The 57,671-nt window shown below is 54.0% G+C and carries 41 protein-coding genes; 13 read left to right on the top strand and 28 right to left on the bottom strand.

What is annotated here, in order from left to right; genetic code table 11:
* Positions 1–145: 145 nt before the first annotated feature.
* The 18 genes from B5D23_RS11780 to B5D23_RS11700 all read right to left on the bottom strand — a co-directional run bounded on the left by B5D23_RS11780 (position 146) and on the right by B5D23_RS11700 (position 24,151).
* The gene (locus B5D23_RS11780; protein ID WP_078685647.1) at positions 146–538 is read right to left on the bottom strand and encodes a Ros/MucR family transcriptional regulator; all 393 of its coding nucleotides are present in this window, start codon (positions 536–538) and stop codon (positions 146–148) included.
* A gap of 347 nt (positions 539–885) precedes the next feature.
* Positions 886–3,486, bottom strand: coding sequence for a cobyric acid synthase (locus B5D23_RS11775; RefSeq protein WP_078685646.1), 2,601 nt, complete (start codon positions 3,484–3,486; stop codon positions 886–888).
* 110 nt (positions 3,487–3,596) lie between these two features.
* A complete protein-coding gene (uvrA, locus tag B5D23_RS11770) occupies positions 3,597–6,356 on the bottom strand; it encodes an excinuclease ABC subunit UvrA (protein ID WP_078685645.1) in 2,760 nt (919 codons plus the stop codon).
* A 227-nt stretch (positions 6,357–6,583) separates the two neighbouring features.
* Entirely contained in the window at positions 6,584–7,960 is a 1,377-nt protein-coding gene (locus tag B5D23_RS11765; RefSeq protein WP_078685644.1) for an MATE family efflux transporter, read from the bottom strand.
* Positions 7,961–8,464: 504 nt separating this feature from the next.
* Positions 8,465–9,847: an MATE family efflux transporter gene (locus tag B5D23_RS11760; RefSeq protein ID WP_078685643.1), complete on the bottom strand. Its 1,383-nt coding sequence runs from the start codon at positions 9,845–9,847 to the stop codon at positions 8,465–8,467.
* Positions 9,848–9,929: 82 nt separating this feature from the next.
* Positions 9,930–10,940 carry a tetratricopeptide repeat protein gene (locus B5D23_RS11755; RefSeq protein ID WP_078685642.1) on the bottom strand — a complete coding sequence of 337 codons (1,011 nt, stop codon included), beginning with the start codon at positions 10,938–10,940 and terminating at the stop codon, positions 9,930–9,932.
* On the bottom strand, positions 10,937–11,470 hold the full coding sequence (locus tag B5D23_RS11750) for a prepilin-type N-terminal cleavage/methylation domain-containing protein (RefSeq protein WP_159445987.1): 534 nt from the start codon (positions 11,468–11,470) through the stop codon (positions 10,937–10,939). The genes B5D23_RS11755 and B5D23_RS11750 overlap by 4 nt, the downstream gene beginning before the upstream one ends.
* Positions 11,439–11,888 carry a type II secretion system major pseudopilin GspG gene (gene gspG, locus B5D23_RS11745; RefSeq protein ID WP_078685640.1) on the bottom strand — a complete coding sequence of 150 codons (450 nt, stop codon included), beginning with the start codon at positions 11,886–11,888 and terminating at the stop codon, positions 11,439–11,441. The genes B5D23_RS11750 and gspG overlap by 32 nt, the downstream gene beginning before the upstream one ends.
* Entirely contained in the window at positions 11,885–12,442 is a 558-nt protein-coding gene (locus tag B5D23_RS11740) for a hypothetical protein (RefSeq protein ID WP_078685639.1), read from the bottom strand. Before B5D23_RS11740 ends, gspG begins: the two co-directional genes overlap by 4 nt.
* Complete coding sequence (locus B5D23_RS11735; protein ID WP_078685638.1) at positions 12,439–13,863, bottom strand: hypothetical protein; 1,425 nt, start codon at positions 13,861–13,863, stop codon at positions 12,439–12,441. Before B5D23_RS11735 ends, B5D23_RS11740 begins: the two co-directional genes overlap by 4 nt.
* Positions 13,797–14,903, bottom strand: coding sequence for a type II secretion system protein GspK (locus B5D23_RS11730; RefSeq protein WP_159445986.1), 1,107 nt, complete (start codon positions 14,901–14,903; stop codon positions 13,797–13,799). Before B5D23_RS11730 ends, B5D23_RS11735 begins: the two co-directional genes overlap by 67 nt.
* Positions 14,875–15,609, bottom strand: a complete 735-nt coding sequence (locus tag B5D23_RS14930; RefSeq protein WP_144012613.1) for a PulJ/GspJ family protein — start codon at positions 15,607–15,609, stop codon at positions 14,875–14,877. Before B5D23_RS14930 ends, B5D23_RS11730 begins: the two co-directional genes overlap by 29 nt.
* A complete protein-coding gene (locus B5D23_RS11725) occupies positions 15,596–15,961 on the bottom strand; it encodes a type II secretion system protein (protein ID WP_078685636.1) in 366 nt (121 codons plus the stop codon). The genes B5D23_RS14930 and B5D23_RS11725 overlap by 14 nt, the downstream gene beginning before the upstream one ends.
* The gene (locus B5D23_RS11720) at positions 15,958–17,760 is read right to left on the bottom strand and encodes a GspE/PulE family protein (RefSeq protein WP_078685635.1); all 1,803 of its coding nucleotides are present in this window, start codon (positions 17,758–17,760) and stop codon (positions 15,958–15,960) included. The genes B5D23_RS11725 and B5D23_RS11720 overlap by 4 nt, the downstream gene beginning before the upstream one ends.
* Before the next feature lie 2 nt (positions 17,761–17,762).
* The gene (gene gspD, locus B5D23_RS11715) at positions 17,763–19,823 is read right to left on the bottom strand and encodes a type II secretion system secretin GspD (RefSeq protein ID WP_159445985.1); all 2,061 of its coding nucleotides are present in this window, start codon (positions 19,821–19,823) and stop codon (positions 17,763–17,765) included.
* Positions 19,816–20,430, bottom strand: a complete 615-nt coding sequence (locus B5D23_RS15075) for a hypothetical protein (RefSeq protein WP_159445984.1) — start codon at positions 20,428–20,430, stop codon at positions 19,816–19,818. Before B5D23_RS15075 ends, gspD begins: the two co-directional genes overlap by 8 nt.
* A gap of 2 nt (positions 20,431–20,432) precedes the next feature.
* On the bottom strand, positions 20,433–21,689 hold the full coding sequence (locus B5D23_RS11705) for a type II secretion system F family protein (protein WP_078685632.1): 1,257 nt from the start codon (positions 21,687–21,689) through the stop codon (positions 20,433–20,435).
* A 23-nt stretch (positions 21,690–21,712) separates the two neighbouring features.
* Positions 21,713–24,151, bottom strand: a complete 2,439-nt coding sequence (locus B5D23_RS11700) for a hypothetical protein (protein WP_078685631.1) — start codon at positions 24,149–24,151, stop codon at positions 21,713–21,715.
* A 258-nt stretch (positions 24,152–24,409) separates the two neighbouring features.
* On the opposite strand from B5D23_RS11700, the gene B5D23_RS11695 reads away from it, so the two are divergent.
* From B5D23_RS11695 to B5D23_RS11660, 8 genes are all read left to right on the top strand, one after another.
* On the top strand, positions 24,410–26,248 hold the full coding sequence (locus tag B5D23_RS11695) for a transporter substrate-binding domain-containing protein (RefSeq protein WP_078685630.1): 1,839 nt from the start codon (positions 24,410–24,412) through the stop codon (positions 26,246–26,248).
* Positions 26,245–27,657 carry a sigma-54-dependent transcriptional regulator gene (locus B5D23_RS11690; RefSeq protein ID WP_078685629.1) on the top strand — a complete coding sequence of 471 codons (1,413 nt, stop codon included), beginning with the start codon at positions 26,245–26,247 and terminating at the stop codon, positions 27,655–27,657. Before B5D23_RS11695 ends, B5D23_RS11690 begins: the two co-directional genes overlap by 4 nt.
* A gap of 384 nt (positions 27,658–28,041) precedes the next feature.
* Positions 28,042–29,445: an aspartate ammonia-lyase gene (aspA, locus tag B5D23_RS11685; protein WP_078685628.1), complete on the top strand. Its 1,404-nt coding sequence runs from the start codon at positions 28,042–28,044 to the stop codon at positions 29,443–29,445.
* Between the two features lie 109 nt (positions 29,446–29,554).
* Positions 29,555–30,889, top strand: a complete 1,335-nt coding sequence (locus B5D23_RS11680) for an anaerobic C4-dicarboxylate transporter family protein (protein ID WP_078685627.1) — start codon at positions 29,555–29,557, stop codon at positions 30,887–30,889.
* 100 nt (positions 30,890–30,989) lie between these two features.
* Entirely contained in the window at positions 30,990–31,640 is a 651-nt protein-coding gene (locus B5D23_RS11675; RefSeq protein WP_078685626.1) for a succinate dehydrogenase/fumarate reductase transmembrane subunit, read from the top strand.
* Positions 31,641–31,650: 10 nt separating this feature from the next.
* Positions 31,651–33,483, top strand: coding sequence for a fumarate reductase flavoprotein subunit (locus B5D23_RS11670; RefSeq protein ID WP_078685625.1), 1,833 nt, complete (start codon positions 31,651–31,653; stop codon positions 33,481–33,483).
* 2 nt (positions 33,484–33,485) lie between these two features.
* Positions 33,486–34,223 (top strand): fumarate reductase iron-sulfur subunit, encoded by a 738-nt coding sequence (locus B5D23_RS11665; protein WP_078685624.1) that lies wholly within the window; start codon positions 33,486–33,488, stop codon positions 34,221–34,223.
* A gap of 315 nt (positions 34,224–34,538) precedes the next feature.
* Positions 34,539–36,341 carry a methyl-accepting chemotaxis protein gene (locus B5D23_RS11660; protein WP_078685623.1) on the top strand — a complete coding sequence of 601 codons (1,803 nt, stop codon included), beginning with the start codon at positions 34,539–34,541 and terminating at the stop codon, positions 36,339–36,341.
* 481 nt (positions 36,342–36,822) lie between these two features.
* Here the strand turns inward: B5D23_RS11660 and glmS are convergent, their stop codons facing one another.
* The 3 genes from glmS to B5D23_RS11645 all read right to left on the bottom strand — a co-directional run bounded on the left by glmS (position 36,823) and on the right by B5D23_RS11645 (position 40,552).
* Positions 36,823–38,646, bottom strand: coding sequence for a glutamine--fructose-6-phosphate transaminase (isomerizing) (glmS, locus tag B5D23_RS11655; RefSeq protein ID WP_078685622.1), 1,824 nt, complete (start codon positions 38,644–38,646; stop codon positions 36,823–36,825).
* Between the two features lie 94 nt (positions 38,647–38,740).
* Positions 38,741–39,358: an XTP/dITP diphosphatase gene (locus B5D23_RS11650; RefSeq protein WP_078685711.1), complete on the bottom strand. Its 618-nt coding sequence runs from the start codon at positions 39,356–39,358 to the stop codon at positions 38,741–38,743.
* Positions 39,359–39,454: 96 nt separating this feature from the next.
* The gene (locus tag B5D23_RS11645) at positions 39,455–40,552 is read right to left on the bottom strand and encodes a two-component system sensor histidine kinase NtrB (RefSeq protein WP_078685621.1); all 1,098 of its coding nucleotides are present in this window, start codon (positions 40,550–40,552) and stop codon (positions 39,455–39,457) included.
* 156 nt (positions 40,553–40,708) lie between these two features.
* On the opposite strand from B5D23_RS11645, the gene rimO reads away from it, so the two are divergent.
* From rimO to amrA, 4 genes are all read left to right on the top strand, one after another.
* Positions 40,709–42,010, top strand: a complete 1,302-nt coding sequence (rimO, locus tag B5D23_RS11640) for a 30S ribosomal protein S12 methylthiotransferase RimO (protein WP_078685620.1) — start codon at positions 40,709–40,711, stop codon at positions 42,008–42,010.
* 331 nt (positions 42,011–42,341) lie between these two features.
* Positions 42,342–44,078, top strand: a complete 1,737-nt coding sequence (locus B5D23_RS11635; RefSeq protein ID WP_078685619.1) for a 30S ribosomal protein S1 — start codon at positions 42,342–42,344, stop codon at positions 44,076–44,078.
* 34 nt (positions 44,079–44,112) lie between these two features.
* Positions 44,113–44,949 (top strand): signal peptide peptidase SppA, encoded by an 837-nt coding sequence (gene sppA, locus B5D23_RS11630; RefSeq protein ID WP_233813097.1) that lies wholly within the window; start codon positions 44,113–44,115, stop codon positions 44,947–44,949.
* A 424-nt stretch (positions 44,950–45,373) separates the two neighbouring features.
* On the top strand, positions 45,374–45,931 hold the full coding sequence (gene amrA / locus B5D23_RS11620) for an AmmeMemoRadiSam system protein A (RefSeq protein ID WP_078685616.1): 558 nt from the start codon (positions 45,374–45,376) through the stop codon (positions 45,929–45,931).
* Between the two features lie 423 nt (positions 45,932–46,354).
* Here the strand turns inward: amrA and B5D23_RS11610 are convergent, their stop codons facing one another.
* From B5D23_RS11610 to B5D23_RS11580, 7 genes are all read right to left on the bottom strand, one after another.
* Complete coding sequence (locus tag B5D23_RS11610) at positions 46,355–47,104, bottom strand: RNA methyltransferase (protein ID WP_078685614.1); 750 nt, start codon at positions 47,102–47,104, stop codon at positions 46,355–46,357.
* A 14-nt stretch (positions 47,105–47,118) separates the two neighbouring features.
* Complete coding sequence (gene ychF, locus B5D23_RS11605) at positions 47,119–48,219, bottom strand: redox-regulated ATPase YchF (RefSeq protein ID WP_078685613.1); 1,101 nt, start codon at positions 48,217–48,219, stop codon at positions 47,119–47,121.
* A gap of 204 nt (positions 48,220–48,423) precedes the next feature.
* Positions 48,424–49,482 carry a chorismate synthase gene (gene aroC, locus B5D23_RS11600; protein ID WP_078685612.1) on the bottom strand — a complete coding sequence of 353 codons (1,059 nt, stop codon included), beginning with the start codon at positions 49,480–49,482 and terminating at the stop codon, positions 48,424–48,426.
* A gap of 110 nt (positions 49,483–49,592) precedes the next feature.
* The gene (gene mqnE, locus B5D23_RS11595; protein WP_078685611.1) at positions 49,593–50,654 is read right to left on the bottom strand and encodes an aminofutalosine synthase MqnE; all 1,062 of its coding nucleotides are present in this window, start codon (positions 50,652–50,654) and stop codon (positions 49,593–49,595) included.
* Between the two features lie 194 nt (positions 50,655–50,848).
* Positions 50,849–51,523: a phosphoribosylglycinamide formyltransferase gene (gene purN, locus B5D23_RS11590; protein ID WP_078685610.1), complete on the bottom strand. Its 675-nt coding sequence runs from the start codon at positions 51,521–51,523 to the stop codon at positions 50,849–50,851.
* Positions 51,524–51,559: 36 nt separating this feature from the next.
* Complete coding sequence (gene cobA, locus B5D23_RS11585; protein ID WP_078685609.1) at positions 51,560–53,068, bottom strand: uroporphyrinogen-III C-methyltransferase; 1,509 nt, start codon at positions 53,066–53,068, stop codon at positions 51,560–51,562.
* A 348-nt stretch (positions 53,069–53,416) separates the two neighbouring features.
* On the bottom strand, positions 53,417–56,077 hold the full coding sequence (locus B5D23_RS11580) for a valine--tRNA ligase (RefSeq protein ID WP_078685608.1): 2,661 nt from the start codon (positions 56,075–56,077) through the stop codon (positions 53,417–53,419).
* Between the two features lie 196 nt (positions 56,078–56,273).
* Here B5D23_RS11580 and B5D23_RS11575 point away from each other — a divergent pair, with 196 nt between their 5' ends.
* Entirely contained in the window at positions 56,274–57,536 is a 1,263-nt protein-coding gene (locus B5D23_RS11575; protein WP_078685710.1) for a BPL-N domain-containing protein, read from the top strand.
* Positions 57,537–57,671: the final 135 nt, after the last annotated feature.

The raw sequence follows: 57,671 nt of genomic DNA, 5'->3' as shown, positions 1-57,671 counted from the left end.
CAACTTCTCCCTCCCACCCATCCAGCGCTAGCGCGCTGGGGCTGGCCCCCAACATCCTTCTCCCACACCCATCCACAGCCTAATAGGCACAAAAAAAGCCCGATCGAGGATCGGGCTTGGAAAAATCGGAACAGCGGGTAGTGAACTATTTGCTCTGACCGCGGCGTTCCCAAAGGCGCATGTCGGCCATTTTCTTACGGCGTTCACGAGCGAGGCTTTTGCAGACCAGGGAGGTCTTTTTGGTGTAGCCGTACTTTTCTTTGTACTCAGCGGGGGTAAGGTCATGGGTAGCGAGGTGACGCTTGGTCAGGACCTTAAAGCTTTTGCCGCACTCGAGGCAAATGATGGATTTTTCGCGGATAGCCTTTTTAGGCTCGATAGAAGGATGTTCAACTTCACCTTCTTCAGCGCTGTGGTGGATATCAGCAATGCCGCGAGCGAGTTTATCGACCATGGAGAGGATGTCCTCTTCGGTCATATTTCGCACGCTAGCCTGTGCTTTTACAATCTCAAGTGCTTCTTTCAAATAATCGTCCATTTCTATTCCTCCAAAGTGAAAGCTGGGCGTCTCTCTATATCATCAGATTCATGAATGCAATACTTTTTTGAAACAAGTTTTTAACTTACAAACTAAATACCCCAGTTTGGTCCGTCAAAAGTCTTGCAGTCATGGTAGGGCAAAGAAAGTCTCTCTACAAGAACGGCTGAGCTGTGCCTTTCTTTCTTTTTTTGCCCATGATTTGCGCCAAAAATAAAAACAGAGAGCGGCGGACTGATCGCATATATCAATCAGTCCGCCGTAATATTTATATTCTTTGCACAAGAGGGTGCTTTCTCCAGGAACGCACCCGTATTTTGCTAGAGAAACAGCTGAGGGAGAACCCGTTACTTGAGCCCCAGCATTTTGTAAAGTGGTTCTGCGTTAATACTTGCGCGTACAACGTCAGCAAGTCGATCCAACGCGGATTCTATATCGTATTGAGCCAGTATACGGGAGACAGGCTCAAGGCCTTTCTTTTTCCGCAAAGAGTCAATGAAATCGCGCCTAAAGACATCGTCATCAAAGAGACCGTGGAGATATGTTCCCCAGACTTTTCCATCCTTTCTGGAATAGCCTATCGGTTTCCCGTCGCTTCTTTCCATGCAAACCGATATTTCATCGGGGGCATCGGTTTTCGTCACGCCATGATGAATTTCATATCCGCGAATCTGCATATCCGAGGGCAAATAGCGCGCACCAGTTGCGGTGAGTGTTTTTTGTGGTGCGAGGCTGGTTGCGAGAGGCAAAAAGTCGAGACCTTTCATCCCACCGGCAACGGATTCAACCTGATGCTCGTCACTAATGGTGCGTCCAAGCATCTGGAAGCCACCACAAATACCCACGACAACGGCCTGCTCACTGTGCAGCAGGCGATCCAGTTCCGAAATAAAACCCTGTTCCCTAAGCCAGTTCATGTCGTGAACGACATTCTTGCTTCCGGGAAGGATCACGGCATCGGGAGCGCCCAACTCTTCTGGGGAACGCACAACGCGAACATGAACATCAGGCTCATTAAAGAACGGTTCAATGTCCGTAAAATTGGAAATATGGGGGACATCAATGCAGGCGATGTCCACAAGCTGCCCGTCAGTCCGGGCAGAATCCAGGCTTCCGCGCTTAAAGGATACGGAGTCTTCTTCTGGAATACCGTGACGGCTCATGTACGGAACAACGCCCATAAAAGGCTTCCCAGTCCGTCCGGTAACGTAATCCAGAGCGTCGTTCAAAAGGGACGCATCCCCTCGGAACATATTGACAACATAGCCAGCAACAAGCTCGCGTTCCCACTCTTCAAGCAGTTCCATTGTGCCAACAAAAGAAGCAAATATACCACCGCGATCAATATCACCAACAAGCAAGACTTTGGCCTCTGCATAACGGGCCATGTTCATATTTACAATGTCGTGCCGTTTGAGATTTATCTCAGCGGGACTGCCTGCACCCTCAAGAATCATTACCTGATGCTCAGAGGCAAGGGAGTCATACGCGTCTTTTGCCGCGTCAAAGGCTTGGGGCTTATACTTGATATATTGCCCAATGTCCATATTGGATACAGCTTTCCCTAAAACAACAACCTGTGAACCTGTATCAGAGGACGGTTTTAAAAGAACGGGATTCATTCTCACATCAGGGTCAAGACGGCATGCCTGTGCCTGTGTCACCTGAGCGCGTCCCATCTCGCCACCGTCGCGAGTTACGTAAGAATTGAGCGACATGTTCTGCGACTTAAACGGCGCAACGTCATAGCCGTCCTGCAAAAACATGCGACATAACGCAGCAGCAAGCATGCTCTTGCCTGCGTTGGAGCTGGTGCCCTGTAACATGAGCGCAGGCCTCTTTCGGGGCAAAAGGATGCTGGACGACACGGGATAGCCCAAAACCTTGGCCAAGGCCTCAAGAAGCTGTGCGTTCTGCTTGCGGGTACGAACAGCAAGCCGGAACCACTGCTCGCCAAGCCCCTCAAAGTTGTAGCACACGCGAATGGCGATGCGCTCCCTGAGAAGCAGCTCTGCAAGACGGGAGGCGTCCACACCTTCGCGATCAATGCGACACAGCACAAAATTTACTTCACCGGGGAAAACCGTCAGCTCGTCAAAACGGGAAAGGCCTTCCAGAAGCTGCGCCCGAAGCTCTTTAACTTCTGCAACAGTGCGCTCGGCATATTCAGTGTCAGAAAGAGCACGAATGCCAAAAGCCTGAGACAGCCCATTCACCGACCACATGGGCATGCGGCCGCGAATGCCGCGAGCCAGCTCTTCGCAGGCATAGCCAAGACCAAGACGCAGGCCCGGAATGGCATAAAATTTCGTCAGGGAATGCAAAACAAGAACATTCTGCGGACGGGCAGCAGCAAGGCGATCCTGCTCTGGAAGAAAGTCTGCAAATGCTTCATCGACGATGAACAGCGTATCGGCATGCCGCAGCGCCATGTCCCGCACAGAGTCTGGCGCATTGCTTAATCCCGTAGGATTGTTGGGCTGTCCCAAAAACACCACGGTGCGCGAGTTAGCACAGGCGTCGAGTGCGGCAGACAGCGCAGGAAAATCAAGCCTGAACCCAGCGTCTTCCCTGAGGGCAAAATTCTCAACGGGAATCTGAGCCATAGCGCAGGCATGACGGTAGTCCGCATAGGACGGCACCGGAATCAGTGCTTTTTCTGGCTTCCAAAAGGCCAGTGCTGCGTGCAAAATTTCTGTTGAGCCATTGCCTGCCAGAACTTCTTCCGAAGCAATGTCCCATTTCTCAGCGGCACGCGCACACAGCGTGTCACAATACGGCTCAGGATAATGCACCTGTGCAGAAATCCGGGCACTCATCTCTGCCCGGAACCACGCAGGCGGTCCAAGAGGATTGATGTTTGCCGAAAAGTCGACAATCTCTTCCGGAGCACACTCCGCGCCCCGTGCCAAATCCCAAATGTTCCCACCATGTCTGTTTTTTTGCATGTGCCCTCTCTAGCATAGCCACCAGCCCACGAAAAGCGGCAGGCGGTCCAAACAGTTCGGCCCCACCTCATCACAGGCAGGGCCGCTTTTATCATCTTTTTTCCCGTGGTCTACAGAAAGGAACCCGTCACAGAATCAGGGTTTGCCGCAATCTGCTCTGGCGTGCCCTGTGCAACGATACGACCACCGTGCTCACCACCACCGGGACCAAGGTCAATCACCCAGTCCGCAGAGCGCACCACATCCGTGTTGTGTTCAATCACCAGCACAGAAGCACCACGGTCCACCAGACGCTGTAAAACAGCAATCAGCTTCCCGACCTCGTGCATATGCAGGCCCGTGGTGGGTTCGTCAAGGATATACAGCGTTCCGGGCAGACTTCTTTTGCCCAGTTCACGAGAAATCTTAATACGCTGAGCCTCACCACCAGACAGCGTTGTTGCAGGCTGCCCAAGGCGCAAATACCCAAGACCCACGTCCTCAAGAATAGCCAAACGGCGCTTCAATACGGGGTAATTCTCAAAGAACAGCGCGGCCTCCCGCACTGTCATGTCGAGCACTTCGTGAATATTCTTGCCCTTGTACTTCACCTCAAGCGTCTCATGATTATAACGCTTGCCTTTGCAGACATCGCACTTCACAAAGACGTCGGGCAAAAAGTGCATTTCCACCCGCTTGTACCCGTCACCACGGCAGGACTCACAGCGCCCGCCCTTGACGTTGAAGCTAAAGCGTCCCGGCTTGTAGCCTCTGGCACGCGCTTCTTTTGTCGTCGAAAAGATCTTTCTGATCTCGTCAAAAATTTTGGTGTAGGTCGCAGGGTTAGATCGCGGCGTCCGCCCAATCGGTGTCTGGTCAATGGACACAACCCGCTCAATGGCATCAATGCCATCAATACCGTCCAGCTGTCCGGGATTGTCCACCTTTGTGCCACGAGCCAGAGCAATGTGCTTGTAGAGCGAATCCACAACAAGCGAACTCTTGCCAGAGCCAGATACGCCAGTCACAACTGACAGACATCCAAGCGGCAGGGCCAAATCAAGCCCCTGCAAATTATTGGTCCTGACATTGCGCAAAGTGATGTGCCCCTGTGCCTCGCGCCGGGTTTCTGGCTGATCTATCTTCAGATCACCGCGCAGGTACTTGCCCGTGAGACTGTCTTTTGCCTTGAGCAGCCCCGGCACGTCACCCTCATAGACCAACTCGCCACCAAGCCAGCCCGACCCCGGCCCAAGCTCCAGCACATGGTCCGCATTCTCAATGGTCTTGTCGTCGTGCTCAACCACCAGCACGGTGTTGCCGCGCCCCTGCAAATCCCGCAAGGTTTTGAGCAGGCGATCATTGTCTCTGGGGTGCAGACCAATACTCGGCTCGTCCAAGACATAGGTCACGCCCACAAGCCCAGAGCCAAGCTGTCCGGCAAGGCGAATACGCTGGGCTTCACCGCCAGACAAGGTCGACATGTTTCGGGCAAGGCTCAGGTAATCCAGTCCGACATTCACGAGAAAATGTAAACGGTGCGTCAGCTCCTTGAGCAGAGGCCCAGCAATAAGCTTCTGGTGCGCCTCAAACTCCAGTGCCGACAGCCACTCAAGGGACTTGCGGATAGACATCCGCGTAAATTCATCAATATTCTTGTCGGCCACGCGCGCGGCCAAAGATTCAGGGCGAAGTCGTGCCCCCTGACACGCTGGGCAGGGACGGCTCTGACGGAAGCGGGACAGTTCGTCTCTCCAGATGGAGCCAAACTGCATTCCGGTCCCCAATATTTTAAGTACGCCCTTCCACTTGAGGTCCTTGTCCCCCTCAAACAGCACTCGCCGGGCTTCTTCGCTCATATCCTTGAGCGGCGTGGACACGGTGAATCCATACTTTTCACCAAGGGTCGTCAGCCCGGCTTTATAACGCGAAAAAATTTTCGGATTCTTCCACGGAATCACTGCCCCCTGTTCCAGAGACAGCCCCTGATTAGGGGCAATTAACGCAGGCTCAAAATACTCAACACTTCCGATGCCAGAGCATTTTGGGCAGGCGCCCTGCGGACTATTGAACGAAAAGAGCTGCGGTGTCAGCGGCGGCAGGCTGATGTTGCATTCCGGGCACACTGCGTCAGAAGAATACAGGGTGGATTCGCCATCATGCTCACCGCCAACCTGCACCACACTCAGCCGTCCAGAGCCAAACTTGAGTGCGAGTTCCACGGAATCCGCAAGGCGCTTGCGCATCCCCTCTTTCACTACCAGTCTGTCCACAACCAGCTCAATGGTGTGTTTCTTTTTTTTATCCAGCTCCGGCGGGGTTTCCAGCGGAAAGACGTCTCCGTTCACCCGCACACGCACAAAGCCCTCACCAAGCAAGGACTTAAAAAGCTTGGCGTGGGTACCCTTTTTCTGCTCCACCTGAGGAGCCAGCAGCAAAAAGCGCGTCTTCTCTGGCATAGCCGCGATCTTTTCAATGATTTCGTCCATGCTCTGGGCCACGATAGGCCGTCCGCACTTGGGGCAGTACATGGTGCCAAGCCGTGCATAAAACACACGCAGGAAATCATAGACCTCAGTCACGGTTCCGACCGTAGAACGTGGATTTTTCGACGTGGTCTGCTGTTCAAGGGAAATGGCAGGAGTCAGGCCCTCAATGTTATCAATATCAGGCTTGTCCATCTGGGGAAGAAACTGGCGGGCGTAGGCCGAGAGCGACTCAACATAGCGTCGCTGCCCTTCGGCGTAGACAATATCAAAGGCCAGTGTCGATTTGCCAGAACCACTGGGACCGCACACGACAACAAGCTTGTTTCTTGGGATGTCCAGCGTCAGATTTTTCAGGTTATGCTGACGCGCGCCCTTTATATGAATGCATTCGTTGCTGCTCATGCTTTTCCTTCGGGAACAGGTTGACGAAAGATGCTGGCACCGGAGAACCCGGCGCTCCGCTGTCCGCTCTGGCAGAGTCGGAACAGGGCTTGGAGTGGCATTGCGCCACGTGCATTTTGTCTAGTGTAAGCATCCGCAAAACTCTGACAAGAGTAAAAAACGCGGCAGAACAGTGAACTACCATTCTGCCGCGTATTTCTTAATGAAATCGTTTTATTCTTTGCGAATTATGCGTCGCGAATAACGCTCATGCTTCGCCATGCGCCCTTTTTGTAGCGCAGGTACGAGAAGGTCACGAGTGTAAACACGTAGAAGTCAACCAGGAACCATGCGCTATACAGCCCAAGGTGGAAGACTTCCAAAACAAAATACACAGGGAGAACCAGCACACACATGGACGAAAAGCCGATCAGTCGCATCACAAAGCGAGTGTCGCCAGCGCCCTTGAGTGCTCCAATGAAAATAATGGAGAACGCGTCGAGCATGGTGTAGCCGGCAACGTAGAGCAGCAGGATACGACCCATCTCATGCACGTTGGCAAACTGGGCATCTGTGTAGCCATTCGGCCGGAACATCTCAGTAAAGATTCCCGGGAACAGAATAAACAGCGTGGACATCAGGCAGCCCCAGCACAGGCAAATGTGCAGAGCACTTTTTGCGGCTTCTGCACCTTCGTCTGGCTTTTTGCCACCAATGGCCTGCCCCATCATGATCTGCGTTGCGATGTGCATACCCACCATCGGCATATAACTGAACTGGTTCAGCGTGAATGCCATGTTGGTTGCGGCCAGCTCAGCATTGCCAAGTCGTCCGATCAAAAAGATAAACACGGCAAACCCAAACACGTCGAGGAAGAATTCCACACCGCTCGGCAGGCCAAAGTACAGCAGCGCCTTAAAGCGCTTCCACTGTAAGCGCCAGTTGGAGCGAACTTTATACAGCGCTTCGTTGCGCTCGGTAAAGATCATCAGTGCGAACATTGCCGCAGCAACAGCCCACGAGATAATCGTTGCGATACCAGCGCCCCGGATACCCAGCTCCGGGAATGGTCCCGGACCAAAGATCATCAGGTAGTCCAGAGGGATATTGATGAACACACCAAAGATGTTCACCAGCAGCACCGGGCGGGTAATGCCCCGGCCTGTAAAGAACTGGCTCAAGGTCATCGCCATCACATTAAAGCCACTGCCAAGGCACAGAATCTGGAAATACGGGATCTCCAGAACCTGAATCTCAGGGCTATGTCCTGACGCTGTGAACACCACAGGGCCAAGAAGCGAAAACGCCGCAATCATCACAGAAGAAAAAAGCGCAAACCAAATGCCCTGCCACAGGCTCGTCCCGACTTCATCGGGGCGCTTTGCTCCTACGTACTGTGCGATAAAAACATTGACGTAACTGGCAAGGCCACCAAAAAACGCAATCAGCACAAAGTTGGTCACACTTGCCGAGAGCGACGCGCCAAGTGCTTCAAGTGAATATTTTCCAAGGAATACCCGGTCAGTAACCTGGGTAATCGTTGCAGATGCCATGCTCGCAGCAAGCGGCAGGCCAATTGTCAGTACATCCCGATAGCCATTCTTGGCTTTCCAGCGAGATTTCACGTCACACCTTCATCTCTTTGAGTATTCAGACACCCTCCGTGTGGGTGCTACATGTATTATGTACATATGTGCATGGGCTGTTTGTTGTTAGGGGCGCTGCCCCTAAAACCCTGCAAGGGACGCTGTCCCTTGACCCTGCCCAAGGACGAGGCCCTTGGGAATCCCGCTTTCGCTGGAATATGGGGTTGAATGGGATGAGAGCTACGCTCTCCTCTCCATCAACCCCATATTCCAGCTAGTGGGCACCCAGTGCGTTCTTTAGGCCTTCTCACCCAAGTTTGAATTTCATTCACGCGAAGCGTGGAGGGAATTCAAACTCGATGAGGATACGTAAGGGAATCATTCCCTTACGCGGGGGTTTGGGGGCAGCGCCCCCAATTTATCCCTCCCACCCATCCAGCCCTTGCGGGCTGGGGCAGCGCCCCCAATTTATCCCTTTCACCCACCACAGGCTCCACAAACAAAAAACGGTCCGCAAGGGGCGCGGACCGCTGAGCGTTGTATTTATTGCGAAGCTTGGGCAATAACACGGAGGTCCTTCCATTTTCCACGCCGAAATCGAAGGCTCGCAGCGGCCATAAGCACAAAGACATTAAGAACGACACAGAGCCACACCGTAAAAACTCCAGCGTCGAAAAATTCTATGAGCAAAAATGGCGGAATAACGAGCGTCAGCATAGAACTCCATCCCATCAAAAACATTACGAAACGCGTATCACCAGCGCCTTTGAGGGCGCCGAGAAATCCAACTGCAACGGCTTCGCAGATGGCCCATGCGGCCACATACAAAAGCAAGATTTCACCTGTATGTCGCATCTGAGCAAAAGCAGCTGCGTCATATCCAGCAGGCCGAAACATTTCCAAAAGAGGACCGGGAGCTAACACAAAAACCGCAGCAATGCACACGGCCCATCCAAGGCAGGTCAAAACAGCATTTTTTGCAGCAAAAACAGCCTGTTCCGTGTTGTTTGAACCCAAGGCGCGCCCGACAAGAATTTCGGAAGCGACGTGCAAACCATAGAGCGGAAGCGAGCTAAAGTTGTCGAGCGAAAAAATCATATTTGTCACAGCCAAGGCTTCATCACCCATGCGTCCGACGAGCATGATAAAAAAGGCAACGCCGAACATGTCCAAAAAAAACTGAACGCCGCTGGGGATTCCGAAACGCATCAAGCGCATGAAAAGGGCACCATCAAGGCGACACGAACGGAACACGCCATAGAGGGCGTCATTCCTGGGGCGGAAAATGAGCACAGCATAGAGAACCGCGCTCAAACCCCATCCAATGCCTGTCGCAAGCCCCGCACCTGCAATACCAAGACGCGGGAACGGGCCAGCGCCAAAAATCAGGGCATAATCCAACGGGATATTAATGCAGGCAGTAAAAAGGCTCACCAGCATGACAATGCGGGTCCGGCCTCGACCGGAGAAAAACGTGGAGAGTCCCACCGCAAGAATGTTTGCTCCAGAGAAGATATTCAAAAAACGAAAATATATCACTTCCAAATTTTGAACTTCTGGGCTGTGCCCGGCCAAGGCAAAAATGGCAGGTGCTCCAAGGGCCAGCAGACACATAAAAATCCAGGCAAGCAGGGCAAACCATATGCTTTGCCACACAACCGCCCCAACCTTGCGTGGCTGCGATGCGCCCATGTACTGGGCAACAAAGACATTGGCGTAACTCGCGACGCCAACAAAAAAACACATGAACACAAAGTTGCTCATGCTGCCGGAAATAGACGCCGCAAGCGTCTCAAGGGAATAATGCCCCAAAAAAACCCTGTCTGTGAACTGCATGACCGTGCTTGAGGCCATACTCGCAACCAGCGGCAAACCCACGGAAAGAACTTCCCGAATGCCGCCTTTTCCCGTCCATCTGGACGCCATTTTTTTCTCCAGTGCCGTGTGTTTCTGTGAATTCCAGTATCAGACAGCTATCCGGCTTCACAAAAAGAGTCAAATATTCCGGCTAATTCACCAGCACCTGACTCAAAAAGGCGTCTAAATCCTCAATTGTCCCATGTGCCTTGACCCACTGCTCGTAGCGCTCAAGGGGACCATCGAGACCTTTTTTGCTTGCCGCCTCAAGATCAGCCCTCCCCTGCGCAGGACGCCCAAGCTTAATGTACAGACGCCCCCGATACACAAGCATGTCGGCCGAATCAGGCTGATACACCATCACGCGGGTGTAGTCCCTGATTGCCAGTTCATAGTCATGCATCCGTTCATAACACACAGCCCGGTTGTAAAAAAACGCAGGCTCCTCACCGTCAATTTCCACTGCGCGATTCAAATCCTTCAAGGCTTTTTCATACTGGTGGCGCATGACATAACACCCGCCCCGGTCATTGCGAAATGCGGGATTCTCCGGACTCAGATACACGGCCTCATTGAGATCAGCGATCGCGTCATCATACAGCCCCCACATGAGCCAGAGCTTGGCGCGATTCGCATAGCTCTCAGCCCGCATGTCATCCACACGAATGGCCTTGTTCATAGCCACCATGGCCTGATCGGGATAATCCTGCGCTTCCAGAGCCACCCCTCGTAAACTTGCTGCGGCACCAAAAGACTCGTCCAAAGACTCGGCCTTGCGACAGGCCGCTTCACAGTCCTTGTATTTCCCGTCATGAAAATCCAGCACAGCACGATTAAACCAAAGCGTCGCATTGTCTTTTGTGAACTTCAGCGCCCATTCAATGTCTTTTCTGGCCTTGCCATACTCCCGAAGATGAAAAAACGCCGTGCCCCTGTTGCCCCGGTCCTTGCAGGTCACAAGCTTTCGCTCTTCCATCTCGGTGTACAGCTTCACGGCCCGGGAATAGTCTTCACGCTCAAGGGCAGAAAGAGCCTCCTGCCGTATTGTTTCTGCACGGGCCTTCTGACCGGAATTCAACTCTGCGGGGCCACGGGAACAGGCGCTCAGGAAACAAAAAAAGGCCAGTGCCGCCAGCACATGGCCCAGAGTTTTTTTCTTCATTGTACGGCCTTTGCCTGCAAAAATTGTTGAGGAAGAGGACAGCGCTCACAACCGGGAATCACAGAACGAACAGCAAGAGGAAGCTGCTCGCCTTCTGCATCCTCAAAAACAACAACAGCCCGGTGCGTTCTGCCCCGCGTAGAAAAAAAGAGTTTTCCCACACCTCCCCGAATGTGCTTTCCCTGCTCCAGAAGGATTTCCCGAACCCGAAGCCCAGCGCCCAAGGCCCACTGTTCGCCAACCGCATTGTCCAAAGAAATGCTCTGCGGTGGCAAAAGCCGAGTCCGCCAGCAGTGGCGCTGAAAGCTGTATTCCAGCACACAGGGAAACCCGGAAAGAATCGCCCTGTTCCGCGCGTGCTCGCACAGAGTAGAAAAATGTTCCTCACAGCCAGACAGCCCCCTGCCGCGCCATATCTGACGCAAAGACAAACAGGACCAGCCAACAAGAATGCTGACCAGACACAAGACAAGCATCAATTCAAGAAGTGTAAACCCCTCAGCTCTCCTGCCAGCTTGCAATGTCTGCATCTCGACCATCTCCTCCGGGCATACCATCTGCACCATAGCAGGCCAGATCGTAATCTCCGTACTGTCCGGGACTCACATACACATACCGGTTTCCCCACGGGTCCTGCGGAATCCGGTCCATGTAGCCTGTTCGCGGATACTGCTGTGGAATGCGCCCTGTTACAGGACATTCAACCAAGGCCTCCAGCCCCTGTTCTGTGCTCGGAAACTGTCCGTTGTCCAGACAGTAACGCTGGAGCGCCGTTCCAAGGCTTTCAATCTGGAGCCGGGCTTTTACCGCGCGTGCCCGGTCAGGTTCATCCATGAGCTTTGGCACAACAAGCCCCGCCAAAATCCCCAAAATCACAATGACAACCATCAGTTCAATCAGCGTGAACCCGTTTTGATGCCCACGCTGTGAAAGGTCGCGCTGTTTCATTTTTCGTATGCCTCCTGCGCACTTTGAAGAGAGAGCCGCACAAGAAAATCACCAGAGTCACGAAGCACTTCAAAATTCGTCAGCAGAGCACCAGAGTCAATCACATGCCGGACAAGATAGAGCATGCCCTGAAATGGGGCGGCCCCATCACTGCCCCCGGCAGAAACATCAGCACCCCCTGCGTCAGCACTGACGACTTCTTCACGAGTTCCCAGCACCCGCATACTGAGCATCGCCTGCCGAGGAGTGCCAACGCGCTCCTCCCCTGCTGAAAACTCAATCCATTCTGAACGCTGGGCCATAAGCTCCAGTGTTTCAAAAAGTTCACGACTCGACTGGGCGTCATTTGCTGGTGAACGCTGAAGATGCAGGACTTTGTACGCCTGAATATCCTGCAAAATCCCAGCGGCACAGTGCTGCTCATGAGCGATGCGCTTTTCCAGACGGGTATTTTCTTTGTAGAGCCACAGGGCCGCAACAGACAGCGCACAGACCACAAGAGAAAAGCCCAAAATGATGCAGCCAGTCCTGCGAGCCACACGATATTTTCTCACAGTTTCTTGTCCTTAAAAAAAATTCGCAGGTTCAGCACAGCCTCTGAAAGATCAGAGGCGCCACCTCGCGGCTCAACCCGCAGCTCGTTCAATCCACGAGCCTTATGCGACATACGCTGCAAATGCAGTGTGCACTCAGGCACTTCACGCTGCGGAACAATGACCTCTGCCCGAAGTTCTTTTGCCCCAAGCACAAGACGCTGAACCCGTGCCGAGGGATGCGCACAGCCAAACTCAGAAAGGAATTCCAAAACAGGCACCACAGGAAGCCGCCCCGGAGAAAGCTGCTCAGCCTGCAAGCGACTTTCAAGAACGCTCCGGTACTGGGCAACATGAAAATCCGATGGAAGATCAGGTAAAACCTGCTGGAGTTCCTGCCGCACGCTCCGCTGTAGCTCCCGATAGTTTTGCTGCTGCTCATAGCGAAGTGCACCGAGCCAAAAGCACAGTGCAAGAAGACAAAAACACACGGAGCAGGCCGCCGCGGTCAGCGCACGCGAAAATGGACTGGATTTCGGCTTATGTGCCATCGCATCACTAAAAACACAGGTCTGGGAAACAGACTTGGCCAAACTTGAAGCAATAGTGAACTGGGCCTGTGCCAGCTGCGAGGTGACAGAAAGTTCTGGCCCGGCACAGTGCAGCTCCACACCCATATCTTCAAGCTGCTCCGTCAGCTCTTCACGATCCTCTTCCAGCATTTCGGGAATGCAGATCCACACCCGGACAGGAAGCACATCTCCCCGCGCCTGTGCACGGGACCGCACATCCTGAATCATGGCCAGCGGCGCATATCCACGCAGGACATGCTTGGCAACCCCCTTCTCGCCCCAGCACGCCAGAAGTCCACACTCCGTAGTCACAATCCAAATATCTTCACCCCTGCCACACATGGCGCACAGCGAAGGCTGGCAAGACGCATGCGGGAAGCCAGCTCTCTCACACGCCCGCTCCATGCTTTCCAGCCGCGAGCGGTCCACACCACAGACCGAAAACATGTGCTGTCCACACTGCTCCCACACGGGCCAGTACACCAGACTCAGCTGAGACACGGGCACCGGGAACTCATCTTCCAGCCCAAGGCGGATTGCCTGCGACACTTTTTCATCATCACGAAACGGAAAGCTCAGTTCCCGATACACCACATCACCGGGAGAAATACCAATCCGACAGGACTGAATCTGATGGAGATATGGAGCACAAAGTCTGCGAAGCTCTCGGACAAGCGCATCTTCCCACTCGGTCAGCTCAGGTTCACTTCTGGGAAGCTGTCGAATCTCCAAAGCCTTTTGGAGTACGGTATTTCCTGCAATGTCGCACAGACACAAACAGGAAGGACCCGTGTGCGCCGTGCCTAGCGAAAGCCCAAGCTGGAGCGGGATGTGACGCGTTCTCTGCTTTTCTTGTGTAAACTGCTCCATCTCTTTTCCTGCGTGGCCTGTGCCACGCCATATATTTCTAAAAGCTCAGGGCACATATTCGAAAGAGAATTCAATCTGTAACATGCCGTCAAACAATAGCTTACGGTCCGATACTCTGCTGTCACCCTGACCCGAACACAGCGCAGGTCTTCCCGCACAAAACCGGAAGGCCAACGCGTCCGGGCGTCTGGGTGCGCCTCAAAAAAATCTGAATACCAGGCGGAATTCTGCGACTGCCGTCGTGCTGAACACAGCTTTTTTCCATACTCCCGCCCGTTCTTCCCCCGAAAGAGTGCGACCAGCACAGCGTCAGGCGCGGTCTGGACGTTTATCCGTCCTCCGGTGGGACTCAGCGTCACAAGAGAAGACAAAAGAGCTGCTGCCTCTGCGTGCGTCCAAAGCCCCCGTACAGGAGACAGCTCTGGGACAAGTTGCAGTTCATTCAGCGCGCGCAGGTTCGCATTCGGCCGGGGACGCTTTTCTCCCTGTGCGGTGATCCAGTCTGATTCTGGACCCTGCCTGACTTCCGCCTCGCTTGTATCAAGGTCTGTCCAGTCCCGAAGGCCTCGAATGGCTCGTACAGCAACGCGACGCTCCACCGGGAATCCCTGTCTGGCGCCAATCTCCTGCACAAGACGAACGCCGACGCCAGCAAATCCGGTCCCGTTCCAAAACTGCTGCTCTGGCACAACACGGAGCTGAGCCAAAGGAAACTTTCCGGTTTCATCCTCCACCGTACACAGCAGGGAGCCACACGCTGGCTGAATCTCCCTGAGCGCTCGAGAACACAAGGCGCTCAGTTCTTCGGCACGCATCACTGTGCCCCCCTTTCCGGCAAGGGCATAACGAAGACGCGTTTCTCCAATACGGGCAAGCCAGCGAGCCTGTTCTGTGTCTTTGACATGCTGCCACGCCCCCTGCCTGACCTGTGCAAGGCGTTCCTGCCGAAGCAGAACAAGCGCAGAAAATGCCAGAATACACAAAACCAGAGGAAGAACTGCTCCCCGTTGTCTACTCGCGGACCATTTCTGCCACGTCATAGTTTGGCAGCTCCACAAGGTACGAAAATTCCAAAACTTTTTCATTGGATAATCCCAGTGAAAAAGAAAGCCGGAGGCACTGGGGCAAAAGCGCTGTACATTTTTCCTTGGCACAGAGGCTGTCCCAGCTTTCCCACTCAATGCCGCTGGCATCAAAAAAGCTGAGAGAAAACGAACGAATCTTCTTTGAGTACAGCGTCTCTGTTCCATGCCCTGCGTCTGGCAAAAACGCATATGGGCACTCAGTACGAATCAGTCTGCAATTTTGATTCAGGTCTGGCCCTGTCAGCTCATAGCGAATCTTTTGCACGCCCTCGATCTGACTGCACCGGGAGCACAGGGAATCTGTCGCAGGCCACAGTTCACTGTTTCGGCTGGCAAAGGACAGGACAAGCGTGCGATCTGCAGTGCTGTAGTGCTCAGAGGCAATGCCGTTGGCATTTTTTCCCAAAAAACGCAGGGCCTTTGTCGCCCGAAAATCTCCAGAGCTGTTGTGAACAGCAAGCGACTGCAAGTCCCTGGCAATCTGGAGCTGAATACCCCACGCCTGCATTTCTGCATACTGACGTTCCCGGTTTTCCCGCCGGGATTTTTCCAAAGAAACATATGCTCCGAACAACCCTGTCAGCAAAAGCGAAGCAATGCTCACGGCCACCACAAGTTCAATAAGCGTCATCCCGCTCGAAGCGGCCCTAAAGCGGGACATTTCCTGTCCAGTCCATCTCGTGCTCCTGTCCCCATACAATTTGAATTGTGACGTAGCCGGGCCACGTCTCTCCACTCAGCACAGTCAGCCTCCATTCTCCCCGGGGCAAACGGTCAGAACAGTCGCCCCGCAAGGGAAAGGATGCCTTCTGTGCGCACCGAATGTGCAGCATCTGATGAAGCTCATGCACAAGGGCCATGGCTTCTGCTTCCTGATGCTGCCGAATCTGCTGCCGCCCCTGCTGAACAAGGTGTTCCATGGCAAAGACTCCAGCAAGGCTCACCACGGCCAGCACCACGCATATTTCGATAAGTGCAACGCCAGCGCTCGCCCTTTTGCATACAGCTTTCACAGCTCTGCGCTCACAGCGGTCAGACAGCGCAGGTCTTCCAGATTTCGCGTGACCCGAAACACCTCATCCGGACTGGTCAGGCCAGCAGCAAGTGCCCGCCGTCCCGCATCCCGCAAACTTCGCATTCCCGCCCGCACGGCGTGTTCCCGAAGTGCTGTTGCATCTGGGGTTCGGGAAATGCAGCGTTGCAGCTCAGCGTCCACAGGCATAATTTCCACCAGCGCCCGCCGCCCGTGATATCCCGTCTGCCGACACTGTACGCAGCCCACCGCCCGGTATGCACTGCGACTCTGCTCAGGACTCAGCCCAAGCACAGCCTGCATCTGCGCCGTGGGCACAGCAGCCTCGCGGCACTGCGTACAAAGTCGCCGAACAAGACGCTGCGCCACTACCCCCCGGAGTACAGAGGCCACCAGATACGGCTCCACCCCCATATCAACCAAGCGGGTCACGGCCGAGGGGGCGTCATTCGTATGCAGGGTAGAAAAGACAAGGTGCCCGGTGAGCGCCGCCTGAACTGCAATCTGGGCGGTCTGGCTATCACGGATTTCACCAATCAGAATAACGTCCGGGTCTTGCCGAACAATGGAACGAAGTCCCTGCGCAAAACTCAGCCCAATTTTCTCCTGCACCTGCATCTGCCCCACCCCATCCAGACGGTATTCGACAGGATCTTCAATGGTCAGAATGTTTTTGTCTGGCCCCTGAATCTGGCGCAAAATGCTATACAGCGTTGTGGTTTTTCCACTCCCCGTTGGGCCTGTCACCAGCACAATACCGTGTGAGATATGAACCAGTTCCTCAAGCAGACGCAGATCTTCGGGAAACATGCCCAGCTCTTCGAGATCCGGGACTTTTTCCTCCTTGGCCAAAAGGCGCAGCGTCACCCTCTCTCCATAGGCCGTAGGCAGGCAGGACACACGAACATCACAAACCTGCCCGGCGAGGGTCATGCTAAAACGCCCATCCTGCGGCAATCGCCGTTCAGAAATATCAAGCCGGGAAAGTATCTTGATGCGAGAAACTGTGGGCGGATGCACCGCTCTTGGCAGGGTAAAGCGTTCCGTCAACACGCCATCCAGACGAAAGCGCACGACACAGTGCTCCTCTCCAGGGTCAAAGTGCACATCACTGGCATTTTCCCGAACGGCACACGACAGGATTCCATTGACCAGCCGCACAAAGGGCGCTTCGCTTGTTGCATCCAGCAACTCAGACTGCGGCATCTCTGCCGAGCTTTGCAGCTCCTCCAAAAAATCCGCGTCAAACTCCGACTCAAGGTTTTCTGCCTCCGGATTCCTGCGGTCCTGACTCTGCTGAACAAGACGGGAAATCTCCCGGCGAGAGGCAAGCAGAGGACGAGCCTGCACCCCGCAAAGCGTAAACACATCTGCAAGGCACTGGAGTCCAGCCTGTTCGCTACATAAAAACACAGGCGCATCATCCGGCCGCAGGGCAAGGATGCACGCATGGCGAAGCCAGTAGTCCTGCGGACAGTTCTGGGCCGCGGGGTGCACACGATAAAGCTCTGGCTCTCGGCACCGCGTAAGCCCCAGCTGTTCCGCAAGAATGCCCAGCATGGCCTCCTCTTTGTCCCGACTCGCAAGAATTCCAGAGCGATATAAAAATTCTTCAGCGCTCCCCCGAAAGGACTCCCACTTGTGCACCAGCGTGTTCCACTGTGCTTCACGGATGCAGCCCTGAGCTCGAAGGGTGACAAAAAGTTCAGGTATGGACCGGGTGGGCTTTTTTGCCCGGAGCTGAGGAAAAGAAAACAGGGCATGAAAATGATGCCGCATAGCTACCTCAATATCCTCATGTGGGACGTGACCCACGGCATGGCAAGAGGATGCGGCACACCTATGCTGTCACTGGCCCCACTCAGGACATCAAACTCCAAAAGCCCACGCTTTTCACGGGTCAGCAAACGGGCACTCTCCACGGTGTCCAGAATGCGTGGCGTCAAAAAAAGCAAAAGATTTGTATCAACCCGCGTGTTGCTCCGCTGCTTAAAGAGCCAGCCCAGACCGGGAACATCAGCCAGCCCCGGCACCTTGTTTTCGTCCTGCCCCTCATCCCGGCTTATCAAACCTGCCAGCACAATGGTCTGCCCATTACGAACCTGTACCGTGGTGTCGACCTGCCGCTTCTTGGTCGTTGGAGCCAGCAAAAGCGGCTCCCCCTCGCCAACGGAAACCGTGGAGTTCACCAGCCGGCTGACTTCCTGATGCAGCTTGAGCCGCAAAAGATTCTTGCGCCCAATCTGGGGGGTCACTTCGAGCTTCACGCCCACATCCCGATACCGAATAGTCTGGCTTTCATCTGTGTTTTCCGTGCCAGACGTCACCTTTTCCACGTAGGGGATTGTGTCCACCACATCCACACGCGCCTGCTGGTTATCCAGCGTCAAAAGCTGCGGCGTTGCCAAAATCCGAAAATTGGAATCCACCCGTGAGGCAGAAATCAGGGACTCCACCGAGTTAAACAGCTCATCACCAATCTTGAACGGAAAAAAGACCAGCCCAGCAGAAAGCCCTCCGGGCATGGTAAAGCTCTTTTTTTCCGTATTAACGACTCCGGGAGGCCCTCCCGGATTGGAGCCACTATAAATAAGCCCCGGAGTCCCATCGATATCGAACTGGTCTCCAAGCCCCCACTTCACACCAAAGGAAATGCCCTGATCGGCAGAGACTTCCATAATCAGAGCTTCAACATAAACCTGCCGCCGAGGAATATCGAGCTGGGCAATGGTTTGCCGCAAATTGCGAAAGGCATCTGGCCGGGCCGCAACAAGCAGCGAATTGGTCGCGGGATCTGCAACCACACTTATTTTTCGCTGACTCAGGGTATGCGAGTCTCTTGCGCCCTGAGTCTCGTGCTCCTGCGCATCCACAAGCGCTTGCAAAACCTTGGCTGCACCAGTGGCATCTGCGTTTTCAAGATACACCGTATGCACATCACTACAGCCAAGCGGAGCCGCTGTATCCAGCATCCGGACCAGCTCCGTGACCAGCCGCAGCTCTTCGGCACTGCCAAGGAACAGAAGCCGATTTGTCCGGGATTCTCCCATGACGCTCTGGGCCTGTACCTGTGCCTTTTTCCCCTGAGCAGCATCACGGGGCAAAAGTCGTTCAATGCTCTGGGCCAGCTCTTCGGCCGAGGCATAGCGAAGCTGAAAGACCTGCACCGAGCGAGGGACATTCTCCCGGTCAGCCTGCGCAACTATCTCCCGAATCCGTTCAACATTTGGGGCAAAGTCAGTAATGACCAACAGGTTTCCGCTGCTACTCGCCGTGATAATGCCAATTCGCGACACCAGCGCCTTGAGGTTTTTTCGCAGCTCAGGAGCCGAGGCCCGTTTTAGAGGGATAATTCGCGTCACAATGCCAGAGTGCTTCCCTGCCCCCTTTCCAGTCTGGAGTGGCTGCATGTTCATGCTGCGCGCCTCAGCAGATGGCACAATCCGACTCACGGAGCCTTCCCGCACCACAGAAAAACCATGTCCCTGCAAGACGGACTCAAAAACATTGCAGGCATCTGCCGCATTCAGCTCATGCGGCGAAAAAACCGTAACCTTACCTTTAACCCGCTGGTCCACAACGTAGTTGGTCCCGGTCAGGCGACTCATCACCTTGATGAGCAAACGGATATCCGCATTATCAAAGTCCATGCGCACGCGCTGCGGCGTGCCCTCTTGAGCGAGTCTGGCGGCACAGGCCTGCGGGCACGGTACAGCCCATGCCCACAGCGCAAGGCACAGCGCAAAACAGCCCACTATGCGCCACAGAGATTCCACGGCATGGCGCAAAAAGAGCCGCACTCTTACCGCTCCAGTCACAGAAAAAGGCCGGTGCTCAGTCATGTTCCGTCCCCTGCCAGTGCGAGCGATGCGGGGCACGGGGCTGCCCCTGTGAAGGATAGGCCGCCGGAATCGTCGAAGCCCTGTCCTCTCGCTCTGGTACAAGGGCGAGCTGCGAATTTCCTGCATTTTTCTGACGCATGGCAAGGCAAACTGGAGTTTTCGCCTGACCGCCCAAAACCACAAAGCAGCGGCTCACCTGCTCCAGAACATGCCCATGGAAAACCTCATTTTCCCAAACGAGCTGCTGCGTGCCGCGCCAGATAAGCACCGCACAACTCATGCCCGGGGTAGAGGACACCACCGTCCCCTTGAGCCGGATTCCATCCAGTTCATTCTGAGCACTCTGCACCATTTGAACAGGAGCCTTGTGCCCTGCTGCGGTCCGCTGCGTTCGCCACAGCCCGGAGCGCTGACACAAAGACACACAGCGACGAAACGCCTTGTCATCACTGGATTGCGCTTTCACAACAGGCAGGGCAGGTCGACTCAAAACACAACGCTGCGGAAACTGGAGAGTTCTGGCCCCCAAATAGCCAAAAACACAGCCCCCAATGGTCCCGGCAATGCATAGGAAATACGCCATGTACAAAAAAGGTCCGTACACCATGCTCACCCCACCAGCTCACTCATGCGGAACAGGGGCAGCAAAACCGCAAGGACCAAAAAACCAACGCCAGAGCCAAGGGCCAAAATCAGCACAGGCTCAACAAGAGACAGCATCACTTTCTGACGAATTTTGACTTCACGCAGAGCCAGTTTTTGCATGGTCTGGAGCATGGACACGAGGCGACCGCCCCGCTCCCCAGCCTCCAGCATCTGCACATCAAAGGGGCGTAAAATCCGCTCATCCCGAAAAGCCGAAGCAAGAGAAGTGCCCGCGACAACAGCCTCTTGCACCCGGTGCAGTCCTTTGGAAAATTTCACATTCTGCGTCAGGGAACACAGGGCGCCCAGCGCTTCACTCAGCGGAACGCCACTCTGCAAAAGAGCACTCAAGGCTCCGCAAATCTGCGCCTGATGCTGCTGCCTGTTCACCACTCCCCATATAGGAAGCCGGAGACACAGGGCATCCCACACGGGCCGACCTGTACGGCTCTGAAAAAAGCACCACAGCCCAAAGCCACACAGACACACGCCGCCCAATACCGCCAGTCCATGTTTCTCCATACCCGTAGAAAACGTCACGAGAAGCTGTGTGGGGAGAGGAAGCTCCATCCGCATATCCATGAACAGCCCCCGTAACTCAGGGACAACACGGACCAGCAAAAACATGCAGACGCCAAGCCCGGTCAGGAGCAAAAAAAGGGGGTATGCAAGCGCACCCTGCACATCATGGCGCAATGACTGCTCATCTTCGGCAAAGCGCGCCAGCCGGGTAATGGCGGCGGCAAGCTGCCCGGCCCGTTCTCCAGCCTCAAGCATGCTTATCCACAGCGGCGGAAAAATGCGGGGATACTTTGCCAAGGCCTGCGCAAAGCTCGATCCAGAGCGCAAATCATCCCGAAGCGTATGAACAACTCGCCGTCTGCGCCCAAGCTTTTCTTCATTTTCCATTGCGCCCAGCACTTCATCCAAAGACAGTCCGGCATCAACCAGCGTCCCAAGACGTTCCAAAAAAACAAGGCGCTCATGACGATTCATGGAACAGGGCGAAAACGCAGGTGCCCGAAAGCGGTCCCATGATGATTTTTCCTGATACTCACGCAACTCAAGGGGAATAAGATTCTGATCCCGCAGCTGTGCAATGGCAGCTTTTTGGGTATCAGCATGAACCAGTGCCCGACACCCAGCGCCCTGAGCATCCACGGCAACATACTCATAGCAGTGTGCCCCCCTGTGCTCTTTGTGTGCCGAAACTCTGGACATGATGTTCTCCCTTCACGGTCCTTTTACAGCTCTTCCTGCTTTTGGAGAAAGGGCAAGACAAGCTCTGTCGAAAATGACACCGGGTCATCGTCTGTGGTCCTACGCGAGAGCGTCACGGTGATGCTGTCTGCCTTCGGTGTATAAACGACGGAGTCTCCCTCCTTTTCACCAATCCTGAAAAAGCCCATTGTGTATTTCATTTTGAGCAAAAGACAGTTTGAATCCTTTCCGAGAAGCGGCTCCCGCTCCTGACTCAGCAGTTCAATCTCTGAACCAAACTCAGCAAGAGATGAGGCCCCAAGGGAAACCGTCCACTCTTCCAAATCCACCTGCCCAGAGTGAGGAATCGTCTCTGTTACCATCACAGGCACCTGAATATCATAGGTCCCAAAGCACTCCAGAACATCCAGCCCCTTCACCTCTTCCTGCTCCTCCTCGCCCAAAACAATTTTGAGCTGAGACATCAGGCACTGCACGCCCGTCACCGAGGAATCCTCACTCAAAAACTGAACAGTTCTCGTTATCTGATTTGTGGGGTCCTTCTGGTCTGCAACATGTATCTCTACTGATTTGACGCCATCCTTAACCCCAGAGGCCGAACTGCGCATGTACAGGGACAGAGGTACACTCACGTTCTCCTCACCGGGCCGTGCCACGCCATCAAGCATACAGGTCGATGAAAACTGCTTGTCCGGCCACCGGGAAAACTCGACATCTTGAGAACTCAGTTCCATTGAAACAAGCTGCGACTTTTCGCTCACAGTTCGACTCAACCAACATGTCACTTCAAACAAAACAGGCGAACAGCTCTGAAGCATCTCGCCAGACTCTCCTTGAACACGCTCCAGCTCTCTGTCCCTCAAACTCAGACTGGGGACCTTTCGCTCCCAAAAATCCCCTCCAATATTTATTGCTCGAATAGAAACCGGATCAGCATCAATGCATATTTCCAGATCTTGCGTAAACTTCACCCCGCCTTTTATGCACTCAAATTCCAGAACCACTTTTTCCGGAGAAAACCCTTCTTCAGGAACAGAATGACGCACTTCACCCAGTAGCATGCCATTCTCTCCTGGCTCGTCTTTCCACTGAAACTGAAAAAACTCAGCCTGCTCCCCCACAAACTTCCATGTCACCTCTTTTTCGGGGACAACAAAGGGCGTGCCATCCAGCTTCTGGAAAAAACATGAACACTCAAAAACGCGAGCCTGAGCCATTTCGGAAGTTTCCAAACAAGAAATTTTGGGCAACTCCCCAGCATTCCATTTTGCAGACATCGTGGCAGGAAGCTCTACCGTCTTCGCCGGTTCCTCAGGATTTTCTGGCTTATCCCCGCCCTGATTTTCATCTTCACCAGAACTTCCAGTGTCCCCGGGATCGTCCTTTTTCCCCGTATCATCTCCCCCCTGATCGTCTTCATTGGGGTCCACGGGCTTCTCCACGACAGGAAATTTTTCGTCTGCGAGAGTTTTCAGCGTTTCATCCCGAAACTCGTCGCCTCTCCACTCATAGTTCGTTTCTGTCGCAAAAGACGTTGCCGCCTGTTCAAGGAAACTCAAATACTCCTCGCGCTTCGCATTCGTAACGTTATGAGCAAAAGCAGTAGCAAGGGCCTGCCCCTGCGCTTTACCGTTCAGAGAAAGCTTCATGGCATCCTCTTCAGGCAATCCAAGATCTTCGACAAGAGCCTCACATGCCCCAGCCTGCAGACTTCCATCAACACGACCATCCACCATGTCATAGGCAAGGAAAGCTAAAAAACGTGAGAATTGTTCATACGCAGGGAGTAAGGACTCATCCTCTGCGGCTTCACAAACACTTTTTTCAAGCTGAAGGATCACTGTACGAATCCGTATGGAAGCTTTCACATCTTCGATACTTCCCTTCTGCGATGCGCCAACTTTTACAACATCTACCCCAAAATAGTGGCGGAGAATTTCGATGGCATAATAGACGCTTTTTGGCTCAATAAAATGGTCTCCCTGAATGGCACGAGCAAGCCAGTACATCAGCTCAGTAAGCGGCGTTATTTGACAGGGGGTTTTGCCCCTTACCTCTGGGACAATAGAAAAAAGATACGTTTGAAGAGGAATAATCCGACCATCATGAGAACACTCAAACCCGCCAGAAAGACGAAGAATGTATGGACCTCCCAAAGGAAGGGCTTCCAAAAGAAACATTCCATCCTGATTGGTTGAGGTGCTCCCTAACAGTTCCCCTGTCTCTGGCAAAAAAATCACGACCTTTGAGTCACGAAACACAGAGCCGTTGGCCCCACCGTAAACAGAACCTTTCTTTTCCACAGGATCGGTGATTTTGTCTCCAGGAGTCTCATGACTTGGAACCTGCTCTTGAACTAAGACACTCCTCCGCTCTTCTGGCCATTCTTCATTGCATCCCTGCAAAACAAAGAAACAGCTCAAAACAGCCATTCCAAACAGGAATCGAGAGAGCCTACACATAACCCGCCTCCACTATTCACTTTCCTTCTCTTTTTGCATACTGTTCTATATATAAAATCAAATACTGGTCAACATCTTTACCCTTTCCGCATATTTCCTTTGATTCCAAGCCCTCACGGGCGTCTCCGCGAAGAGCAGCTTTTTTCCAAAGCTTCCCATGAGTTGCCAAGCTGTTTTTTTCTTCCTATATCTCCAAGAATAGACTCCCGGAGAATACTCCCGCCCTCCAGCACCTCTAACAGCAACGTAGCTTCTCCTATGGAAACCTCCAGAATTCCTTTTCAAAAAAAACTTTCCTCTTTTTTTCTCTTCTGCGTTTTGTCCCTGCTCTGCTCACTTCACAGCGCACATGCTCGCCCCCTGCCTCAGGAACAGACCCAAAAGCTTGATCCAATCAGCGCAATGCACCAGCCCACGGTCCGCAAAACACTCGTCATCATCGGGGGCGACTTCCACTATCCACCCTATGAATTCCTCGACAAATACGGCGAGCCAAGCGGCTTTAACGTTGACCTCAGCCGAGCCATTTCCGAAGTCACAGACCTCGACATTCACATCAAGCTGGGCCTCTGGAAAGACATGCGTGATGCGCTCCACAACGGAAAAATAGACCTCTTGCAGGGCGTCTCGTATTCCACGCAGCGTGCCCGCTCCGTCAGTTTTTCCGAACCCTATTCCTCCGTTGAATACGCCATCTTTACGCGAGAAAACTCAGGAGCCGTCACAACTCTGGAAGAAATGAATGGCCGCTCTGTCATCGTTGAGTCTGGCGGGGCCATGTATGACCTCATCCGCAGTGAATATCCGCACATTACCGTTATCTCTGCCTACAACCACGAAAACGCCCTGCGTAAGCTCGCCTCTGGAGCAGGAGACTTTGCGCTGGTGTCCAAGGTTGCCGGGCAATACATGATTCGCAAAGCCAAACTCGAAGGCATCCGGGCAATGGGCACCCCGATTTCCCTTGAGCGCTACTGCTATGCCACAGTGCACCACCCTGAGCTCCTGCCCGAAATCAACAGAGGGCTGGAAATTCTCAAAAACAACGGCACGTACCAGCGCCTCTGCGACAAATGGCTCTCGGAACCGCAGCTTGGGCTGAGTACCGCAGAGGTCATTAAATATGGGTCTCTTGTTGTTGCCCCACTCTTCACGCTCTTTGTGCTCAGCGTGCTCTGGAGCAAAATGCTCCACCGCAAGGTCGAAGAACGTACCGAAGAACTCCAGCGGGAGATTCAGGAACACCTCAAGGTGCAAAAGGAGCTGGAAACAAAGCAGAAGCTCATTGTCCACTCTGACCGCATGACAACCCTCGGGATCATGGCCTCTGGCATTGCGCACGAAGTCAACAATCCCAACGGGATGACCCTAATGAACATTCCCATACTCCAGGACAGCTACAACGATGCGCTGGAAGTCCTTGATGACTGCTATGAAACACACGGAGATTTTTTGCTGGGCGGACTGCCCTACTCACGAATGCGGAATGAAATTCCCCAGATGCTTGGAGACATGCTGAGTGGTGCAAAGCACATCAAAAATATTGTGCGCGACCTCAAGGCATTTTCCCGAAAAGGCGATCCTGAAGACATGGAAATACAGGACGTGAACCGGCTGGCAATGGCCTCCACCCGGCTGGTCCGCAGCATGATTAAGAAGTCCACCCGGCGCTTTACCGTTGCCCTTGCTCCAGACCTTCCACCAGTCATGGCAAGTGCCCAGCGCATCCAGCAAGTCATTGTGAACCTGCTGCTCAACGCTTGTCAGGCACTGGAAAACACAGAGCAGGGAATCACTCTCAGCACCCACTATGATGCAGAATGCGAAGCGGTCGTGCTGCTGGTCTCTGACGGTGGAATCGGCATCCCCCACGAGCACATGGACAAAATCACGAATCCCTTTTTTACGACCAAACGGGAACGGGGCGGCACGGGCCTTGGCCTGTCTGTCTCTACATCCATTCTCAAGGAACACTGTGGCGCTCTGGAATTTAAATCCGTTCCAGGAATGGGCACCACGGTAACCATGAGCATTCCCAGCGCCACAGACAGCGCTGCCCCCACGTCTCCACAGAACACACACGAGAAAACACTATGATTCAGCCTGTGACTCTTCATCCCAGTTTTCAGGTCCTTCTGGTCGACGACGAACCAGCGTGGCTCCGCAGCCTCAGTCTCACGCTGGAGCGCGCAGGCATTAGCAACATCGCAAGCTGCCAGGACAGCCGCAAGGTTTTGCCCCTTCTGGAAAAGGGACAGGTCGGCCTTATTCTTCTTGATCTCACCATGCCCGGATACAGCGGTGAAGAACTCCTTGAGATCATCTCAGAGCGCTATCCAGACATCATGGTGATTATCATCAGTGGCATGAACGAGCTGGATACAGCTGTGCGCTGCATCAAAAAGGGCGCAGTCGACTACTTCGTCAAAACAGACATGCAGGAACACATCACCAAGGGAGTGCTCCGGGCCATTTCCAGCCACGAAATGAAACTCGTCGCCAAGGGCATGGGCCAGCGGCTGCTTTCCAACAAACTGGAACACCCCGAGGCTTTTGACGAGATCATCACCTGCTCAAACTCCATGTTCTCCCTGTTTAAATACATGGAGTCTGTGGCAATCAGCTCCCAGCCCGTTCTGGTGACAGGTGAGAGTGGCGTGGGCAAAGAGCTTGTGGCCAGAGCCATCCACACCCTGAGCGAACGCCGGGGCAAACGTATTTCCCTCAACGTCGCAGGACTGGACACCACCAGCTTTTCCGACACCCTGTTTGGCCACCACCGGGGAGCATTTACCGGGGCACACAGCACCCGGCCGGGACTCATTGAACAGGCCCGCGGCGGCTCACTCTTTCTTGATGAAATTGGAGACCTCGACCTCCAGTCGCAGGTCAAGCTTCTGCGCCTGCTTCAGGAAGGAGAATACTTTCCACTGGGTTCTGACCGCCCCAAAAACGCGCAAACCCGCATCATCGCGGCAACGCATCAGGATCTTCAGAAAAAAGTTCAGGAAGGGCGATTCCGAAAAGACCTCTATTACCGGCTCTGCATCCACAACGTACACATTCCGCCCCTGCGGGAGCGCAAAGGCGACATCCCCCTGCTGCTGGACAAATTTCTACAGAACGCCGCAACAGAAATGGGCAAAAAAAAGCCAACAGTTCCACCCGAACTGCTGACACATCTCAAAAATTACAGCTTCCCCGGAAACATCCGCGAGCTGCAAGGTATGGTCTATGACGCGGTAAGCACCCACAAGTCACACGTCCTGTCCATGCAGAGTTTTTTGCAAGCCATGCACGCTGACGCGGAACTGCACACAGAGGACAGCACCGAGCCGCCAGAACCCTTTGCCCAGTTTGAGGACCTGCCAAGCATTGCAGAATGCACGGTCATGCTCATCAAGGAAGCCATGAAGCGGGCAGATGACAACCAGACACTCGCCTCCCGAATGCTGGGAATTTCACAACCCGCCCTGAGCAAGCGACTCAAGCAGCTCAAGGACTAATCCCCGCCACACAAGGCCCTGCAAAACACTGCTGGGCCTTTTCCTTTCTCCCTATCCGACCGAAACTTTTCATAAAAATCACAAGCCCCACACAAAGGGGTATAACTTTTGTTATGTCATAACCCCGCGAATATTCTGCGCGGAGTCCTGCGCCATTCCTCAGTTTCACACCTGCTTTCCCGCCCTTTCAATAACTTTTGGAATACCCCTTCATCCTTGAATCTTTTCGCAGACACCAGAGTTTTTATTAGTAAATTGAGTGACTTATTTCTTTTCATTCTTTTTGGCATCCATCTTGATCTTAAAGAGACAAGGCATTTGTGAGAAACGCGAGATCATCATCTCCAGCGAAAAGTCCAAACACTCTTAAAAGAGGTTGCATACATGAAGACACGTAAAGAACACGATTTTCTTGGTGAAAGAGAAATTCCTTCTGACATTTACTACGGTGTCCAGACCCTTCGCGCAGTAGAAAACTTTACGATCACGGGCACGCAGATTTCGTCCTGCCCCGAGATGATCAACGCACTGGCCTACGTCAAAAAGGCTGCGGCTATGGCCAACATGGAACTCGGCATTCTTTCTTCCGAAACAGGCAAGGCCATTTGTGGTGCCTGTGACGAAATCATCAGCGGCAAGCTGCACGAGCAGTTCCCAGTCGACTGCATTCAGGGTGGTGCTGGTACCTCCACAAACATGAATGCAAACGAAGTGATTGCCAACCGTGCGCTGGAGCTGATGGGCCATGAAAAGGGTGAGTACAAGTACTGCCACCCCAACAACCACGTGAACTGCTCCCAGTCCACAAACGACGCCTACCCCACAGCCTTCCGCCTCGCCCTGTACACAAAGCTCGGTACCCTGATTGAAGCTATGGAGTACCTCCAGAAGGGCTTTGCCGCCAAGGGTGCAGAGTTTGCTGACGTTCTCAAGATGGGCCGTACCCAGTTGCAGGACGCCGTTCCCATGACCCTCGGTCAGGAATTTTCGGCATACGCCACAACCCTTGGTGAAGACATCAAGCGTGTCTGCGAAGCACGCAAGCTGCTCACCGAGATCAACCTCGGTGCAACCGCCATTGGCACCGGCATCAATGCTCCTGACGAGTATTCACGCATTGCCACTGCCGCACTGAAAAACATGACTGGCATCGACTTCGAGACCTCCGAGAACCTCGTCGAAGCCACATGGGACACCGGAGCATATGTGCAGGTCTCCGGCGTCATGAAGCGCGTCGCGGTCAAACTCTCCAAGATTTGTTCTGACCTCCGCCTCCTCTCCTCTGGCCCCCGGACCGGTCTGAACGAAATCAACCTGCCCAAGATGCAGCCCGGCTCTTCCATTATGCCCGGCAAGGTGAACCCGGTTATTCCCGAAGTCGTGAACCAGGTTGCCTACGACATCATCGGCAAGGATGTGACCGTGACAATGGCCTCCGAAAACGGCCAGCTTGAGCTGAACGTCATGGAGCCTGTGATTGCAAACGCCCTGTTTAATGGTGTGGATATGTTGCACCGCGCCTGCCGCGTCCTCCAGGACCGCTGCGTACAGGGCATTACCGCCAACCGTGAACGCTGCCGCCAGCTGGTCGAAAACAGCATCGGCATCATCACGGCGCTCAACCCGATCATCGGCTACGAGAAATCCGCTGGCGTTGCCAAGGAAGCACTCGAAACTGGTGGCTCTGTGTATGAGCTGGTGCTCAATCACAAGATTCTGGACAAGAGCAAGCTGGATGAAATCCTGTCTGCCGAAAACATGATGCACCCCCGGTTCATCAGAAACTAGTCTTCTCATCATACTGGACTGAGCAAGTCCTAAGGCGGGCAGGTCCACAGTGGCCTGCCCGTACTTTTGAAGCTCACAGGAATCACCAAAGAGACAGAGGGGAAAAGATATGTTCTGGATTCAATTACTTGTCGTGCTGACAGCCATTTTTATTGGCGCGCGGCTCGGCGGCGTTGGCCTTGGCGTCATGGGCGGCTTTGGTCTTGCCATTCTGACGTTTTTCTTTGGCGTGCAACCTACCGCACCGCCAATCAATGTTATGCTGATGATTGCCGCAGTCGTCACGGCTGCGGGAGCACTCCAGGCCGCTGGTGGTCTTGATTACCTCGTAAGTCTGGCCGCACACATTTTGCGCAAGAACCCAAGCAAAATTACCTTCCTTGGCCCTGTTGTCACCTACCTCTTCACCTTCTTTGCCGGAACAGGGCACGTTGCCTACTCTGTTCTGCCAATCATCGCAGAGGTGGCCCGCAGCACAAAGGTTCGTCCAGAACGTCCCCTGTCCATCTCCGTTATCGCCTCACAGCAGGCCATCACTGCCAGCCCGATTTCCGCCGCTACCGTGGCTCTCCTTGGTCTGACCGCTGGCTTTGGAGTACAACTTTCTGACATCCTTATGGTCTGTGTTCCTTCGACTTTTCTTGCCTGCCTCATTGGTGCAAGCGTCGCCAACAAAACTGGCAAGGATCTGATGAAGGACCCGGAATACCTTCGCCGACTCAAGGACCCGGAACTCAAGGAAGCCATTGTGCGCGCCAACGAGGGTGGTCCCGTCAATCTGAAGGATTTCCCCGCCTATTCCAAGGCATGTGTTCTCATTTTTCTGCTTGGGACTCTCGGAATTGTTCTGCTTGGCACCTTCCCTGAACTCCGTCCCTGCTGGAAGGATGGCGCAGACATGATCCGTATGAGCATGGCCAGTTCCATTGAAATCATCATGCTCACGGCTGCTGCCCTTATCCTGCTTATCAGCAAGGCCGACGTGAAGAAGCTCGCCACTGGCAGCGTCTTTGGTGCTGGTGTTCAGGCTGTTATCGCCATCTTTGGTATCGCATGGCTTGGTGACAGCTTCTTTAGCAGTAACCTCGAATTCTTAAGCACAAACATTCAGAGTATGGTGACGGCTGCACCGTGGACATTTGCCATTGCCCTTTTCATCCTCTCCATACTTCTGTTCAGTCAGGCAGCAACAATTCGGGCACTTATGCCCCTTGGCATTGCCCTTGGCATCCCGGTGCCAGCGCTTATTGCCATGTTCCCGGCCGTTAACGGATATTTCTTTATCCCGAACTACCCGACCGTGGTTGCAGCCATCAACTTCGATACCACTGGGACGACGCATATCGGTAAGTTTGTCCTCAATCACAGTTTCATGATCCCCGGACTGGTTTCCACAGTCTGTGCCATTGCAATTGGGTTCATGATTTCTGGAGCCATGTTCTAGCCACCAGAGGTAATCCATTCGGCAGTGTCCGACGTGTACCCCTTCCCAAATCGGGCACTGCCCCTCCTTTTGACCTTCTATTCCAACAGCAGGAATTCTTATGCAGACAGAATTATCCATTCCCGCGACTCTTCGGAGAAACACCGCGGCGTATCTGGACTGGATCCAGATGCTCAGCGGTGCTGCCCTCATCGTATTCATGTGGTGCCACATGCTGCTGGTCGCCAGTGTCAACCTCGGCTCTGGCGTATTTGATGCTCTGGCGTACTTCCTCGAATGGACCTACATGGCACAAATCGGCGGCCCCGCAATCGGTATCCTTTTCCTCATTCACTTTGCCGTTGCCATCCGTAAAGTTCCGGTCACAAGCCTCCAGCAAAAAAACATGTGGAATCAGGCCAAAATGCTTCGCCACAAGGACACCTGGCTTTGGGTTGTTCAGGCCGTAAGCGCAATGGTCATTCTCATCATGGCTGGGGTCCACCTGTGGACCGTGCTGACCAACCTTCCCATTTCCACCGCCAAGAGTGCCGCCCGCATTCAGGATGGCGGCTGGCTCTGGTTCTATCTCATTCTGCTTCCAATGGCAGAGCTGCACGTGGGCATTGGTTTTTACCGCATTGGCGTCAAGTGGGGCTTTGTACAGCGTCGCGGCCGCAAGGGTTTCCAGAAACTGGAATACATCATCACGGGCGCCTTCCTCGCCATTGGCCTGCTGACTCTCATCACCTTTGCAACGGTCAGCATCTAGGAGAACGACCATGAACGATATTATTTATACAGACGTCCTGTGCATTGGTGCTGGCCTTGCTGGTGAGCGCGTCGCCATCGAAGCTGCCGAGGCTGGCTTTCGGGCAATTTGCCTCAGTATTGTTCCGGCCCGCCGTTCCCACTCTTCCGCCGCACAGGGTGGCATGCAGGCTGCTCTTGGTAACTGTGCAAAGGGTGAAGGCGACAGCCCGGACGTGCACTTTGCCGACACGGTCAAAGGCTCTGACTGGGGCTGCGATCAGGACACGGCCCGACTCTTTTGTGAAACAGCACCAAAAGTCATGCGGGAGCTGGCCTACTGGGGTGTTCCGTGGAACCGGGTTGAAGCTGGCACCTCTGATTACTTTCAGGGCGGAAAAAAATTTTCCAAGACAGAAAAAAAGGAACACGAAGGTCTGATTACGGCCCGCAACTTTGGCGGCACAGCCAAGTGGCGCACCTGCTACGTGTCTGACGGCACAGGCCATGAAGTGCTCTACACAATGGACAACCGCGCCATGCACAAGGGCGTCGAGGTCCACGACCGCACCGAAGCCGTCGCCCTCATTCATGACGGCGAGCGCTGCAAGGGTGCTGTTGTTCGCTGCCTGCGTACAGGCAAGCTCAAAATTTACATGGCCAAGGCAACCGTTATCGCTGCCGGTGGATTTGGACGGATTTACAAAGAGTCCACCAACGCGGTGATCTGCGAAGGCAGCGGTCAGGCTATTGCCCTGAATACGGGCATCGTGCCCCTTGGCAACATGGAAGCCGTGCAGTTCCACCCCACCGGAATCGTCCCAACCAACATTCTGGTGACTGAGGGCTGCCGCGGTGACGGCGGAACCCTGCTGGACGTGAATCAGGAACGCTTTATGCCGCTGTATGAGCCAGAAAAGGCTGAGCTGGCATCTCGTGACGTTGTGTCCCGCCGCATGACAGAGCACATGCGAAAAGGCCTTGGCGTCCCGAGCGACTATGGCGATCACCTCTGGCTGGACATCCGCCACCTTGGGGAAAAACACATCACCACAAAGCTTCGCGAGGTCGACGAGATCTGCAAAAGCTTCCTCGGTGTTGACCCAGTGTGCCAGCTCATTCCGGTCCGCCCCACCCAGCATTACTCGATGGGTGGCGTCCGCACCAATCAGGATGGTGCAGCCTATGGCATGAAGGGCCTCTTTGCAGCTGGCGAAGCAGCCTGCTGGGACATCCACGGCTTTAACCGACTGGGTGGGAACTCACTGTCCGAAACAGTTGTTGCGGGCAAGATTGTTGGCGACAAGGTCGTGGAATTCCTCAAGGGGACTGACGTCACATTCAGCACTGCCGAAGCTGAATCTTTCCTGCGCCAGCAGCAGGAGCGCATCGACTCGCTTCTGCGCAAGGGTGGAAAAGAAAACGTCTACGAACTCCGCAACCTCATGCAGGACACCATGATGCAGGGTGTTGGCATTTTCCGTAACGAAGCAGGCCTGAGCAAAGCCGTCGACGATCTCAAAAAAATCGAAGAGCGCGCCAAAAACATCGGACTCCGCTCCGACGGTCTCGGTGCCAACGAAGAAATGCGGCTGGCTCTCAACCTGCCCGGCATGGTTCGGCTGGCCCTCTGTGTGGCCTATGGTGCTCTGGAACGCAAAGAAAGCCGAGGTTCACACACCCGCGAGGATTATCCCGCACGTAACGACCGCGACTGGCTTGTACGTACACTCGCCACATGGAACGACGGTAATGATCTGCCGTCCCTGTCTTACGAACCGGCATCCCAGCGCTACGAAATTCCTCCGGGAGACCGTGGCTACGGTGGAGGCAAAATTATTAGCGCAGACAGCAAGGAGGCCTAAGCATGTCCAGAACGCTTCGATTCAACATTTTTCGTTACAATCCCCAGATCCTTGGCGCTGTGCCAGAAATGCAGCGCTTCGATCTGAACGAAACCAAAAGCATGACGGTCTTCATTGCCCTAAACCGTCTGCGGGAGGAGCAGGACCCGTCCCTCAAGTTTGACTTCTGCTGCCGTGCTGGCATTTGCGGCGCATGTGCAATGGTCATCAATGGCCGTCCACAGCTCGCCTGTCACACCAAGACAATGGATTTACCAGACCAGATAACCCTGCTCCCCCTTCCTTTCTTCAAGTGCCTTGGTGACCTTTCTGTCGATACTGGCGTCTGGTTCCAGGACATGAATCGCAAGATTGAATCCTGGGTTCACACGGACAAATCGTTTGATCCCGAAGCACCAGAAGAGCGCATGTGCAATGCCGAGGCCGAGGCCATCTATGAGCTGGACCGCTGCATTGAGTGCGGCTGCTGTGTCGCAGCCTGTGGTACCGCCCGCATGAGAAAGGACTTCCTCGGAGCCGTCGCCCTCAACCGTATTGCGCGCTTCATCATCGACCCGCGCGATGAGCGTTCCGAGCAGGATTATTTCGACATCATCGGTACTGACAACGGTATCTTTGGCTGCATGGGCCTTCTCGCCTGTGAGGACGTCTGTCCCAAGCACCTCCCGCTTCAGGATCAGCTCGGCTATCTCCGCCGCAAGATGGGCTTCCATGCTGTAAAAAAATTCTTTGGCAAATAACCCATCTCTCATATTCCAATCAAAAGAGGCAGACACCGCAGTGTCTGCCTCTTTTTTATTTCCGCAAAGCATCCCAACTCCTCTATCTCCAACAAAGGGGAGATTGCAAAGTCAATAATTGACTATACAATATCCAAGATGACCCATCGTAAAATAAAGAAAATCTTTCCCAACAGGATAAAAAGCTTGCGCAAGCTGCTGTTACAGAATATTCACCAGCATGTCGCCTGATATTAAAATTCATTACTTATAGCAAGAGCGCTAAACACAATTCCAGTACACCTTCTTACGATATTGAGCGAGTGAGGAGCACACATGAAATATCTTTCTTTACGGAAAAAACTCTTATTCCTTTTCTTTATTGCCTTGAGTACAGCCCTGTGCATCATCGCGACAAGTCTCTTTTTTTCATCTCAGCTCACCAAGACACAGGTCAAGACAGCGACGTCTCTGATGCTCTCTGGCGAAAAAGAAAAAATAAAGGTGGCAACAGACCTCATGGCCACCACACTTTCACAGTCTCTTGCCAATACAGAGAATCTGGAACAAAAGCAGCAGCTCCTGCAACGCGGCATTCAAAACGCATTTTTTGAAAAAGATTCTTCTGGCTACTTTTACGTCTACCAGGGCACGGTCAACGTTGCCCATCCCGTCAATCCCTCTCTGATTGGCAGAGATCTCAGGAATACCAAAAGCAGTGATGGTATTTTCTCGGTTCAGGAACTCAACAGAGTAGCTCATTCCGGTGGCGGATTTATCACCTTCACATGGAACAAACCCGGAAGCAGCTCCCCTGTTGAAAAGCTTGGCTATGCCACCATGATACCGGGAACAAATTACTGGATTGGCTCTGGTGTTTATCTTGATGACATTGCGCAAAAGAAGCAGCAAATTCAGGATACCGCAGAAGCCCATAGTCAGCGAAGCTTTCTCTTTCAGACGCTTGTCGCTCTCGGTCTTCTTGCCTGCCTTCTTCTCCCCATGATTTTGTTCATCTCCAAAAGCATTCTGGGTCCCATTCAGAAAACACAACGTGCCGCACAGAAAATAGCTGCTGGCGACTTTGACATCCATTTGGAAACAGCACGAAATGATGAAGTCGGAGAGCTTCAAAACGCCCTCGCATCCATGGCTCATTCACTCCAAAGCACCATGCAGGAGCTTGCAGACAAAGAACACGAAGCCGCCATTCAGGCAGAAGAAGCCCGCAGTGCAAAAGATGATGCCGAAGAAGCGACTCAGCAGGCAAAGCACAAAGCCAACACGCTTCAGCTCGCAGCTCACAAGCTTGCTGCTATCATCGACGCAGTCAGCGCCGCTTCTGACGGCATCATGGTTCAGGTTGAGCAGTCCAGCAGAGGTGCTCACGAGCAGGCGCTTCGCGTTGATGACACCGCCGCGTCCATGGAAGAAATGAATGCAACCGTTCTCGAAGTTGCCCGGAATGCCACAGAAACAGCAAGTGCAGCGCAAACCAGCAAGCAGATCGCCGAAGAAGGCGCAAGCTTTGTCCAGCAGGTCGTAGAGGAAATTGACCAGGTTGCTGAGCAGTCTATGGTCCTTATGGGCAACATGAAAAAACTCGGGAAAGATACTGAAAGCATCGGTGAAATCCTCAACGTCATCAGTGACATCGCCGACCAGACAAACCTCCTTGCTCTCAACGCGGCAATTGAAGCAGCCCGCGCCGGTGAAGCAGGAAGAGGCTTCGCCGTCGTTGCCGACGAAGTTCGAAAGCTTGCAGAAAAAACCATGGCCGCAACCCGTGACGTCGCAAGCGCAATTCAGTCTATTCAGGAAGACACCCGGAAGCATGTCGCCGACACCGTGCAATCAACAGAAAAATTCGCCCACGTGAAGGAACAGGCAAGCATCTCAGGTCAATCGCTTGAAAAAATCGTGACCTATGTCAGCTCGGCAAACAATCAGGTCCAGTCCATCGCCGCAGCAGCAGAACAGCAGTCCGCCGCAAGTGAAGAAATTAGCCGTAGCATCTCTGATATTAACCAAATATCAAAGGAAACCTTCCAGGCTATGGACTCCTCAAAGAATGAGGTCCTCAAGCTCAAGGAACAGGTCGCGACCTTACACGACCTCATCGAGCACATGAACGCCTAAGCAAGAGCGCCAAGGTGGTGATTGGGCGCTGTTTTATTGGGGCGCTGCCCCAAACCCTGCAAGGGCTTTTTTGGGGGGTGGGTGGGTTACGAGACTCTGTCTCGTGCTCTGCAAGGGGCGCCGCCCCTTGACCCCGCCCAAGGACGAGGCCCTTGGGAATCCCGCTTTCGCCCGAAAAAAAGGGGCCGGATGTGTGAAAGCCGTTGGCTTTCCCTTACATCCGGCCCCTTTTTTTCGGCCTAATTAACTGGGCGTGTGTTCTTTTTCTTCACGCTCCATTCCTTTTTTTCTGAACGCGAGCGTTCAGAAAAAAAATGGTGGCGAACGCACGGGAAAGAGAAAGACTCTCTTTTCGTTTTCTCACCCAAGTTTAAAAGCCGTTCAAGCGAAGCTTGCACGGCTTTTAAACTCGCTGAGGATACGTAAGGGAATCATTCCCTTACGCGGGGGGTTGGGGGCTGGCCCCCAATCTCTTCACTCACTACTCTACAGTAACACTTTTAGCGAGATTGCGAGGCTGGTCAACGTCCTTGCCGAGGTAGTCGGCAACTTCGTAGGCAAAGAGCTGTAAGCAGCTCAAGGCCATAAAGGAATCAAGGGGTCCCCATAACTCAGGGATAATCCACGGGTCAGTGACGTTCAGGTCAAGACCTGGATGCGTGAGGGCAATAATGCGCCCGCCGCGAGCCTGTACTTCCTCAAGATTAGATTTCACTTTGAGGAAAAGCTCGTCATGTAACGCGAGGGCAAACGTGGGGAATTCAGGGTCAATCAAGGCAATGGGACCATGCTTCATCTCGCCGCTGGCGTACCCTTCGGCGTGAATATAGCTAATCTCTTTAAGCTTGAGTGCTCCTTCAAGAGCGAGAGGGAACTGAAAACCACGCCCCAGATACATAAAGCTGTGAGACGCAGAATAGAGACGGGAAAGCTCTGTTGCACGGGTGCGCAAACGGGGCAATTCTGTCTCCAAAACCGTGGGAAGCGCGAGAATATTCTTCACGGCATTGTCGCGAACGTCATCAGGAAGAGTTTTTTTCTGACGCCCCCAGTGCATTGCCAAAAGATAGAGAAGAACAAGCTGGCTGCACATCGCCTTGGTGGAGGCGACGGAAATCTCAGGACCAGCCTGCGTGTAGAGAACATGGTCAGCTTCACGGGCAACGGAAGAGCCAACGACATTGCACAGGCCAATAATCGTTGCGCCAAATTCCTTGGCTCGGCGCATCCCGGCAAGCGTGTCTGCTGTTTCACCAGACTGGCTAATGCTCAAGACCACGTCGTCCTCATCAAGAATCAAATCCCGATACCGAAACTCAGAGGCAATCTCGACACTAACGGGAATCCGTGCCCAGGATTCAATAAGATATTTCCCCCACATTCCGGCATGGTAGGACGTACCACAAGCCAAAATATGGAGACGCTTGGGAGCAGCAAGGGATTCCAGCTCAGGAAGCTGGACACTCATGTCCTGCATGTTGATGCGACCGGCAAGACAATCTGTAATAACCTTAGGCTGCTCAAAAATTTCCTTGAGCATAAAATGCTTGTAACCACCCTTCTGGGCAGCCTGCACATCCCAGTTGATGTGATCGATAGTCTTTTCAACTGGCTCAAGTGTTTTCACATCCATAACGCGCCAGCTGGAGGGGGTCAGTTCCACCAGTTCGTCATCATCAAGAAAAATGACTTCGCGAGTGTAGGGCAAAAAGGCGGGAATGTCGGATGCGACAAAATTCTCGCCAACACCTTTGCCAAAAACCATTGGGCTGGCGTGGCGGGCGGCGTACAGACGCTCAGGGTCTGTGCAGTCCAAAACGACAATGGCATACGCGCCTTCAACTCTTCCCAAAGCCCATGAAATCGCTTCGGGCAGACTGCGATCTGCTTTCATGCCCTCAGAAATGAGGTTCACGAGGACTTCACTGTCTGTGTCAGAATTAAAGTGATAGCCGCGCTCCTTGAGCCATTCGCGCTGCTCTTCAAAATTTTCAATGATGCCGTTGTGGATCATGGCAAGGCGGCCGGAGTTGTCCACATGGGGATGCGCGTTGCGCTCCACAGGAACGCCGTGAGTTGCCCAGCGGGTGTGACCAATGCCGGTAGTGGCCAAATGATGGCTCACGCCTGCGACCTTTTCCTCAAGGGAGGCGAGCTTGCCTTCGGCCCGCAAGACAGACATTTCCCCATTCTGAACGTATGCAACACCAGCCGAATCATAACCTCGGTATTCAAGGCGGCGAAGCCCCTCAACCAGAACGGGTACAGCAGGCCGATGCCCTGTATATCCAATAATTCCACACATGTTGTTTCTTCCGTTGTTCGAGGTGCAGGAAAAGGCGGAACCCGCCTTCCAGAATCTGAATTGGGGCACCGGTTCTGGTGCCCACGCAAAGAGCTTAGGAGTGTTTTACCCGACCCCAGAAAAATGGCCAGTCTTCCAAAAGCTTACGAAGGGCCTTGCCTCTGTGGCTCCGGGCATTCTTTTCATCACGGCTCAGGCAGGCAGAATGCTTGCCTGAAATGCTGTCCACGAAAAGCGGGTCATAGCCAAACCCGTTGTCACCTTCGGGCTGCTCGGCAATGTGACCTTCCCAGGAGCCGTCGGCACACAGCTCCTGCCCGTCTGGGGCATACGCAAGCATGACACAGCGAAAACGGGCGGTCCGCTTTTCATAGGGCACACCCTGAAGCTTTTCGAGCAGCAAGGCGTTGTTCTTTTCGTCTGTAGGATTGGGGGCGCTAAAGCGGGCAGAAAAAACTCCCGGAGCGCCATCAAGGGCGTCGACCTCAAGGCCGGAGTCATCAGCAATAGCGACAAGTCCTGTCGCCTTGGCAACTTCCGAAGCCTTGATTCTGGCGTTGGCCTCAAAGGTCACACCGGTCTCTTCGATTTCACCGATTTCCGGAAAGTCATCCAGTCCCAAAACATTCAGCTGAAAATTCTGGAGCATCTCGGAAAATTCTCTGATTTTCCCTTTATTGCGTGTGGCAAGAACAACTGCGTTCAACGTGATCTCCTCAAGCTCTTCTCTAGTGCAAACCGCACCGAATAGTGGCAAAACAAGAATTTTCTCTTACTCTGCGAGGCCTTCGCCGTCCAGCTTTGACACTCAGGACGAAACCGCAGGGCGAAGCTGCACAGAAATGTGGGTTCCAGACCCCAGCTCGCTTTCGAGTTTAAGCGCTCCACCAAGGTTGTCGACGATTTTTTTGGTCATGGCCAAACCAAGGCCAGACCCTTTGTTCTTGGTGCTAAAAAAAGGATTAAATACATCTTCGAGCTTGTCGTGGGGAATGCCGGGACCAGTATCCTCAACATGAAGCATCACGTAGCCCCCAACGGACTCCGTTCGCAAAACAAGCTCACCGTGCCCAAGCTCTTCCATAGCTTCCAGAGAATTCTTCATCATATTGATGATACACTGCTTCAAAAGCTCTGACACACCCTGCACAGGATCAAGATGATCCTGGAGTACAGAACTCACACAAACCCCAAACTGCTCGCAGCTTGGTCCCATCAGCGCAATGCTCTGCTCTACCACAGAATTGAGATCCACGGATTCCAGTCGCCCTTCTGTTGGCTGGGCAAAGTTAAGCAAGCTCTTCAAAATATTCTCCAGCCGCCGCGCCTCGGCCAAAATAATCTGGACCTTTTCACGCTCCTGCGCACTCAGATTTTGCGAACGGCTCAGGGCATTGGCAAAGCCACCAATGGCAAAAAGCGGATTCCTGATTTCATGGGCAATGTATGTGGACAGTTCGCCAATGGCAGCCATTTTCTGTGACTGCTGCAACTGCTGCTCAACCAGCACCTGCCCGGTTATGTCTTTTCGGGAAATCAAAACGGCTCCCCCAGAGACAACCGCGTCCTGCAAAGGATACGCACGCACCCGAATATATTTTACCTTGCCGTCAGAAGATTCCTGCAAGTGCACACCCTCGGTGCGCTCCTGTGACTTTTTGGTTTCTTCAAAAGGACAGGTCCCATCCTCAACGCTACACAGGGTTTCGAGGCCAAGTTGCCGAAAATCTTGCCCAAGCACAGAGTCCCGCTGAACGCCCAGCGTTTTTTGTGCGTGGCGGTTCAGGTCCAGAAGCCGCCCCTTGATATCCAGCATCAGGACATCGGAATCAACTTCGTCCAGCAGGTCAAAACCAAGCCCCTGACGAGAAAATTCTGAGTGTTCTGTTTTTTTCTTGTTTTTCATAGCCTTTTCTCCAAACCGGAAAACAAAAAACACCTTTAGACCTGTCTATATCGTATTTTCTGCATGAGTGCAGCTTGTCACCCACTCTTAAGTAGGTTAGTCAGGCGTAGCACAAGGCGCACGCCGCTTTGCGCGCATCCCACCCAAGAGGTTTTCATGACTCCCGTAAACGTCTTCTCCATAAGCCTCGGCTGCCCCAAAAACAGGGTTGATACCGAGCGCATGCTTGCCGGATTTGATTCCGGTTTTTCCCCGGTTGAAAGTCCCGAACAGGCCGATGTCGTTCTTATCAATACCTGTGGTTTCATTGCTCCCGCTGTGCAGGAGTCCATTGATACCATCATGGACATGGTCGACGATCTGGCAGAACTGGACCCAAAACCCGTGCTTGTTGTTGCAGGCTGTCTGGTAAGCCGCTACCGCGACGAGCTGACCCGCGAGATTCCTGAAGTTGACCTCTGGCTCAAAACCCTTGAGACAGACGATTTCCCCGCCCGCATTGCCGAAGTCCTCAAACGCCCCGCGTACGAACCCCAGCCTTTTGAACGTGCCATTTCCACTGGCCCAAGTTACGCCTACCTCAAGATTAGCGAAGGCTGTAACCACCGCTGCTCGTTCTGTACCATTCCCGGCTTTCGTGGCCCGCTGAACAGCCGCCCGCTCGACGTCATCGAGCAGGAAGCACGCGAAATCGTCGCCGCTGGCATTCCAGAAATCACACTGGTCGCCCAGGACCTCACAGCATACGGCGCTGACCGTGGCGAAAAGAACGGCCTTATTTCCGTTTTTGACCGCCTGCTGAACATCGACGGTCTCAAGTGGCTGCGCCCCATGTATCTGTATCCGGGTGGGCTGACTGAGCCTGTTCTGGAGTTCATGTCCAAGGCAGGCCGCCCGCTTCTGCCCTATTTTGACATTCCGCTCCAGCACGCCAATCAGGAAATACTGCAAAGCATGGGCCGCCCCTTTGCCCGCGATCCTCGCATTGTTCTCGAGCGTGTCCGCCACTTCTTCCCAGACGCAGCACTGCGCACATCCATCATCGTCGGCTATCCCGGCGAGACAGATGCCCAGTTCCGCGAACTGGTGAACTTTGTCCGCGAAGCCCGCTTCCTGCACCTCGGTGTTTTCGGCTTCTGTGACGAAGACGGCACCCGTGCCCACGACCTGCCCAACAAGATTCCGGCAGAACTGATTGAAGAGCGTCGTGCAGAGCTGATGGCTGTGCAGAGCGAAATCAGCGCCGAGCTTTTGGCTCAGTTTGATGGTACAGATCAGGAAGTGCTTGTGGACCGGGCGCACGAAGAATGGGAAACCCTGCACGTTGGCCGCTGCTGGTTCCAGGCACCAGAAGTTGACGGCGTCACATATATTTCCGGACCAGGTGTCCAGCCGGGCGCCCTTGTTCCGGCAACGGTTGAGGAGTGCCAGACCTACGATCTCATCGCTCTGGCATAAGACACACTTTTTTTAACGCTGCTCTTCACTACAAATACGCGTGCTTTCCATATCCTCTTGAGAAGAGACTACTGCGGTACCTACTGCATTTTCCTGGATAAAGCACTGCAACAGCTCGTGGACATTCATGCAGTTTTGCAATGAAAACGGGCAAGAGTAGACGAAAGAACAGCAATTTACTACAAAGATAAAACCGCAAACGAGAGGACAGAGAGCACCGGGTAAAACTTTGCAGAGATACTGCGTCAGCCATTGCGCTGAACCAGTTTTACCTTGCAAGTCGCTCTCTAGTCTGATACGTAGCGCGGATTATTGTTGTTGGAGGTAACACATGGTAGCAACGACCGAAGATATGGAAAACAATCAGTTCCCCGGAGAACTCAGCTTCGAGGAGGCACTCGCAGAGTACCTTCCCGGACTGGACGACGCCGAACTCGGGGAAGGCAGCATCGTTTCCGGTGAAGTTGTCAAGATCGGCGAGGACAACGTCCTCGTAGACGTCAACTTCAAGTCCGAAGGACAGATTTCTGCTTCCGAATTTGTGGATGCAGACGGAAACATGACCGTCTCCGTTGGTGACAAGGTAGACGTCTACGTGGTTCGCAAGAACGAATCCGAAGGCACTATCCTTCTCTCCCGCGAAAAGGCCAAACGCATGCAGCTCTTCGATTCCATCGAAGAGATTCAGGAAAAAGGCGAAACCATCAAGGGCCGCATTATCCGCCGCATCAAGGGTGGTTACACTGTCGACCTCGGTGGAATCGAAGCATTCCTGCCCGGTTCTCACGTTGACCTTCGTCCTGTCCCGGACATGGACGCTCTGGTGGATCAGGAATTTGAATTCCGCATCCTCAAGATCAACCGCCGCCGCTCAAACGTCATCGTTTCTCGCCGCGTTCTGCTCGAAGAAGAGCGTGAAACCAAACGCGCTGAGCTTCTTGGTACCCTCGCAGAGGACCAGGTTGTTAAGGGCAAGGTCAAAAACATCACTGAATACGGTGTGTTCGTTGACCTCGGCGGTCTCGACGGTCTGCTGCATATCACCGATATGTCCTGGCGCCGCATCAAGCATCCCAAGGAAATGGTCTCCCTGGGCGACGAGCTTGAACTGAAAGTTCTCCACTTCGACCAGGAAAACCAGAAGGTTTCCCTCGGTATGAAGCAGCTCGTTCCCGATCCGTGGGAAAGCATTGATACCAAGTACCCCGTTGGTCAGCGTTTCTCTGGACGCATCACCAACCTGGTCGACTACGGTGCTTTTGTTGAGCTCGAAGAAGGCGTTGAAGGTCTCGTGCACATCTCCGAGATGTCCTGGACCCGCAAGCTCCGCCACCCCTCTCAGATGGTTCACACCGGCGACGAAGTCGACGTGGTCATCCTGGGTGTCGATCCCGACAAGAAGCGCATTTCCCTCGGTATGAAGCAGGTCAATCCCAATCCTTGGGATCTGGTTGCTGAAAAATACCCTGAGGGCACCATCCTCGAAGGTACCATCAAGAACATCACTGAATTCGGTATGTTCATCGGTATCGAGGACGGCATCGACGGCCTCATTCACGTGTCCGACATCTCTTGGACCAAGAAGATCCGTCACCCCAATGAACTTTACAAAGTCGGCGACACTGTCCAGGCCAAGGTTCTGACCGTGGACAAAGAAGCTGAGAAGTTCACCCTGGGCATCAAGCAGCTCTCCGAAGACCCGTGGCTTACGGTTCCCGCAAGCTACCCCATCGGCACTGTTGTCGAGGGCGTTGTGACCAACATCACCGACTTCGGCCTCTTCGTTGAGGTTGAGGAAGGCATTGAAGGCCTGGTCCACGTCTCCGAAATCAGCCGTAAAAAGGTCAAGTCTCCTTCCGAGATGTTCGAAGAAGGTGCTACTATCCAGGCTAAAGTCATTCACGTTTCCGCCGACGAGCGCCGCCTTGGTCTTTCCATCAAGCAGCTCAAGACGGAAGAAGACCGCAGACCTGCCAAGGAATTCCGAGCTTCCACCTCCGGTGAAAGCGCTAGCACCAACCTTGGTGACCTGCTGAGGGCTGAATTTGAGGATGCAGAAAAGAACTAACTTTTCGCAAAGACATCCTTTCATATTCGGCTTTATGCTGATTATTCTGGCCGTAGCCCTATTCTCTGGGGCTGCGGCCTTTTTTCATAGCACAAAGCTCAGTGATCGGCTGTCGTCCTCCGACGATCAGATCGGTATCGTTCGCGTCGAAGGTGTGATTATGGACTCGGAGTCACTCGTCGAATGGATTCGTGACCTCCGCAATGAACCAAGCGTCAAAGGCGTCCTCATCCGCGTGAACTCCCCCGGCGGGGCCGTTACCCCTTCGCAGGAAATCTCACGCGCCGTCGCCAGACTCGCCAAACAAAAACCCGTCGTCGTCTCCATGAGCTCCGCAGCAGCTTCCGGTGGCTATTACATCTCCGCCCCCGCGACCTGCATCTTTGCCAACCCGTCGACCATCACCGGCTCCATCGGCGTCATTATGGAACTGACCAACGTCGCTGACCTGATGGAAAAAATCGGCGTTAAACGGCAAAGCCTCACCAGCGGTAAACTCAAAGGCGCTGGCACTCCCTTTCGAAAAATGACTCGCGATGAACGTGAGTATCTCCAGAGTATCGTCGACGACATGCATGACCAGTTCGTCCGCGCTGTCGCCAAAGGTCGCCACATGGACCTGAAAGAAGTCCGCGCTATCGCTGACGGCCGCGTCTTTACCGGACGCCAGGCCCGCACCGTCGGACTCGTCGACAAACTCGGCGGTATGGAAGACGCCGCAGCAGAACTCAAATCACTCTGCGGTCTCTCCGGCTCTATCCCCACCGTCGAACAACCAGAAAAAAAACGCCCCTTTATCGAGCGCATTATGAGCAATATCCACATTACACTCGATGCAACTGGCTTACCTCAAGGTTTGCTTGTACGATAAGAAGAGGGAAGGGAAAGAACCGGGGCCAGCCCCGGACCCCGCGCAAGGGAATGATTCCCTTACGTATCCTCAGCGAGTTTGAATTCGTTTCACGCTTCGCGTGAATCGAATTCAAACTTGATGAAAATAGCGCCAGAGCCTCTTTCTCTTCTGCAAATACGTGTGGTCATGAAAAAGCAGCAGAACACGCGCTCGGGAAACGCCATTAGCTGGAATATAAGGCTGATGGAGAGGAGAGCTTTGCTCTCATCCCACTCAGCCTTATATTCCAGCGAGAGCGGGATTCCCAAGGGCCTCGTCCTTGGGCGGGATCAAGGGGCAGCGCCCCTTGCAGAGGTACGGGGACAGAGTCCCTGCCCACCCGGCGCACCTTGCAGAGCACGAGACAGCGTCTCGTACCCCACAGCATAAGGAGCAACAGCGTATGCCAAAAGAATTTCACTTCGCGCTATCCGACAATGAAAAAGCAGTGCTCCACGACCTCGCCCGCCGGGTCATCTCAGAACGCGCGCAAGGCCACAACATTGGCTCCCCCGGTGCAGCACCCACCAAGCTCCTCAGCGAGCAGCTCGGCGCCTTTGTAACCCTCAAGAAAGAGGGGCGTCTCCGCGGCTGCATCGGCCGCATCATCAGCGACATGCCCATCTGGCAGACTATCTTTGACATGGCGCAGGAAGCCGCCTTTCACGACCCTCGTTTCCCCGCCGTCGCCGACCATGAAGTCTCACAACTCAACATCGAAATTTCCGTGCTTAGCCCCCTCACCCCCTGCCCCGATCCGCAGCTTATCGAAGTCGGCACACACGGCCTCTTTATCACCAAAGCACACTCCCGTGGACTCCTCCTCCCGCAGGTCCCCGTCGAACAAAACTGGAACAGAGAACAGTTCCTCGACCACACCTGCATTAAAGCAGGCCTCGCTCCCGGCTCTTGGAAAGACCCCGCTACTCAACTCTTTTGGTTCCAGGCTGAAGTTTTTTGAGGAGGCACTTTCGGGGGATGTTTTATTGGGGCGCTGCCCCAAACCCCGCAAGGGGCGCCGCCCCTTGACCCCGCCCAAGGACGAGGCCCTTGGGAATCCCGCTTTCGCCCAAAATTAAGGGGCCGGATGTGTGAAAGCCGTTGGCTTTCCCTTACATCCGGCCCTTAATTTTGGCCTAGTGGGCGTTTCCCGATTGCATGTTCTTTTGCCTTTTTCTGCCGCACTTATTTTCTTTCTGAACGCAAGCGTTCAGAAAGAAAATGGTGGCAACGCACGGGAAAGAGAAAGAGCCTCTTTGCGCCTTCTCACCCAAGTTTAAAAGCCGTGCAAGCGAAGCTTGCACGGCTTTTAAACTCGATGAGGATACGTAAGGGAATCATTCCCTTACGCGGGGGTTTGGGGGCTGGCCCCCAATACTCTACACTACTTGTCTCCACGTCCCGCTTTCTTGGCAATCCACTGAACCTGCCGACAGAGTCCCATCAACATGTTGAATTCGGAGCGCCGAAAGGGAGCGCGCTGTAAAAAGCGCCGCACGGGGAGCATCCAGTAGTCAGTGTTCTCATCCTTGAGGAAATCGATAGAACGCAGCGTGTCCTTGAGAGAGGAAAACAAAATCTCCATCTCCTTGTGATGAACAAGGTTGGCCTCAGAGGGAGCCTGCGGCTCGACGCTGTCGACCTCCATCGCGTTCTTGAAACATTCATAAAGGACAACGAGAACAGCCTGCGAAAGATTGAGGGAGCTGGCTTCTGGCGAGGTTGGGATGGTGAGCAACTGCCCACAAATCTCAGTCTCGGCATTGGTGAGTCCCCGGTCCTCAGGACCGAAGACAACAGCAACGGAACTGCCACCGCGCATGTGATTGCACATACCCTCTGCGGCCTTCGAAGGGGAAAGAAGCCCCTTGCGCCAGCCACCAGTGCGGGCAGTAGTGCCATAAACATGCTCAAAGCCTGCGAGAGCAGAAGGCAGGTCCTCGTAGACCTGCATGTTCTTCAAAATGTCCTGTCCCTTGGGGGTCGCCAACGCTGCGGCTCGCTCCGGGTTCCAGTTCCGGGGACGAACAACGGTCAAATTGGGGCAGCCCATGTTCGCACATGCGCGAGCGGCACTGCCCACATTCTCCGGAAATTTTGGGTGAAACAGAACAACGGTCAAATTCTCAAGCATGGTTTTTCCTGAGATTAGACATTGAAGAGGAAATGCATGACATCGCCGTCTTTGACAATGTAGTCCTTGCCTTCAACGCGAAGCACGCCCTTGGAGCGACAGGCAGACTCACTGCCATTCTCGACGTAGTCGTTGTATGCGATGACCTCAGCGCGAATGAAACCGCGCTCAAAGTCAGTGTGAATCACACCAGCAGCCTGAGGAGCGGTGTCGCCATCGTGAATAGTCCAGGCACGGACTTCCTGCACGCCAGCGGTGAAGTAACAGATCAGGCCGAGGGTGGAGAAACCAGTGCGGATGATGAGATCAAGACCGCTTTCGGTAACGCCGTAAGATTCCAAAAATTCGGTGTACTCTTCGTCCTCAAGACCGATCAGCTCTTCTTCCATGCGAGCGTTGATCTTAACGACCTGAGAGGACGTTTTTGCAGCAAACTCGCGCACAGCCTGAACGTGCTTGTTGTCCTCAAGAAGACCTTCGTCGTCAACGTTGCAGCAGTAGATCATCCGCTTCACGGTGATGAGATGCAGTTCCTTGTCGATCTCGGCAAAGACGTCAGTGTCGCGCTGGTCAAAGCTGGAAGCGAGGTTCAAACCACCAAGGTGCTCAAGGAGAGCAGCACAGCAGTCGACCTTGGGCTGAAGCTTCTTGTCACCCTTGAGCTGCTTCTTCATGCGCTCAAGACGGTTCTCGACGCTCTGGGCGTCAGCCATAATCAGCTCAGCTTCGATGATCTCAATGTCGCGAATGGGGTCAACGCTGCCATCAACGTGAACAACGTCGTCATTCTCAAAACAGCGGACAACATGAAGAATGGCGTCGCATTCACGAATGTTGCCCAAAAATTTATTACCAAGGCCTTCACCTTTGCTTGCGCCCTTAACCAGACCAGCGATGTCGCAAAAATCAACAGTAGCGTGCACAACGCGGTGAGGGTTGACCAGCTCTTCGAGCTTGTCCAGACGCACGTCAGGAACGGGAACAACGGCCTTGTTCGGTTCGATAGTGCAGAAGGGATAGTTTGCGCTTTCGGCATTCTGTGCCTTGGTAAGCGCATTAAAAAGAGTAGATTTACCAACGTTGGGCAGTCCAACGATTCCGATACTCAGTCCCATGAAAAAATCTCCGATTTTATATTTGCAGCGCTGGCAAGGGAAAAACGGAGAGATTCACCATCCCGCGCCTCACGCAATGCAGGCTTTCAGTATCAGCCCTTTGCCCGGCCCGCAAGTTGTGCGGCCGTGACGAAAAAAACTGTGCCGCTCCAAAGCCAAAGAGGCAGGGGCGACACAGAAAAATACCATATACAGAGTGCTGTGCTACAGCGAAATATTCCGGCGCTGCAAAAGCAGCATGTCTGCAAGACAAAGCCGGGTCATGGCGCGAAGCACAGGGTTTACCCGGGGGATTGCACAGATGTCGTGACGCCCACCAATGCGAATAGTGGTTTCCTCGCCGTCGCGAGTCACAGTCTGCTGCTCCTGCGCAATGGAAGGAATGGGCTTAATGGCAACACGGGCAACAATGCTCTGACCGCTGGAAATACCGCCCAAAATTCCACCTGCGCTGTTGGAGGCAAACCCCTCTGCGGTCATGGGGTCATTGTTCATGCTTCCAAGACTGCGCGCAGCCTCAAAACCAGAGCCAATTTCCACACCTTTGACCGCGCCGACACCCATAAGCGCGTAGGCAAGCCGGGCATCAAGCTTATCAAAAACAGGCTCGCCAAGTCCCGCAGGCACGCCAGTGACAACAATCTCGACAATGCCGCCGAGGGTGTCGCCCTGCGCCATAATTTCTTTGATACGCTCCTCCCAAAGGGGAATCACGTCATCACAGGCCGCAAAATATGGACGTTCCTGCACACCATCAAGATCAGCAAGCTCCGCTTCAATGCCGCCAATCTCACGCGTGTAGGCCATGACGGAAATGCCGTACTGGTCCAAGACAGCCTGAGCAACAGCACCGCCAACCACGCGAGACACAGTCTCACGCCCGGAAGAGCGACCACCGCCGCGATAATCCCGGAAGCCAAACTTGGCGTCATAGCCAAAGTCCGCATGTCCGGGACGAAAAACATTCTGGATTGTGGAGTAATCCCGGGAGCGCTGGTCCTCGTTGGCAATGTGAAAACCAATGGCTGTGCCTGTGGTCTTGCCCTCGAACACACCAGAAAGCAGATGAACCGTATCACTTTCTTTTCTGGCTGTGGACGCAATGCCCTGCCCCGGACGACGCCGGTCCAGCTCCTGCTGAATCTCCTCTTCGGAAATGCTCAGCCCAGCCGGGCAACCATCAATCACGCCGCCAAGTCCTGCGCCGTGTGATTCTCCGTAACTTGTCAGACGAAAAAGCTGTCCAAAAGAATTCCCACTCATGATGCCTCCTTGCACCGCCCCAGTCCTGAATAAACAGAAACCCCATGCTGAAACGGGAAGAGTAATGCCAGCCCTGAATGAGTGTGCAGGGCTGGCCGTCAAATGTCAGACTATGCGTGCACTTCCTCAAAGAAAGTATCACGTTCAACAGGTGTGAAGCCAGCCTGACGAATGTGCTCTTCAAGCTTGGCAACGGTCATGCCAGTCGGAGAGCTTGCGCCAGCAGCATGGCCAACCTTTTCTTCCACGAGAGTCCCGTCAAAGTCATCAGCACCAGCATGGAGCGCCATCTGCGCTGCCTTGATGCCAGAGAATGCCCAGTAGGCCTTGAGGTGATCGATGTTGTCCATAAAGATACGGGCAATAGCAATCATGCGCAGGTAGTCCTGACCATCCGTTCCCTGAGACTCCAGCGGGTTGTTCTTGGGCTGGTACTGGAGCGGAATAAAGACCTTGAAGCCACCAGTGCGGTCCTGCAACTCACGAAGAGCAGCCATGTGCTCCAGACGGTCTTCCCAGGTCTCAATGTGCCCAAAGAGCAGTGTACAGTTCGTGGGGATTCCCATGCCGTGCGCGGTCTCATGAATCTTGAGCCACTCCTCGCCGGAGAGCTTTTCCGGACAGAGCTTTTCGCGCAGCTTGGGCGAGAAGACTTCTGCACCACCGCCGGGAAGAGCATCCAGACCAGCGGCACGCATATCAGTCAAAATTTCCTTGTGCGACTTGCCCATGTGCTGGGCAAGGTGAGCAATCTCAACGGCAGTGAAAGCCTTGATTGCCACATTGGGGCGCTCCTCACGGATGGCAGCAATGAGGTCCATGTAATAGCTGTACGGCAGGTCAGGATTCAAACCACCCACAATGTGGATTTCCCGAATCGGCTCGTGAGCACGGCTACGAATCCGCTCTCGAACGTCATCAATGGAATAGGTGTAGCTGCCGTCAGCTCCGGCGCGCTTGTAGAACGCACAGAAACGGCAGGCGTTGGCACAGACGTTCGTGAAATTCAGGTGCTGGTTGTAGACCCAGAACGCTTTGTTGCCAAAGCGCTTTTCACGAGCTTCCTTGCCCAGTTCACCAAGGGTGTGAATGTCACAGTTTTTGGCAAGCTCAAGAGCGCCTTCGATAGACAAACGCTCTCCGTTCCGAACTTTATCAATATATTTCTGCATTACTGCTGCCTCACGTAAATTTGAGCCGCGGGAATTCCGCGCACGATATTTTTGAGGATACGGTCAGGCCAGCGTGGAGTAAAGCGCGCTCGACCCGGCCTCAAAAAAGCACCCCGCTCAATAGAAAAAGTCCGGGAAAGAGTCAGCGCTCTCCCCCGGACCCGTCATTCTTTTTTCCGGGACGCCAGAATATCCTAGAATCCTTCCTCAAGCGGCGGATTGACCAGTCCGCCAGCCTCTGGGCCAATCAATGCGGCCTCAGAAGGGGCAAGGTGGACATGCCGTCCATCCACAGTCAACCGGCCTTCGGCCAGCCACTTGAGAGCCTGCGGATAAATGCGATGTTCATATTCCAGAATACGGGCGCCAACAGTGTCTTCATCATCACCAGCATTCACCGGAACAGCAGCCTGAACAATCACCGGGCCGCTATCCATGATTTCATCCACAAAGTGCACTGTGCAGCCTGCCAGACGAACGCCATAGCCCGCAGCGTCACGCTGGGCATGGGCACCGGTAAAGCTCGGCAGCAATGCAGGATGAATGTTGATGATCTTCGGGAAGAATTCACGGATGAAGATAGGCGTCAGGATTCTCATAAAGCCTGCCAGCACAATCACATCTGCGCCGTGCGAACGAATCTCCTGAACCATAGCCCGGTCAAAGGCCTCACGAGTTTCAAAGGCTGTGTGGTTAATCACGACAGTCGGCAGGCCATGCTTTTTGGCCCGCTCAATGCCGTAGGCAGTTTCCTTGTTCGAAAGAACAAGCTTGATCTCTGCATCAATTTTTCCAGCTTCAATGGCATCAATGATAGCCTGAAGATTGGAACCAGAACCAGAGACCAGAACAGCCAAAGCCAGAGACATACGCTTCTCCTTCATCCTTCGGAAGAGTTACCGCCGCTAGGCGTTAATAAGAGCCTCAGCCAGACCGGGGATGGTGTAGTCCTCGGGCTGAATGCCTGCGCTAAACCCGTAGCTCTCAAGGGTCTTTGCCGTGATCGGACCGATACAGGCAAGACGCACTTGAGGCATGTACTTTTTCAGGGTTTCCGGCGGCAGAAGCTTAAAGAAATTGTCCACCGTAGATGAGCTGGTAAAAGTCACGAAATCAATCTCGCCAGCCTCAAGGCGGGCTTCCAGTGCTTCGGGACCCTGCTCATTCAGGCCAGTCTCATACACGGGCAGAATGCGAACCTCTGCTCCAGCCTTGCGCAGCTCTTCGGGCAGCACCTCACGGGCAACCTTGGCCCGAGGGATCAGGATGCGGCATCCTTCGCCCACGCCACGCTCAATCAGGCCAGACACAACGTGCTCTGCAACGTATTTGGCAGGCACAAAGTCAGGACGCAGGCCACGGCGTACAAGAGCCTCGGCAGTTGCCGGGCCAATGGCAGCAATTTTGCGGCCACCAAAAATACGGCTGTCTGCACCAGCAGCGTCAACTTCTGCAAAGAAGCGGCGCACGCCGTTCACAGACGTAAAGATCACCCAGTCATAGCTGTCGATCTCAGTCAGAGCCTGACGGATTTCAGAGCAGTCTTCCATGGGGTTGATCTTGATGGTCGGGAACTGATGCACACAGGCACCCTGCTCGCGCAGAGTCTCGGCAAAGCCGCTTGCCTGCTCGCGGGCACGAGTCACAACAACACCCTTGCCCAGCATAGGACGCTTCTCGAACCAGTTCAGGCTCTCGTGCAGGCTACAGACACTACCCACAACGATGATGGACGGCGCCTTGAAGCCACGGCGAGCAGCTTCTTCTGCAACATTCTCAAGGTCAGAAACCATAGATTCCTGTGTGCAGCGTGTGCCCCAGCGGACCAGTGCAACAGGAGTCTTGGGATCGCGGCCATTGCTGATAAGATTCTCAGCAATCATGGGGAGATTCTTCACGCCCATGTAGAAAACCAGCGTGCTTTCACTCTGAGCATAAACAGCCCAGTTGTGACCGCTCTTTTCCTTGGTCGGATCTTCGTGACCAGTGATGAAGCACACAGAAGTGGTGTGCGCACGGTGAGTCACAGGAATGCCAGCATAGGCAGGGGCAGCAACGCCAGCAGTGACGCCGGGCACAACCTCAAAAGTCAGGCCAGCTTCCATCAGCTCTTCGGCTTCTTCACCACCGCGGCCAAAGACATAGGGATCACCACCCTTGAGGCGGGCAATGCTCTTGCCTTCTTTTGCGCGCTGAACAAGCAGTTCATTGATCTTGTCCTGCGGCAGGGTGTGATCGCCACCCTTCTTTCCGACATAAATAATTTCTGCGCCAGGCTTGGCGTAGCTGAGGAATTCGTCGTTGGCGAGGTAATCGTAAACGACGATGTCTGCCGTCTCGAGAATATGCTTACCCTTGACGGTCAAAAGACCGGGATCACCGGGGCCTGCACCAATGAGATATACGTCTGCCATTGTGGCTCCTTTTCCGATTCTTACGACATCCGGGGGGATTCCCCCAGTTCTCTTTTTTCCATAGGGGAGCGGGCGCACATGGCGCGGGATGCACTCCACACAGCTCAAAAGATGGGGCACACGGACTGCGCTCTTTTTTAACGCGCTACATCCGTGCCCAATGAGGGACTTCATACATTGTCCGAGGCCTTCTGTCACTGTAGCAAAAGAGCAGAAATGTGCTCCAGAGACACAGCATTTTGGTCTCACAACTCGCCCCGCATAAAATGAATGAACCGGGCACCTCCCATAGAACAGGAGATGCCCGGATATTTTTTTATGAAAGAAGCGGCGCTTGCCGCAACTTCACTACTCGCTCAGGGCGTCTTTGAGGCGCGTCTGGAGAGATGTCAGCTTTTCGCGCTTCTCCTGAAGCTCGGCAGCCTTTTTGCGCTCGCCTTCAACAACTGCGGCCGGAGCCTTCTCAACAAAGCCCTTGTTGGAGAGCTTGCGCTCAATGCCACCAAGAGTTTTGTCGACCTTGCCGATTTCCTTTTCGAGACGGGCAAGCTCAGTGTCAAAGTCAACAGCGCCGCTCAGCGGCACGTAGACTTCGTGGCCAGCAACAACGTTGGAAGCGGAAGCCTTGGGAGCAACCACATCCTGACCAACGGTCACCGAACCCACGCGAGCAAGGCTCTTGATAAGGTCATCGTGAGCCTCAAAGAAGGCCTTGGCGTCGTCGTCCTTGGTGCGGATAAGCACATCCAGCAGCAGGGACGGCTTAATGTTCAGCTCACCGCGGATATTACGCACGCTCACAATGGCCTCCTGCAGGAGTTCCATGTGCTCGATGATTTCCTTGCTGCGGCATTCGGTACGAGTCTCAGGGAACATCTCGCTTGCGAGGTCCTTGTCTTCGTTGCCGGGCAGGGTTGCGTAAATTTCCTGAGTGATGAACGGCATGATGGGATGCAGCAGGGTCAGCAGCTCGCCCAGAACAGTCTGGAGCACTTTCTGCGTCATCTGCTTCTGCTCGGCGTCGTCGCCGTTCAGGTCGCCCTTAATCATCTCAAGGTACCAGTCGCAGAACTCATGCCAGGTGAAGCCGTACAGAATCTGGGCGGCATCATTGAAGCGGTAATTCTCAAGGGCCGTACGGGTGGCGTCCTTGACCTCTTCGATACGGGCCAGAATCCACTGGTTGGCAACGCCGGTTGCGTGCTTCACGTCTGCTGCCGGGACTTCGTCAGGCAGGTTCATGAGTGCAAAACGGGCTGCGTTCCAGAGCTTGTTGGTAAAGTGGCGGTAGCCTTCGATACGGTCCTCAGCAAGCTTGATGTCACGACCCATTGCTGCAAGAGCAGTCAGGGTCAGACGCAGGCTGTCAGTGCCGTACTTGTCGCACATGATGAGCGGGTCAATAACATTGCCTGTGGACTTGGACATTTTCTTGCCCTCGCCATCACGCACAAGGGCGTGCAGGTACACGTCATGGAACGGAACTTCGTCCATGAAGTGCAGGCCCATCATCATCATACGGGCAACCCAGAAGAACAGAATGTCAAAACCGGTGCTCAGAACGGAAGTCGGGTAGAAGGCTTTCAGTTCTTCGGTCTTGTCCGGCCAACCCATTGTGGAGAACGGCCACAGGGCAGAAGAGAACCAGGTATCCAGAACGTCTTCTTCCTGCTTCAGATTGCTGGAACCGCACTTGGAACAGGTGGTCGGGTCTTCGCGCTCAACGATCAGCTCGCCGCAATCCTGACAGGTCCATGCCGGGATGCGGTGGCCCCACCACAGCTGACGAGAAATACACCAGTCGCGGATGTTGTCGAGCCAGTGGAAGTAGGTCTTCTTCCAGGTCTCAGGGTAAATATTTGTTCTGCCATCGCGAACAGCTTTGGCAGCTTCGGCAGCAAGAGACTCAACAGCAACGAACCACTGGGTGGACACAAAGGGTTCGATGGTGGTCTTACAGCGGTAGCAATGACCAACGCTGTGCTCGTAGTCTTCGATCTTCACAAGGCTGCCGTCTTCTTCCAGAGCCTTGAGGATCTTCTTGCGTGCTTCCACGCAGGTCAGACCTTCGTAATCCGGACCAGCGCTTGCGGCCATCGTGCCATCTTCATTCAGGATATTGATGACGTCCAGCTTGTGCTTGCGGCCAAGCTCCCAGTCATTCATATCATGTGCAGGTGTCACTTTCAGGCAACCAGTACCAAACTCACGATCAACGTACTTGTCGCCGATGATGATAAGCTTACGGCCAAAGAGCGGAAGAATGGCGTGCTTGCCAATCAGGTGATTGAAGCGGTCATCCTCAGGGTGCACAGCAATAGCTGTATCCGCGATCATGGTCTCGGGACGGGTGGTGGCAATGGTCAGGACTTCGTCGCTGCCCTCAACTTTGTAGTTGATGTAGTGCAGTGCGCCCTTCTCGTTTGCGTGTTCCACTTCGTCGTCGGCCAGAGCTGTATTACAGCGGGGGCACCAGTTGACGATGTAATCGCCCTTGTAGATCAGGCCCTCTTTGTACAGGCTCACAAACACTTCACGAACAGCGCGGGACAGGCCCTCGTCCATGGTGAAGCGTTCACGAGTCCAGTCCACAGAGCAGCCAAGGCGGCGAATCTGGTTCAGAATCTTTCCGCCGTACTCTTCTTTCCACTCCCAGACCTGCTCAACGAACTTTTCGCGGCCAAGGTCCTCACGGCGGAGACCTTCGCGACCAAGCTTACGTTCAACAACGTTCTGGGTTGCAATACCTGCATGGTCCGTGCCCGGTACCCAAAGCACCTTTTTGCCAAGCTGGCGCTGGAAACGGCACAGAATATCCTGCAAAGTCAGGTTCAGTGCGTGTCCAATGTGCAGCTGGCCCGTAACGTTCGGCGGGGGAATAACAATAGAATACGGTTCACCCTCAGCATCCATATCGGGGGTGAAAGTCTTGTGCTCTTCCCAGTAGGTGCGCCAGCGGGTTTCAATATCCGCCGGCTCGTAGCCTTTGGGCAGGGTTTTGGTTGCCATGTTCGTATCTCCTCGTCTTCACTTCTTGACGTATTTTCCGTAGTGTCATCGCGTTTCACGAATTATACGCCGCTTGCGTTTTTTCATGTATACTGCAAAAAATTCAATCTTCATAAGCGGTAGATAAACTCACGCTTCGCAGTCATAAAAAAACCGCTATCTACGGCGGAACCACAGCCTAATGAGCATACGCACAATGTCAAGCATCTACATATACTGGGACGAATCTCACCTTTGGGGCCTTTTGGTCTGGAGAGCCCTCCAGACTTGGAAATTCCCCTACAAACTCGTGAGCGGAAACGAAATCGCTGACGGCATTCTTTCCGCGGAACCTCCCGCCCTTCTCATCGTCCCCGGTGGCTGGGCCAGAGCAAAATACGACCATCTTGGCGAACAGGGTGTTTCCGAGGTTCGTCGGTACATTCGCCACGGCGGAAAGTATCTCGGCTTTTGCGGCGGTACTGGTCTCGCCCTGTCCGGCCCTTATGGACTCGGCCTGTGCCCCTGGCGACGCCGCGCGTTTACCGACCGTCTTCAGCATGCGTGCAGCGGTCACATGTACACCCAGATCAACGCCGAGCAACGCGCCAGCATCGTTCCCCCCAATTTTCCAGAAGAACCCCTCCTTCCGGTCTGGTGGCCCGCACGCTTTGAACCTCAGGACTCCGCAGACGTCGAAGTCCTCGCCCATTATCATCACCCCGGTCCCGACTTCTGGGTCGCAGACCTGCCCCTCGAAAGCATCCCCAAGGAGCCTCTCGAGGACCTTGAGAGTCAGTATGGGATTCACATTTGGCCCGAATTCATGAGCGACCAGCCCTGCATCATTCAGGGCAGCTTTGGCCGTGGGCGCTATCTGCTCTCGTATGCGCATCTTGAGACACCCGCCTCTGCCGACGCCAACGCGTGGCTCGTTCACGCCATCCGCGACCTCACAGGGCTGACCCCGCCCGACAACACTCCTTCACTCCTCCCGCCGTGGAAGCTCGACGCCCTTGAGCGCCGCTGGCCCGACGAGGCAGGAGGCGAGGTGCTCGCCGCTGCGAAAAACGCCCTTGAGGATATTATTCAGCTCGGCATGGATCATCTGCTTATCTTCCGCCGGAATTCATGGCTCCTCGGCTGGCGGCGCGGTATCCCCGGCGCCTACATCAACAGTCTCTACTCCATGGCCTGTCAGCTTCAGAACCTCGTCCCAACCCCAGAAGCAGAAGCCTTTTGGAAAGACCACTGCGATGAGTTTCTCGAGAACATGGAACTCTTTCATCACGGACTCTCCGGCTATCTCCTCGCTGAGCGGCTCGCTATGAGTGTCCCCGAATCCTCTGGCGACATCCCCAGCGACAGCCTCAAGGAACAGCGCATCGCCCTCTTCGGGCATCACATGCAGTATGGCGGACTCTTCGCAAGACTCGTTCAGGTCCTCGACTCCCTTTTATGGCTCACCTTAAAGCATTAAGCGTTTGAGTGGGGGTATTTTTAGCGGGGACTCTGTCCCAAGCCCTGCAAGGTTTTTGGGGTGGGTGGGTAACGAGACTCCGTCTCGTGCTCTGCAAGGGGCGCTGCCCCTTGACCCCGCCCAAGGACGAGGCCC

The sequence above is a fragment of the Desulfobaculum bizertense DSM 18034 genome (genome assembly GCF_900167065.1).
GTDB classification, from domain to species: Bacteria; Desulfobacterota; Desulfovibrionia; order Desulfovibrionales; family Desulfovibrionaceae; genus Desulfobaculum; species Desulfobaculum bizertense.
This window is presented reverse-complemented; position numbering and strand designations above follow the sequence as displayed.

Bases quoted from the DNA above. Each gene is read 5' to 3' on its own strand.
- B5D23_RS11670 (WP_078685625.1), top strand. From the start codon at position 31,651: ATGAACGATATTATTTATACAGACGTCCTGTGCATTGGTGCTGGCCTT.
- uvrA (WP_078685645.1), bottom strand. From the start codon at position 6,356: ATGAGCAGCAACGAATGCATTCATATAAAGGGCGCGCGTCAGCATAAC.
- B5D23_RS11775 (WP_078685646.1), bottom strand. From the start codon at position 3,486: ATGCAAAAAAACAGACATGGTGGGAACATTTGGGATTTGGCACGGGGC.
- aroC (WP_078685612.1), bottom strand. From the start codon at position 49,482: ATGAGTGGGAATTCTTTTGGACAGCTTTTTCGTCTGACAAGTTACGGA.
- B5D23_RS11645 (WP_078685621.1), bottom strand. From the start codon at position 40,552: ATGAAAAACAAGAAAAAAACAGAACACTCAGAATTTTCTCGTCAGGGG.
- purN (WP_078685610.1), bottom strand. From the start codon at position 51,523: ATGTCTCTGGCTTTGGCTGTTCTGGTCTCTGGTTCTGGTTCCAATCTT.
- B5D23_RS11690 (WP_078685629.1), top strand. From the start codon at position 26,245: ATGATTCAGCCTGTGACTCTTCATCCCAGTTTTCAGGTCCTTCTGGTC.
- glmS (WP_078685622.1), bottom strand. From the start codon at position 38,646: ATGTGTGGAATTATTGGATATACAGGGCATCGGCCTGCTGTACCCGTT.
- B5D23_RS15075 (WP_159445984.1), bottom strand. From the start codon at position 20,430: ATGGTGTACGGACCTTTTTTGTACATGGCGTATTTCCTATGCATTGCC.
- B5D23_RS11705 (WP_078685632.1), bottom strand. From the start codon at position 21,689: ATGTCCAGAGTTTCGGCACACAAAGAGCACAGGGGGGCACACTGCTAT.
- B5D23_RS11665 (WP_078685624.1), top strand. From the start codon at position 33,486: ATGTCCAGAACGCTTCGATTCAACATTTTTCGTTACAATCCCCAGATC.
- B5D23_RS11660 (WP_078685623.1), top strand. From the start codon at position 34,539: ATGAAATATCTTTCTTTACGGAAAAAACTCTTATTCCTTTTCTTTATT.
- aspA (WP_078685628.1), top strand. From the start codon at position 28,042: ATGAAGACACGTAAAGAACACGATTTTCTTGGTGAAAGAGAAATTCCT.
- B5D23_RS11720 (WP_078685635.1), bottom strand. From the start codon at position 17,760: ATGCGGCATCATTTTCATGCCCTGTTTTCTTTTCCTCAGCTCCGGGCA.
- B5D23_RS11675 (WP_078685626.1), top strand. From the start codon at position 30,990: ATGCAGACAGAATTATCCATTCCCGCGACTCTTCGGAGAAACACCGCG.
- B5D23_RS11760 (WP_078685643.1), bottom strand. From the start codon at position 9,847: ATGGCGTCCAGATGGACGGGAAAAGGCGGCATTCGGGAAGTTCTTTCC.
- ychF (WP_078685613.1), bottom strand. From the start codon at position 48,219: ATGGGACTGAGTATCGGAATCGTTGGACTGCCCAACGTTGGTAAATCT.
- B5D23_RS11695 (WP_078685630.1), top strand. From the start codon at position 24,410: ATGGAAACCTCCAGAATTCCTTTTCAAAAAAAACTTTCCTCTTTTTTT.
- mqnE (WP_078685611.1), bottom strand. From the start codon at position 50,654: ATGCAGAAATATATTGATAAAGTTCGGAACGGAGAGCGTTTGTCTATC.
- B5D23_RS11730 (WP_159445986.1), bottom strand. From the start codon at position 14,903: ATGACGTGGCAGAAATGGTCCGCGAGTAGACAACGGGGAGCAGTTCTT.
- cobA (WP_078685609.1), bottom strand. From the start codon at position 53,068: ATGGCAGACGTATATCTCATTGGTGCAGGCCCCGGTGATCCCGGTCTT.
- B5D23_RS11580 (WP_078685608.1), bottom strand. From the start codon at position 56,077: ATGGCAACCAAAACCCTGCCCAAAGGCTACGAGCCGGCGGATATTGAA.
- gspG (WP_078685640.1), bottom strand. From the start codon at position 11,888: ATGAAACAGCGCGACCTTTCACAGCGTGGGCATCAAAACGGGTTCACG.
- B5D23_RS11635 (WP_078685619.1), top strand. From the start codon at position 42,342: ATGGTAGCAACGACCGAAGATATGGAAAACAATCAGTTCCCCGGAGAA.
- B5D23_RS11680 (WP_078685627.1), top strand. From the start codon at position 29,555: ATGTTCTGGATTCAATTACTTGTCGTGCTGACAGCCATTTTTATTGGC.
- B5D23_RS11750 (WP_159445987.1), bottom strand. From the start codon at position 11,470: ATGCAGACATTGCAAGCTGGCAGGAGAGCTGAGGGGTTTACACTTCTT.
- B5D23_RS11610 (WP_078685614.1), bottom strand. From the start codon at position 47,104: ATGCTTGAGAATTTGACCGTTGTTCTGTTTCACCCAAAATTTCCGGAG.
- B5D23_RS11735 (WP_078685638.1), bottom strand. From the start codon at position 13,863: ATGGAGCAGTTTACACAAGAAAAGCAGAGAACGCGTCACATCCCGCTC.
- B5D23_RS11700 (WP_078685631.1), bottom strand. From the start codon at position 24,151: ATGTGTAGGCTCTCTCGATTCCTGTTTGGAATGGCTGTTTTGAGCTGT.
- gspD (WP_159445985.1), bottom strand. From the start codon at position 19,823: ATGACTGAGCACCGGCCTTTTTCTGTGACTGGAGCGGTAAGAGTGCGG.
- B5D23_RS11755 (WP_078685642.1), bottom strand. From the start codon at position 10,940: ATGAAGAAAAAAACTCTGGGCCATGTGCTGGCGGCACTGGCCTTTTTT.
- B5D23_RS14930 (WP_144012613.1), bottom strand. From the start codon at position 15,609: ATGTCCCGCTTTAGGGCCGCTTCGAGCGGGATGACGCTTATTGAACTT.
- amrA (WP_078685616.1), top strand. From the start codon at position 45,374: ATGCCAAAAGAATTTCACTTCGCGCTATCCGACAATGAAAAAGCAGTG.
- B5D23_RS11780 (WP_078685647.1), bottom strand. From the start codon at position 538: ATGGACGATTATTTGAAAGAAGCACTTGAGATTGTAAAAGCACAGGCT.
- sppA (WP_233813097.1), top strand. From the start codon at position 44,113: ATGCTGATTATTCTGGCCGTAGCCCTATTCTCTGGGGCTGCGGCCTTT.
- B5D23_RS11575 (WP_078685710.1), top strand. From the start codon at position 56,274: ATGTCAAGCATCTACATATACTGGGACGAATCTCACCTTTGGGGCCTT.
- rimO (WP_078685620.1), top strand. From the start codon at position 40,709: ATGACTCCCGTAAACGTCTTCTCCATAAGCCTCGGCTGCCCCAAAAAC.